Genomic DNA, 56,000 nt, shown 5'->3' with positions numbered 1-56,000 from the left:
GGGAACAGCCAGCGACGAAGGTCGCCGTGTAGGCGGCCTGCTCGGCGTAGTGAGCCTCCATCGGGCGTAGGCCCAGGGCCTGGGCGGCGACGCGGGCCGTTTGGGCTGCGGCGCCCGCGGCCGTGTGCAGGTGTGGCTCGTGGGCGGTGGCGGCGCGCTCCGCGTCGGCGAGGGCGAGCAGGCGCCCCCTGACCGCGTGACGCCCGGTCGTCTCGGCGGCCAGTGTGTGTGCGGGAGCGGTGCTGCTCTGGTCGGCCAGGGACCGGCGGCCTTCGCCGGCCTCCCGGCGGGCCCGGGCGACGTGGGTGTAGGCCTGGGTGAGGACGGCGTCGGTGTCCGCGGCCGCCCGCTGCGCGGAGGGCACCCTGCGGCGCCAGTCGAGAGCGGCGTCGGCGTCGGATGCCGGCTGGCCGGGCAGCGGGAGCGGCTGGGGCGGCTGGAGGACTCCGGCGGCTGCGTTCCGCACTCTCTCGCGCACCTCTTCGTCCAGCGGCAGGTGGCGCAGGGCCACGGCGAGGGCGGTGTCGAGGCGCCGGTGGTCCGTCTCCTCGGCACGGGCGGCGTTGTCCGGCGTGCGGTCGGCGGGTTCGGTGTGCACGTGGGCGGTGAACGCCTCGATCCGGGCCGGGTGCAGGTGCGGGTCCAGGACGAGGAGGTCGCGTTGCAGGTCGACGGCGTCCTCGTGCCAGTGGGCGCGCTGGGTGTCGGTGAGGTCGGCGGGAGGCTGCGCAGTGAGGGGGGCGAGGTCGGCTAGGCGCTCCAGGTACCAGGTGGCCGCGGCGAGAACTGCCGGTTCTTCGCGCGCCGGCCAGGAGGAGTTCAGGATCCGCCGGTTCGCGACGAGCAGCTGCCGGTCCGCCTCGCCGACGGGGCCGGCGGCCTGCCGGATGGCACGGGCGGTACGCAAGGCCGCCATCACCAACGGCACCTGCGGCTCCTGCGCTCCCGGGTAGTGCGAGGCGAGTTCGGCGAGCACGTCGGCGCCGGGCAGCGTGGTGAACGCCGCGCCCCACGCGGTTCCGGCGCGGATCCAGTCCGGGCTGCCTGGCGCGGCGACGAACGGCTCGTCCTGACGGTCCCGCAGGCGGTCCTCGAGCCAGTCGGCCTGCGCCGTGCGCAGCGTGTCGTGGCGCGCGTCGCCGGCGGGTAGTTCTGCGAGCGCCCGGTGCACGATGTCGCCCGCCCTGATCGGCGTCAGGGAGCCGTCGTGGCCGGTGGTGTGGGCCATGACCTCCAGGTGTCCGAGGCGGTCGGTGTCGAGGAAGAAGTGCGCGGCGGCCACCGGGTCGGCGGTGAGCAGCGAGGGTCCGTCCGTGCCGCCGAGGTAGGGGTCGGTGTAGATGCTGGTGAGCGCGTACTGCGGGGGCTCGGACGGCGGCGGGGGCGCGGTCAACGGCCTGGCTCTCTTTCTGGTGGCGGGAACGGGATGGGGTCGCAGGGCGAGCGTGCGCGGGCGGCGCGGGCGTGGACAATCGCGGCGGCGCCTTGGTCCCGGTGGGCGGGAGCGGTGGCCTGCCCTTCCCACCTGGCGGGATCAGGCACCGTCCGACGGGCGGGCCTCACCGGCGGCGACGGCCGCCGGGGCGGCGCGGGCGGGAGGGCTTGGAGGCGGGCGCCCGGCGCGGCGGGGTGCCGGGGCCGGCTTGGGCGGCTTGCTGGGCGGCGGCCTCAAGGCGTTCGCGGTCGGCTTCGGCGCCGTCGGGAGCGAATGCGAGGAAGTTGCCGGAGCCGCAGCCCGGCTCCAGGACCTTGCCGTCCTGGAAGCCGAGGGCTTGGAGGGCGTTCCAGATCGGCTGGACCAGGGCGGCGTCGGTGAAGTGGGCGTTGCGGGTGGTGGCCTCGGCCGCGTGCCATTCCTCCTCGGTCAGCAGGGAGCGTAGCTCGGCGCGGAGGCCTGCGTAGTCCTTCTGCCGGGGGTCGAAGATAGCCGGGACGGCGCCCCAGGAACTCCAGCGTGCCAGCACGGCCTGCTCGGCGGGCATGGCCGGCCGGTCGTCCACCCGGAGGCGGTGCAGCACGCGGAGGGCTGCGATGTTCGCCCGGATCCTGCCCAGGGGGCCGGACGGCGCGAGGTCGACCTGGCCAAGCGGCCGGAACCGCTGGGCCTCGATCGGGAGCAGCGATGCGGGGCGTGATCCGGACACCACCTGGTCCAGGTCGATGGCGTACGGCTCGTCGCCGCCGTCGATGTCCCGCACCGTGAGGTCGCGACCGTTCGCGGAGACGACGACCGCTTCGATCGTCTCGTCGCTATCCCCCATGTGCTCGAGCGAGTCGGCCAGGTGCACGACGAGGTCCCCGGTACGCAGGTCGTCGAGAGCGACCGTGGCGTCGCCCCCGCGCCCGTCCGCGTCGGCGGTCGGCACCTGGTCGAGGGGTGCGCGGACAGGGGGCGGGGCCGACAGGACGGCGGCGGTCAGCCAGCGCTCCTCGGCCAGGAGCAGCGGGTCGGTTCCGCCGTCGTCGGTCATGGCGACGGGCGGGAGCCCGCCGAACTGCTGGGCCTCGACGAGCCGGTCGAACAGTTCCTCTGCCTGGACCATGTCGGTGAGCTGCCGGGGCGCAGCGATCTCGTGGACGCTGTCGTCCTCGTTGACCCGGACCAGCACGTGCCTGCCCACCTCGTCGGCGCCGGCGCTGGGCGAGTCGTGGTCGACGACGTAGAGGCGGTACTGCCACAGGCTGTCGGCCCAGCTCGTCTGCGCACGCAGGTGGATCGCACCGCCGGCGACCTCGTTCTCCAGGCCTTCGAGCTGACGAGGTGTCTGGTACATGTGCGATCCTCCGCGCTTCGCGTTGAATGTGGGGCGGTTACAGGTCGCGGCCGCGGGCGCGCAGGTCGTCCACCGACGTGCTGAACAGGCGCAGGAAGGACGGCGTCATGTAGTCGAGGACGTGGCGCAGCTGCTGGTCGTCGAGGTCACTCAGGTGGAGGTCGCCGTCGAGGAGACCCTCGGTGGTGGTGCTGACCCACTCCGTGTGCTGCTCGAGGTGGGCCAGTCGGGCCTCATGCTCTTCGTCGCTCTCCAGGCCGTCGTCCTCGTCGTCGAGGCCGGCTTCGGGCTCGGGCTCCAGGCGGACCATCTCATCGAGGACCTCGTGCTCGGCGCGGGCCTTGAGCTGCGCAAGGCGGGCGACTCGCTCTTCGTGCGTCTCCTCGGCCGGTGCGGAATCGGCGATGACGTACTGGTCCCAGAGGTCGCCGACCTGGGCTTCGACCTGCTCTCCGAGCGCGGTGAAGAACGCGACGGGGTCAGGCAGGGCGGCGTAGCGCTTGGGCAGCCGCCTTCGCCAGTAGGCCCGGGCCTCGGTGCCGTATCGGTTGATCGCCATCGCTACTCCTTGGTGGTCAGCTGCTGGGGGCTGCCAGCCGACGTGAGGTTGCCGCCTGCTGACGGATGGAGTTGTGAGGCTTTCAGGTCAGTGAGGTTCCTGGTCCGTCGGGGAGCCTGTGTGGGCGGCCCTTCGATGCGGCATAGTGCGTCCGGCTCACCATGCAGGAGACTGGTCCTGACATGCATGTGGTGGATGATCAGATCCCGCCCTGCGGGAAGCACGGGCGGGGTCCGGCTCGTGCTTCCCGCAGGCCGGGACAGGCACCCTGATCCGACCGGCTCCTGGCGGCGGGGTCCGCTCAGCCGGGCGTGGGCGGTTCCATGTCACCAGTGACCGGGGCTGAGTCGAGAAGCAGGGTCACGGCCGACTCCAGCACCGCAACGTAAGCGCGCAGGCGCTCGTTCTCCTGGAGGAGGTCGTCGGAGCCTGCTTGGACGGGCGGGCTGGACGGCCGCTCCGCACCGGACAGTGGGCCGGCCTGGCGCGCGGCGCGGCTGGCGGCCAGCTGCTCCAGCAGGCGCAGGTGTTCGGGGGCCAGCTCGACAGGCTCGGTGTCGTCGGGCGAAGCGGGTTCCGGTCCGGGGTCGGCTATAAGCGCGCCAACGTGTCCCTCCATGTCACACCACCTGTGGCACGACGATGGGGCCCGCAGGAAGGCACCGCCCCGGCGACCTGCGCGGCTCCTTGAGCAGGGCTCGGGATTCACCGAGAGCTGCAGCGACCATGAGCGCGCCCATCACAAAGAGAATGACGAGCAGAGCAGTTGATAGCTGCCCCATGGATTGCCTCCCCCGCCGACGACCTGTGATTCGAGTGCCCAGGAAAGTGCACGGCACGGTCACCGCGCGTTCGGACATGGGTGAAGTTCCCGTGGAGCGGGATGCGCCCCGGGGCGGCCGTGCACGGTTCCGCTCGGCGGGATCTGAGGACGTGCACTCACGTGCCTGGGATCGGCAGGGAGGATCCTGTCCCAGCACGTCCGCGATCGTGAGCTCGCAGTTGGGCGCTTAAGAAGGCCACCTGACGGCTCGCTACCGTGGGGCCATGGACAGCAACGTGGCTCCTCCCGAGATGGTCTCGCCGAGCAGAGCGGCCGGCACCCTGCGGAACCTGATCAAGCAGCTCACGCAGGATCCGTCCTCCGCGATCGTGATCGGGGAGGACGACGCGCCGCAGGCAGTTCTGCTCTCCTTCAGCGCCTTCCAGACGCTGCTGGCGGCCGCAGGCGCAGCCGATGCCGCGATGGTCGCGGACCGTATGGCCTCCGCGCCCGAAGCGGGCGAAGGGCTGAGCAATGCGGTCCTGGAACAGCTGGTCGCGGATGCCGAGCACGACGTCAGTGCTGCGGATTGCGCCCTGGGACGCGCGGGAGGTATCGAGAAGGGACCGGATGCCGGTGGAAGGGCCTGACCTGTATCGCGGGGACCATCACCCGCAGGTTGGCGCCGACATCCTGGCGCTACCCACCGCCCAGCTGCAGCGGATCGCACTCATCAGGATCAGTCAGCTCACCCGCGGGGAGGTCCGCGGGGCTGCGCTGGAGGCGATGGCAAGACATCCGGATCTGTCGGACCTGCGGAAGCTCTACTTCGACCTATCGCAGAACGAGTTCAGGGTCGTAGGAGGGCGGGCACCTCAGTGGCGGATCGTCTACCGGCTGCGTGATGCGCTGCCCGGCCCGGACGCGCGAATGCTGTTGCAGGTGGTAGCGGTGGGCGCCAGGGCTGCGAGCGAGGTGTACCAGCTGGCCGGGACGAGACTGGAACGGCAGAGCATCGTCCGGGCGCCCGCCCCGCAACAGTCCCCGTCCCGGGCCGCCGCTGCGCCGCGACGGAGCCTGGCCGAGGCGCAGCGACTGGCCGTGGAGCGGTTGCGTCATGCACAGAGCCGGCGGCGCTGAGGGGATTGCCTCCGGTGCTGCGGCCCGCGGGTGGTGCACGGGCAAGGCAGGTCAGGGGCGCGCCGTGGTTGAACTGGGTCATCTCCGCCACGATGTGTCCTGACGGCATCACCTCTCCGACGTGTGTACCCGCTGACGATGGCCCGGGGGCGTCGCGGCGAGTCGCTCGAGGTGCCGACGGGCCCGGACAGGGAGCCCATCATGCCGAACCGTGTGCTCGCCGACCAGGGCATGATCTGGACCACAGGGGTGCTTGCTCCTACCAGGCCTGCACCCCTCTCCTGTGAGACTACGGGTGCTCCCGCTGTACGGTCGTCCGAACGGACCCGCAGGCCTGCGCGAGGTTGGCCAGGCAGGTGTCCGGGTCGGGACCGGTGACGACGCATCGGGCCAGCAGCGAGGCCGGGTGAGCCCGGACCCAGCCGCCCAGGGGGGTCTCCCAGGTCAGTCTGGCCAGCCAAGATGCGTCGAAGAGCCCGGGGTCGACGGCCTGACCAGTGACAGTACCGTCGGACCCCGCTCGGATCAGAGCGACGGCTGCGCTCGCGCTGCGAGTGGGCGTGGTGGCGGGCTCTTGGCCGGTGGCGATCTGGATCGCAGCGAGGAGCAGGTCCACGCCGGTCGCCAGTCGCACGAGTTCGGGGACACTGTCACCCTGCAGGTGGGCGGCTGCGTCGGTGATGACCGGGCCGAGTACGGCCATCACCACCTGTACGTGGCCCACACCGTGGTCGATGCCGATGGCCTGGATCGCGCGGGCCGCGAGCTGCGCGAGGTCCGGGTCAACCTCCTCTGCGGTCACGAGGTGGGAGGCGGGCTGGAACAGGGGGTAGTTCGTGAATGCCGTCCGGACCGCGGCAACCACCCGGGTCCGTCCACCGCTGGTGATGGTCTGGAGGGTGAGCCGCTCGCCGCCGTGAGCGCGCTCCAGAAGAACGGCCCCGGGGGTGGTCTGTGCCGCCAGGGACGCGGTGTGTGCGAAGGTCCACGCGGCCTGGAGGTCTTCGGCGTTATCGGCACGGATCTCACCGTAGTGGCCGAGGTTCGCGAGCGGGCGCAGGACCACGGGGTACCCGGTCCACAGCGCTGCGGCGGCCGCGTCCTGGCGGGTGTCGACGCGGGTGCCCTTCGGGATGGGCAGTCCCGCTTCCGAGAGCAGGAGCCGCGCGATGGAGCGGTCGACGGACGCGTCGGCCGATGCCTTGGACGGGCCTCGGATGCCAAGGGCCCCGGCCAGTTCGGCGGCCTGCGGCAAGGCCTCCGCCGTGAGTGCTAGCAGCCCCGCCGGCGGTTCGCCTGCACTGCCTTCGGCACCCGCAGGCAGTGCGGTCATGTCAGTTGCGCCCCAGTTCGACTCGGGGTCGTGGAAGGCGATCGGATGGGTCTCGGCAACGCTCCGCAGGTCGGCTGCGTGGTCCCTGCTCGGGCCGACGATCAGTACTGCCGGTGATGGGGGCACGGGACGCTCTCTCCTCGTTCGTCATGGTCCGTCGTCGATGGCGATGGCGGGCGGTGCGGGGCGCTGCAAGAGCACTGGGGCGCAGCTTTTTTGCTTATGAAGCGATGACGTGTGGTGAGGGTCGGCGGTTGCCTGCAGGGGCGGTTCGGCGCCGGGGAAACGCCTGTCTGGCCCAGGCGGGTCAGGGCATCTGGCTCACCGGCTTGGGCGGCACCAGCCAAACGAATCGGTGGCCGGAGGCCGCGTCGAGGGGCCGGGTCATCAGGAGGGTGATCCGGGTCGGACCCCACTTGGGATGGTGGATCAGCCGCGTATCGCCGTTGGGGTGGACGTATTCGTCGTCCATTGAATGCTTCATCAGCTTTCGAAGCGGCTTGTCGGTGCGGGCCGCGTCGTGGAGTTCGTGTTGGAGCTGGACCAGGCCCGCTTCCCAGGGTGAGGTGTTCAGCGCGGCACGCTGCTGGCGGAGGAAGGGCAGTGCCCACCCTGTCTCCCAGTCGAGGAGTACGTGCTCACGTGCTTCCTTGTTGATCAGGATGTACCGCAGCACGTTGGTCGGCAGTTCCCTGCCGGCCCAGACGTCCCGAAACGCCTGGTTGGTCAGTTCGATGTCCCAGCATCGGTTCGACAGGTAGCCCGGCAAGACGCTGGAGTCGAGAGCCAGCTGGTATGCCGGGATGGAGTCGAGCTGGTTGGTGAAGGGCTGCGGAGGTTCCTGCCCGTTGGACAGCAGGAACATGACGTGCCGCTCGTGGGCGCTCATGTGCAGGACAGAGGCGACGCGGTCCAGGAACTCGGGTTCCCTGTGGGTCAGGCCACGCTCGAAGTCGCCGTAGGACCGGACGGACAGTCCTAGCATGGAGGCTGTGCGCTCCTGCGAGAGGCCGGTACTGCGCCGCCCACGGGTCGTGATGGCCACCTCGGGCGGCCCTGCCTCGACGGCGAGTCGGCACCTGACCAGCAACGCCTGGAACTGTTCCTTCTGCGCCGGCGAACCCGGCGTCCCGCTGAGTCCCTGACGTGCGGCCGTCACGTACTTCCCCCCGTTCAAGCGCCGACAGCCGTCGCCGACCAGTTCCCTGGCATCTCGGCAGTGGCCACCTGGCGCGCTTCATGACTCCATCATCACCCTCCGCCAGGCTACGAGGGCACTTAGGCAAGCCTTCCCAAAGTGCAACTTCCGGAAGGGTCACTTCCTGGCCAACGACGGCCAGTTCGACTACATCTTTAGGGGCAATGGGACGGTTGCGCATCTCCTTTCGCCATTCGTCTCACCAACCGCACACGCTCACAGACCTGGGGGGCCTGATGACGCTGAAGCCGCCGCCTGAGCTTCATGCCCATGATCACGAACAGAACAGTTCTGCGGAACGTGCCTACCGGGTGCTTCAGGCACTGATCGAACTCGGCCCCGGCTCGCACACGCTCGCCGAGGTGATGGCCCACAGCGGGCTCGCCCGCTCCACCGCGCACCGGATCCTTCAGTCTGGGGTGCGCACGCACACCTTCGTCCAGCCGACCTACGGCACCTACTCCATCGCGCATCCCAGTGTCACCGGGCACAGCCAGGATGCGCTGACGGCGCTTCCCGCCAGTTCCCCGGCGATCTCGGAGGAGCTCGCCCACCTTCAGCGCCGCACGAACCAGGTCGTCGCCCTGCACAGCCACCTCCTGCTGGGAGCCCCCAGCAGGATCTGTGTCGACATCGCGGACGGCAAGCGTCAGGACTTCGCGGCCGCGCTGGCCACTTCCGACGCGGGGTCTGTCCTTCGCCGCGCGCCCCTGAACCAGGACGCCGCGGGCCTGGTCATGCTCGCCAACCTCGACGACCTGAACGCAGGAAACGCCATCCTGCGCCGCATCAAGATCCAGGGTTACGCACGCACCCCGTCTCCAGTCACCAACTGGGAGATGCTCTCCGTGCCGCTGTGGCGCGGCTCCGTCCTCGTCGGCTCTGTCAGCCTCCTCGCCCCTGACGCCTACCTTCGGCGGCGCACCGAGCGCCTCGCCGACACCACGATGGACACCGCCGCGGCCCTGTCCCGGCACCTGGATCACACCCGTGCCCAGCGGCAGACCATGCCGATCCTGCTGCAAGCCTGCTGAACAGAAGTCCTTCGGGGGAACGAGTCATGAGCCGCCCAGTTCTGGTCACCGACGCCGGCCTGGGCAATGGTCTCGCCATTGCCCAGGCCTACCAAGCCGCCGGCGCTCGCGTCGTGATCACCTGCCGCTCCAGGTCCGCGCCCGTCGGCTTCCCGTCGGTGCCCTGCGACATCACGCAACCCGACGAGGTCAGCGCGGCGTTCACCAGGATCGAGGAGCAGCACGGCCCGGTTGATGTTCTGCTGTCGGCCGGAATCACCCGCGACAAGCTGATGCTGCGATGACCCAGGACGCCTTCACATCAGTGCTGGACAGGAACCTGACCGGTCCCTACCGGGTCATCAACGCGGCGGCACGCAGGATGCTGCGACGCCGTAAGAGCTGGATCCTTTTCGTCTCCTCCGCTTCAGCCATCCACGGGCAGGTTGGGCAGTCCGACTACGCCTCGAAGGCCTGCCTGAGCGGCTTCGCCCGGTCCCTGGGCGCGCGAGCTCGCGCCTCACGGAGTCAGGGTGAACGTCCTCTCCCCTGGTCTGACGGACCCGGCGATGGTCGGCGCACTGAAGGCCGAGAAGGTGGAGGCGCTGGCCGCGCGGGTACAGCTGGGCCGGCTGGCCCTCCCGAAGGAGATCGCGCGAGCTGCCGTGTGCCTCATTTCGCGGAGCCCGCTCACATCGTGGGGCAGGCCCTCGCCGTCGCCGGTGGCGCGTCCAGGGGGCATTGAACTCCCGCGCTGCGGCACAAGTTGGCTGGACCGCCCGCACCAGGACTTGAGACGAGATGAGAGGTCGATCATGAGATGACGTGGCGTGCGGCCCGCTCCGGAGGAGCACGGGCCGCTGGGCTGCCGCCTGACACCGGTGTTACCAGCACCAGATCTGACGGCAAGCCCTTCCCATCACCGCCGATGAACGACTGAGTTCGCGCTCATGTCATCTCCGGCGACGACCCGGGGGGCCGTCCTCGTCAGAGGACCTGCCACCCGGTTTACCGCCCGGTCGCGGGCGGGTCCAACAGGCGATGCCAGCCCTGGGAGCGATAGCAGGCCCCAGGGGTTGGTGCTGCCTCCACCTCCAGCAGAGACACCTCGATGATGCCTGACTTCATTCCCGTTTGTCACGCAGGCGGGAACGCGCCCAATACCAAATCGACAGGCGGTGACGCCTCGTCAACACGCGGTACTGCACGAGAAGAGCCCAAGGCCTTCGCTTCCGCCGTGCGGCTGGAGCCGCTGCGGCTGGACGAGCCGATGAGGCTTCGCCTGAGAGAAGCCGTGCACACCACGCTCCGCGTGCCAGCCACGGCAAATCTGAATGACACCGACCATCTGCTGCGGATCGTCACCCTCGCCAAGGCCGAACGGGCCCGGACCTATGCGACCACCTCCGCCGCACCTGAGCTCGGTCGCTGGCTCGGTGTGTCCGCTTCCGCCATCCACCAGTCCCTCAGTCGGCAGCGGACAGCTTCCACGCTCGTCACACGTCAGCGGTTCCGGCATTCAGGCACCGTGCAGGGACTGTTCGTCGGGGTCCCGGAGCAGATCGCGGCACTGCGGGCAGGAGACAGCCAGCACCCGCTCGCGCTCGACAAACCTGCGCTCGCCACACTCCTACGCCTGGTGGAAGGGCTCTTCGCTCCCGGCTGGCACCACCGGGACGGCAGCAGGACCCCCATGGGGCTGCTCGCACCCCGCACGGGGCGCGGGGCACCCACCGACAGGCTCGCGCTGCTCCTCCTCGTCCTGGAGGCACGGCCAGACGGGAGGGTGCGGCTGTGCTCCGGCCGAGTGGGCAGGCGCGGGCGGGCAGCCGCGACGCTCGCACGGCTCCTGGGCAACGGCTGCACGCCGGCGGGCGCGGCAGGGATCCTTCAGCGGCTCCAGGCCGCCGGGGTGATCCAGCTGGTCAGGAAGGAGACCGGAAGCCGACTGCGCCAGCAAGGCGGCATCCTCGTGCCGGCAGTCGCAGAGGATTGGGAGTCGCTGCAGAGCGCCCGCCGGCGCTCTGCTTCGTCTCAGCGCGACACCGCAGTTGCTGCAGGACGGCCGCGCACACGCGCCGCCGGGGCAGCGTCGCAGGTCGCAGGGCCGACTGAGGCGCCCAGCGCCGAGTTCGCAGAGAACGTCGCTACTGATTCCCTTCACGCATCTCACGCCAGTCACCTCCGCACCACCGGCCCAGCTGATGTCTCGTTGGGTGTTTCCGGCGAAGCCGAGATCGGGGTACCCACCGTTGCCGGTGGAACGTGCACGCACGCGAGGAATCCCGACCTCGGCCCGACTCACCGCATGCCGGCTTTCGCACCTTCGGCGAGGCGGCCGAGCAGGGCCACGCTGCCTCAGCTCAGCATGTCGAGGGTGGCCTACCAGGTGCTCGCTGAGGCGGCAGCCCTGCTACCGCTGATGACCACCTGGGAGCAACGCGAGGCCGCGCGGGCCGCCGGCGCAGCTGTTCGGGACGTCGCGGGTGATGTCGGGCGGGTCGTTCGGCGACTGAGGTTCCGTCTGGCCTCGGCGGCCTCGGTGGAGAGCCCCTACGGTTGGCTGGTCCGGATCGGGCTTCGCCGATCCAGCGAGTGCGGGCGCATCGAATGCGAGAGCGCAGTCGATGTGGTGACGGGTCGCAAGTGTGTCCCTTGCCAATACCTCGTCGAAGGTGCGACCAGCAGGTCGCAGCGACGCGCCAACCCGGTCGAGGAGCTGCCGGACGCGGCTGCCGAAGGCACGGGAGTCCAGGAGCGGCGCCTGCACGATCTGGCGATGCGCCGGGCCGAGGCCCTGGCCGCCGCCGAACGCGATGAGGCGCAGCACCGCCTGCGCCAGGTGACCGAGGGTCCCGAGCGCGAGGCCAGGGAGGCGTCCGCCGAGGCGGCCCGCCTCGCCGTGCCGTGCGAGGACTGCCAGGAGCCGCAGTCGGCCGGGCTGTGCCTGCGCTGCGCCAGCCGCCGGGGCACCCGCGCGGCCATCGTCGAGACAGTCAACCTCCGCCTCGCGGTGACCACCCCGACCTGCTGGGACGACGTGCGGGCCGTGGTCGACCGGGTAAACGCCGAGATCACCGGGCAGCTGATCGAAGCCCGGCACCCCGGGGCGGATCGCTACATGATCGCCGCCTCCGACCGGGTCAACGCCGAGACCTACCGCGACCAGGCACACCAGCGCGCACTGGAGCACTGGGCCCTCTCCGCAACCGCCAACGAGGAAGCCGAGCTGGTGAGCGCGGCCGAGCTGCGCCGCACCCACGGGTACGAGACCCGATCGGACGCCGAGAAGGCCGCGTTCGAAGCCGGGGAGCGCGCCCGGCTGGCCGCCGCCAGCAAGCTGCTGGAGCAGCGGCTGCGGTTCGTCCGCTCCCTGCGGCAGCCCCACGCCACCACTCTGCGCTCCCCCCACCGAGGCCTTCAGGAGTGCTCATGAACACCGGCGACGCCCCGGCCCGCTCGACGGCGCCACCGGCCACCGCGGTAACCGGCCGTCTGGACTATCCGCCCAGGCCACATCCTGCGGCTGGTCAGCGCACCGTCGGAACCTTGGCGCGGACGTACGTTGCCCAGTTGGCCTCGAAGCTCGCCAATGGAAGTCCGGTGGCGGCGGCGATCTGCTGCTCGTACTCCTTGGGCTTGGCGTAGTGGGCGGCGACGAAGGCGAAGGCCTTGTCCTCGCCGTAGGTCTCGGCCAGGTAGGCGATGGCGAGGCCGGCGAGGTCGTAGTTGGCGTCGCGGGCCCTGCCGTCGTCGGCGTAGACGTCGAGGCCGTCGGGGAGGTGGCCGTCGAAGCGGTAGGCACTCAGTGCGGAGCGGGCTCCGGACTGGGCCCGGTCGCCCTTGTCTCGCATGGCCATGTACTCGGCGAAGCCTTCGACGACCCATGGGCGGGTGCTCTGCAGGCCCTGGACGAGGACTGCCTCGGTGCGGAACGGGGCGACGATGGCGTGGCCCATCTCGTGGCGGCTGATCTCCGTCACGCCGTCGCGCCAGTCGGTGCCGGTGAAGTAGCCCTGGGCGGTGTCCATGACGATCCTGGATCCGCCGGAGAGGATCTCCGCGAGCTGCTTGGAGTCGTAGGCGGGCAGTGCCAGGTTGGCGCCGGCTTCGAGCGCGTCGTCGTCGCGGCCTTCGCCGGAGTAGAGTCGGTTGTAGACGGCGCGGTCCTTCTCCAGGACGACGAAGAAACCGCGGGCGGCCTCGCGTCCGCCGGCCCCGGGCCGACCGGACTTGTTCCAGGCCTCGAGGTCGTCGTGGGCGGCCTGCGCCATGAGGTCTATGTCGCGCGTAACCTCTCCCCCTTGGGCCTTGCCAGCCACGACCACGAGATGGTCGCGGTGCTCGACGGTGAGATCGTCGTAATAGTCCCACGGCGCGGGATAGTAGCTGCCGTCGGAGACCTTCCCCTTCAGGTCTTTCGAGCCGCCCACGGCAGTGATCGTCGGGGTGTCCCCACCCTCGACCCGCCAGTTGTAGACCTCGGGCACCGGCAGGACGTCGACGCCCTGAACCTGATGGACGAAGGTGACCATCATGTCGCGGCCGTCCATGGGAACCGCGAACTCCGTCTCCCAGCGGGCCGTCTCCCAGGGAATCTTGACCAGGTTTCGAAAGACCCGGCGCTGCTTCTCGACCTCCTCCCCCGTGAACGGGCTGAGGAAGGCCTGCTCGTCCTTGGCCGCCAGCGCCGCGGTCATCTTGTCGGCCACCCTCTGCCACGGCGATCCGGTGTGAACGGGGCGCTTCTGGTTCGAGACGTGGTGGACGACCGCGCCGAGGCAGACCACGACGAGGCCGAGAACCGTGGCCAGGACGATGAGGAGAACCTTGCTGCCCCTGCCCCTGCCCTTGTGCGGCGGCTGCGGAGCCGTGGGGGTGGCCGACCCAGGGGGGTAGGGGGGCCGGGAGACGCCGTAGGCCCCGTCGGCCCACGGGGGCAGGCTTGTGTCCGACTGCTTCCACGTTGGGACATGAGACGGGTCGGGCATGGGACTCCTTGGTGAGGACGCGCGACGGGGTCACGCGCGGTGCAGGTGTGTGGCTGGGCGGGCGACGCGGGCCTCGCCCGGTGTCACCGCTTGCTGAAGCCGATCTCGGCTGCCATCAGGTGGCCTTCCAATCGGGTGAGGTCCGCCATGCGCGCAGAGGCCTCGTATGCCGCGAGAACCCGCTTCGTAGTCCGCACGGCCGATGTCGGCCGCCTGAGAAGCGGCCGGATCCACTGGCTGACCGCTTCGTCCAACTCGGCGGCAGGGGTCGCCCGGTGCAGAACGGCCATGCGCAGGGCCGTCTCGGCGTCCACCGACCGGCCCGTGAGCAAAAGTTCGCGGGTAGCGGCCGGACCGATCTCGCTGATGAGCCGTGCTGCGGCTCCTCCCCAGGTGCCGGGAAGGCCGAGAGCGACCTCGGGCAGCCGGTACAGGCTGTCGTGGGCACCGACGCGCAGGTCGCAGGCGACGGCGAGCGCGAAGCCGGCGCCGACGGCCCGCCCGTGCACGCGGGCGATGGTGACCGCGTCGAGTTCCGCGAGCCCGCTGAACACGAGGCGGGCCGATTCGCCGAGGCGGCGGATCTCGGCCCCGCTCGGGTCTTGCGTGATGAGCCGGTCGAGTTCCTGGCGGTCGCCGCCGAGGCAGAAATCGTCGGATCCTCCCGCGATGACGAGAACCCGGACGCTCGATGCTTCGCGCACTGCTGCGATCACCGCGAGGAGGTCGCGGAGCATCTGCGCGTCCAGGGCGGCCCTCGTGAGCTGAATCCGGACCACGCTCCCCCGGTCCAACGTGGCGGTGGTGAGGGAGGACAGGGAGGGCAGTTGCCGCATCGCGTCGGGCACTTCAGTGGCGGCGGGCGATGGGAAGGCTCTCCATCCGCCGGAAGGCAACGCGGGGCTCCCACAGCGGAGGCGACGGCAGATAGAGGCCGGGCAGCCGGCGCAGGAGAGCCTCGACGAACTGGATCGCCATGGTCCGGGCGAGGCCGGCACCGATGCAGTAGTGAGCGCCCGCTCCGAAGGCGAGGTGCCTACGGCCGGGGCGTCGAAGATCGAGAGTGTCGGGCTGCTCATAGACCGTCGGGTCGTGCTGCGCTGCTCCGATCAGAAGGTAAGCCACCTGGCCTCTGGCAATCCTCACACCGGCGAGGGTCGTGTCCCGGGGGACGACTCGGCTGATGACCTGGACCGGTGGATCGAAGCGCAGGGCTTCGTCGATCAGCGCGGACGTGTGTTCAGGATGGGAGCGCAGCCACCGGGCCTGCTCGGGATGCTGAGCCAGCAGGCGCACCGTACTGGCCAGGAGCGCCGCGGTTGTCTCGAGACCAGCCATCAGGGAGAACATGGCCAGTCGGCGGACGGTCACATCCGCGGCAATGCGATTGGGCGCCCCCACGTCCCACAGCTCGAGCCAGTTGGAGATCACATCGTCGCGGGGGCATGCTCGCCGGTCGGCGACGATCGCCGCGAAGTACGCCTGGAGTTCGTTGCTGGCCATGTCGGCCAGTTCGAGGCGCCGGGGAGTGGGAAAGAGTTCCTGGGCATAGGTGTGTTCCCGAGTGAGCTGGTGCAGGCGGTCGAAGTCCCGCGCCGGAAGGCCCAGCCAACGGCCGACGACTCTGATCGGGAACCGTTCGCTGGTGGGCACGAAGTCGGTGCGAGGCCCCTCGGTCAGGGCTTCTTCGAGTCGGTCGAGCAGTTCGTCGGTTGTGTCGCGTATCGGGGTGGTGAGGCGCTGGAGCGTCTGTTTGCCGAAGGCCTCGCGCAAGGCTCGGCGTTGCTGGGTGTGCTCGGGAGGGTTGAGTGACATGATCACGTGGCCGAGCTCCTGGGCGGACCGGGAGTTCCACCGGGGGCCCTGGCTCTGTCGCCAGCGCCAGTCCAGGGAGGTCCACGCCCGGTCGCGCAGGATCGCCTCGCACACCTGATGGCTGGTGACGAGTACTCCGCCCCAGGGCGAGGGCAGTACCGCGCCCAGTTGATGGAGTTGCGCGAAGAGAGGCAGTGGGTCGCTCTGCCCCCGAGCGGATCGTAGCTGGGAGAGCAGAGCGACCACATTTCGCGCTCCACCCGGCTCGGAGCTCGCCTCCTGCCCCTGCGGGCTGGTTACAGTCTGGGTCGGTGCCGGGTTCATCTCGTCACTTCCTCCACATCGTGGCTAGCCAACGGCCTGAGGGCGGCACCGATCGGAGGCCCGCACTGCAGCGGACGCTAGCCACCCTTCCGGATTCGTGTCTGGGTTCCCGGCCGCCGACGGGAGAGGTGACCCACACTGCGGAATGGCCCGCCGCAGGATCCCGTCAGACGGAATCTGTGGTCCGCAGCGGAGCTGTCCGTGCCACGCACCCTTCGGCCACCACGACGGGGGACGGGCTCATACGGAAAGCCTCAGGCAGAGAACTGGACGCACGTCATCAGGCGCTCCCCGAGCCCCGATCGCCCGCCGCGGTGCCCGGACGGTCCTGCCCGATGCCGGCAGGCCACTGGCACACGAGACGGCAGGGTCCGTTCTCCAGCATGCGGCCCGCGGTCGGCAGATCGCCGGGGCCCCGGCTGGGTGGACGGTCAGTGTCGGGTCGGTGTGCTTGTCGTTGTCGTCGGCGCGCACCTGGCGGTCCCAGGCCCGGACCGTCTCCGCCAGGCGCTCGGCGAGTCGGGGGCCCTGCTCGCCGAAGGCGTGGGCGACCCACTCCCACTCCATTTACTCGGGACGGCCACCGTCCCGGACCTGGACGCAGGCGATATAGGCGAGGGATGCGTCGCCGAGGATCGCGGGCGCGTCCTGGCCCTTGGCGATCCCGGTGACACCATCCTCCAGATCTTGGACTGCGGACAGTCGGCAGAAGCCGGGCAGGGTGGTGGCAGCGTACAGCTGGAGCGAGCCGAAGTAGACGCCCGCAAACGGTGGCGACGTCGCGAGGCTGCCCGGCCGGGGGCCGGCGCGGCGGCGCCCGTATCGGATGCCGCCGATCCCGGACGGTCAGCCACAGGTGCGCTCGGCCCCGTGTGTGGGGCGAACTGGGAGGCGCGACAGAGGGGAATCCTCCAGGCGGTCAGGAGGGTACTTCTGGCGGCGGCGGGTCCAGGCGTACGACGTAGCGGTCGCACCGGCCGTCCGGCTGGTGCACGGTCCGGTAGGCGTAGGGGATCGTGCTGCCGGGGAACACCACCACGCCTTCTTCTACAACGGGCTGTCCGTCGGTGGCGGAGCGCACGACGGCGAGGTGGGCCGGAGGCTGGGGCTCGGCCGGCCGCCGGTGACGTCCGGTCACCGCGCGCACAGATCCGGGCCGCCGTCGGCTGCCCGTGGCCGCAGGACCGCCACTGCTCGGTCCGCCGCCGGAGCAGGGATGGTGGGGGCCGGGGGGCCGGTGCGGTTCGCGGCGGCTTGCGTCTCGAACATGCGGGCGTAGACGCCGCAGAGGTCCATCCGCTCCTTGTGCAGTCCGGCGGGGGCGGCGCGCTCATCGGTGGTGGACACCGGTTTCCTCCTTGGGGCAGAGCGGGCAGGGACGTGCGGCAGGGGCAGGTCACGTGCGCGTCGGGTGGGCGGCCGTGCGGGCGAGGGCGAGGTGGCCGCGCGCTTGAAGGTCCTTGCTGCCCCCTTGCGCAGGCCGGTGTGCAGGTACGACGCGCCGAGCTTGGCCGTCAGCAGGACCAGCAGCCTATCCTTGGCCTGGCCGAGGGGGCGGCCGTAGCCGGTGAAGAAGGCTGTCCGCAGGTCCGGGCGTTCGGGTCACAGCGCCCGAGCAGCCAGACGAACTCCTCGACGACCAGGCGGGGATCTCGGTGGCCGCGGCGTCGAGGAGGGCGAGCACGTCGGGAGGCACCTGCCCGGCCAGGGCCTCCCGGCACTGCGCCGCCTCCCGCGCGTAGGTGCCCATCGCCTCGCGCACCGCCGCCCGGTGGTCGGCGGTGCCCGCGTCCGAGTGGTCGTGCCAGCGCCGCAGCAATCGCCCGGCCTCCTCGTGCAGCCGCAGCTCCATAGCCCGTTCCAGCGGCAGGCCGCGCACGACGCGGCCGGGCAGTGCGGCGCTGAGCAGTGCGCGCAGCCCCGGGTCGCTCGCCAGCAGCCGGGGCGCCTGTCGCTCGGGCAAGTAGCGCGCGGCGTAGGCGTAGCCGGCGACCTCTCGGGCGAACGCGCCGTCGTCCGGGCTGATCTTGAGGAACGCGTTGCCGCCGTCGGGGCCGCCGATGCGCCACACCCGGGAGGTGGCCCGCGGCCAGGACCAGTCGGCCGCCGTGACCGGGCCCGGCAGGTGTCCGGCGAGCCAGACGAGCAGCTCGGGCGGGGGCGGGAAGTCGGTCATCGGATCGGGTCTCCGAACGGGACGGATCGGGTGCACGGCAGGGACAGGGCGGCGTAGGCCGGTGTCAGCGGACGACGTAGGCGGGTACGCCGGTGCGCACCGCGTCCAGGACGGCGAGGGTGAGCTGCACCCGGCGGGGGTCGTTCTGCGCGGCCAGCTCGTCGTGGGACAGGAGGACAACCTTGGTGTGCTCGGCCGGGTCGAGACGGATCCCGGCGACCTGCTCGGCCGTCAGCGTGCCGCCGTGAACGGCGAAGCCGACCTTGGCAGGCCAGCCTCCGTGAGGCTGCTCGAACACGGTGGCCAGCAGTGGCAGCCCGGGCCGGGTCGGGCTCCAAGAGGATGCCGGTCTCCTCGACACACTCGCGCACCGCGGTGTGCAGTGGGCTCGCGTCGGTGAACTCCACGTCGCCCCCGGCCCACTGGAGGCCCTTCGCCAGGTCGGTGGCGCGCAGCATCACCGCCAGCCCGTCCTCGGTGGTGAAGAAGATCGAGCCCCACATCGGGGCGGCGGGGATCGTGGGCAGGTAGGCGGGCAGCGGCAGGTGCCCGGGCAGCGCCGGCGGCGGGGCGGTGTGCCGGCGGATCAGCTCCGCCTCGTGGGCGGCGACCGACTTCGGCACCTCTGCGGGAAGGACCCAGCGGTGGTCGTCGTGCTCGGCCGACCGTCGCACCTCCTGGGCGTGGTCGAGGTGGGCGGCGAGCACGAAGGCGCGGGTGCGGGCGCCGCGGGAGTTGGTGTAGTCCTCGTGCCCGAGGTAGGCGGTGACACGGGCGCCGGTGAGGCCGGCCTCCTCGTCCAGTTCGCGCTGCCCGGCCGCCACGACGTTCTCGCCCGTTTCGGTGCCGCCGCCGGGCAGCTCCCACAGCCCGGCCTGCAGGGTGCCGCGCGCGCGGCGCAGCAGCAGGACCCGGCCGTCCGGGTCGGTGAGCAGCACGCTGGCGGAAGTGCGCTCGATGCCCTCCGCCCGGGCTTGGGACAGGGGATCGAACAGCAGCAGAGTGGTCGTCACGGGGCACTCCAGGTGCGGGGGATCGGACCGGCCCGGTCCGGGTCGGTGAAGCCGAGGCGGCGGTAGCGCTGCTCGCCGTCCGGGGACGTGGTCAGGCGGACCTGCCCGCAGCCGGCGTCGGCGAGCCGCTGCCGGGCGTGGCCGCGACGGTGGTGCGCGGGGTCGGTGGTGACGGAGGCGATGACCCCGGTGCACGGTGCCCGGCCCGGCCGGGGCAGGCGGTGGTCCCACTGCGCGACCGTGTACGACACCAGGGTGCCCGCGCCGCCGTCGACGACCTCGAAGCGTTCGATTCCTTCGCGGCGGGCGGATGCCGTCAGCACCTCGAAGTCGATCATTCGTAGAGCCCCCTTTCCTGGAAGGTGAGCACAGTGCAACCCGGCGCCATCACGTTGCATGGCAGCGCCAATGGCCCTTTTTGAACAGGAGTTGATGCCTCGTCGGGAACGGTTCCGGGTTGGAGATCCTCCCGCTGTTCGAGTCGCCCGATCAAGCCAGGAGGTTCCCGGAAAGAATGGACGAAGACGAACTTTTCGATGTAGCGTGCCTTCTGGTCTCCTCCTCCCCAGATGCGGCGGAAGGCGCTCCAGCGGGCGTCGGCCGGCCACGGTTCACCGGTCGGGGCCTGTCAGGCGGTGGGAACGGGGGAAGGCCGGTGGCGTCGAGGCGGACCAGGCAGGTGTGCACCCGCCCGGTCGGGAGCGACCGCTGTGCGGACCGCACGTCCTCCGACGCTGTCCTTCGCCCCGTACCCCACGGCCGAGACACTGTGATCCCGCCCGGCTCCACCCCGAGCTCGGCGCGCCGGCCTCCGCGTTTCGGTGGGCTCTGAGCGCCCTGCTGCTTGCGTGACCATGGGGGTCATGAACTCGGCAAGATGTCACGCAGGGCTCCCTCCAGGTCAGGTAGCCGGTCCAGCAGCATCAGAGCTGCCTCATGTCGTGCCCGCGCGTAGGACTCGAGCGCGGCGTCGACGAGGTGCGGTCGTTCCACTGGTGCCGACAACGGAAAGGTCGAGCAGAGCATGGCTGCACAGCCGACACGCAGTGAGGACAAGAGGTTGTCCGCGGGCGCTTCGGGGTTGGCGTCTCGATAGGCGCGGGCGAGATCGGTGTATCCCTTGAGCCAGCTCTCCACGCCGTTGGACAGGACGCTCTTGGGGTCGCAGCCAAGACGCACGATCTCCCAGGCGAGATACCCAGGTGCAGGTGGCCCGAAGTCCACGATCGCCGCGACCTCGTCGTCCTTCAACAGGACGTTGGGACCGGCCAGGTCGCCGTGCATGACCTGGACCGTCAGCTGTGGAAGCGAAGCGAGGACGCGCTCGACGTGCCCCAGAACGGCTTGTCGCTCACGCGCCGCCTGCAGCGCCCACGTCTCGAACTGTCCGAGCCTGGGCCTGTTCTGGAATGCGAGAATCAGCCTTTCGAAGCGGTCACGTGCGGCGGTCACGTTGCACACCGCGGCACCAGGCTCCAGGGTGGGTGCGGCGGCAGGGTGAGTGGCGAGCCGGCTGTGAAGGCGACCCATCGCTGCGCCGACTGCCGCCCACCGCGCACCAGTCAGGTTGCCCTCGGCAGTCTCGGTGTGCGGCACGTATGACCACAGTGACATCGGCAGGCGGCCGTGGGTCGCGAGGAGTTCGTGCTCGCGCGTGCGGGTTGCCCGGGCAGTCGCGACACCTCCGTCGGCGGCGTACTCGGACAGCTCGACCGATGCCCGATCCAGATCCAAGCGGTCTCGACCGCGATAGACCTTGGCGAAGTGCCGACAGCCCGTCTGGTCCACGATGGCGTAGTTGTCCGTCGCGGTGCCCTCCGGGATTCGCGTGATTTCCGCCGGGCGCAGTCCGTACGCGAGCACCAGCGTGTCGGCGACCGCCGTGATCTGCGCCCCCTCCGCGGTGCGGCCGGGTGTGGAGGGCGCGGCGACCGGCTTGGTGGCGGGCTGGTGAGATGCGGTGGACATGGTCTCCTCGTCGAAGCGCGCAGCGTTATTGGTCGGATGATGAGCGAGTGGCAGGTGGTCGGGTCGATCAGGATGCGGGCACCGCGGTGCTGGTGAGGTGTTCGGCCCGGCGGGCGGTGTGCGGGGTGAGCGTGGGGTGGACACTTCTGCTGCAGGCCTGCAGCAGCTGGCCGAGAGCGACCGGTTCCCCGGCCCGGCCGGCCGCCAGGTGCTCAGCGAGCTGCGGCGGGCCGCGCCGGGTGCAGCAGGGTCGCAAGATCGCCGACGGACAGAGCTCCGTCAATGCGGTCATCTGATTGCGCCTCCCCCGTTCGGGTTGTGGCATTCCCGGGCCCGACCCGGCACCGCCACGAGTTGCAGGCACGAATCAGACCGTCCAGGCCGACACCGCGGCACCCTGCCTCGTGAATCGGCTGATTGAGGCAGTGAGCGCGGTGACCGGCACGGCTCTTCGTGGCGAGGTTGGCCGGTTCGGCGTCGCGCAGGCGGAACGTAGGGCCGACCGCGGGCGCTGCGGCACCGAGTAGGGATGCTCGTCGCATAGAGTGCGGGCGCGCGGGTGTCCACGTCGTTCACCAGAAGATGATCTTGAGCGCCTTCGCTTTCGTCTCCGCAGGCTTCCTTTGGGCCGCACCACCAGGAGGAATCAGTGTCATCCCCGCAAGTGATCACCCCCGTGGACCAGCTCGCCGAGGCGAAGAGGCAGTTGGGTTTCCCCCGTATCGTCGTGATCTGTGGCTCCACTCGTTTCATGGCCGAGATGGCCGAGGCCGATGTGCGGGAGACCAAGGCCGGGAGGATTGTCGTCAAGCCGGGTTGCGACCTGAAGTCGCCGCACGCAATGTGGTCCGATCCTGTCGAGGCTGAGGCGCTGAAGTTTCGACTCGACGAGTTGCACCGGTCGAAGATCCTGCTCGCTGATGAGGTGCTCGTGGTCGGCGACTACATCGGCGACAGCACCCGGGCCGAGATCGCCTACGCCCGGTCGCTGGGCAGGCCCGTGCGGTTCACGCACCCCGAAGTCGAACCCGACGCCTGAGGGCTCGCCCCCGCACCCTCCGCCAGCACCTCGTTGGAGTTGATCATCTGGCGGCTGGCGTGGTGGTGAGAGCGGGCTCGAGGAGCTACGGAGCGCATCGCGGCCGTGATGGCGGTAGCGAGGGGCCGCTGGTGGTCCGTCACGTAGAAGTGGTCGCCTTCGTACATCTCAAGTCCGCGGAAGTGCGTGGTGCACGGCTGCCAGGCGAGGAGGCGTTCCTCGCCGATCAGCCTGTCGCGGCGGCCCCCGAACACCGAGAGCGGAACGGGCAGCGGCTCGGGGACGAGGGGAGGCACCCAGGTGTCCAGGAGTTTGAAGTCGCTGCGGAACGCCGGGGCGAACGTGCGCCAGAGGGCTTCGTCGTCGAGGAGCTGCGGCGTGCTGCCGCCGACGTCTCGCAGCCAGTCTCGCAGTTCGTCGTCGGACTTCAGGTGAGGGCGGGCGTCGGCGTCGGCTGCGCCTCGCGGGGCGCCGTAGGCGGACACACCCAGCCAGGTGGGGAGCGGGTTCCCCTCGTGGTGGAGCCGGCGGGTGAGCTGGTGGGCGATGAGGGCGCCCAGGCTGTGGCCGAAGAACCCGAAGGGCCGGTCGAGCAGGGGAGCGAGAGCGGTGTGGAAGTAGTCGACCAGCCGGTCGCAGTCGTCGATCAGCGGGAGTGTCTGCAGGTGGCCTCGGCCGGGGGTTTCCAGGAGGCAGAGTTCCCAGTCCTTCGGGAAGTGCTCCGCCCAGCCCCGGTAGAGCAGGTGTGAGCCGCCGGCGTGGTGGAACAGGAACAGGCGCACCGCCGGGTCGCTCAGCGGCCTCGGGCGGATGACCGGGCCGGCCGGTGTCTCGCCGACGCGCTTGGAGACGACGAGGGCGTGCAGCTCCGCCAGGGTGGCGGCACCGCTGATGACCACGGTGTTCTCCGGCAAGTCGAACGCGTTCTCCACGCGGGTGGAGATCTCGAGCATCAGCAGCGAGTCGATGTCGAGGTCGTCGGCGAAGTGCGCGCCGTCGGCGACCTCCCCGGGGTCGATCTCCAGTACGCCGGCTATCAGGGCGCGGAGATCCTCGATGGTCACGGTCGTACTGGTCATGGGTGTTCCCCCGGCTCCTGGTGGATGGACGAGTGGGTCGGTCAAGGAGTGAGCAGCAGAGCGGCTGCCGCGTCGTGGCCATGGCCTCCGGCCGTGGCGAGCACCCTGCCGGTGGCGCCGCTCTCGAAGTGGGCGGCTGCGGCGGCGCACTGCAGGATGCCCAGAGCCCCTGACAGCGGGCCCAGTTGGGCTTCCAGGTCGATGTGGCGCGTGGCTGCGAGCAGCCGGCGCGCCCCGGCTTCCGCCTCGTCCCCGAGCCACAGGCCGACGGATTCCTCCTGCGCCACACCGGCGGCGGCCAGCGCCCCGGAGAGGTCCGGTGCCCGCGCGTACCCGGCGATCGTGGCGCGAGGCCGTGCGCCGCGGGAAGCGGCCGCGTGCGCCGGTTCGAGGACGACGGCGACCGCCACGTCGGTGGACTGCCGGCCGAGCAGCTTCGTCGCCACGTCGTTGGCCGGTTCGACGCCGACGACGACGGCCGCTTCGGCGCGCCCGGCCACGACGAGGTTCCGGGCCCAGGCGAGGGCGTCCAGCCCGCTCGTGGCGCCGTTGCAGACGGTGAGGTTGGGGCCGCGCAGCCCGTAGCGGATGGCCACCCAGCCCGCGGTGACGTTGCTGGAGGTCTGGGGCAGGCCCAGGGGGCTGAGAGCCCTGACGCCTGCTCCGGCGATGGTGGCGGCGGCTTCGCACACGCTGTCCGCGTTGCCCAGGTTGGTGCTGACCACGACCGCGGTCTCATCGGCCGCCCCCGTGAACGCGGCGGCGTCGTCGGTCAGGCCCGCGTCGTGGAGGGCGGACTCGGCAGCCCGCAGGGCGAGGCGGGACGCGCGGTCCTTGTGGCGCAGCTCGCGTCCGCTGAGTCCGGTGGCGACATCAAAGCCGCCCGCCCCCGGCAGGGGCCCGAGGAGGTCGCCGTACGTCGCCACGCCGGGCAGCGCCAGTCCGATACTCGTGACGACGACCTCCCGGACGTTCGGGATCCTCCTGCGCGCGATGCTCGTCGTGCTCATCGGGCTGCCTCCACGATCGCGACGGCGTTGATCCCTCCGAAGCCGAACGCGTCGATCTGCGCGATGGCCAGGGGGCCGGCCGCGGGGACGCCCCGCACCAGGCCCAGGCCCGCGGCCTCGGGGATCGGTTCGGTGAGTCCCAGGACCGGGGGGACCGTTCCTTCCTTCATAGCGAGGACCGCCATCACGAGGCTGAGAAGTCCCGAACCGCCCAGGGTGTGGCCGGTCATTGCCTTGATGGCGGTCATCCGCGGACCGGATCCGGCACCATCGAAGATGCGGCGCAGGACGCCCGCCTCCGCCGCGTCGTTGAGGGGGGTGCCGCTGCCGTGCAGCATCACCAGGTCGATGTCGCGGGCCCGCACCCCCGCCCTGCGGTGGGCGTCGAGCACCGCGCGGGTGATGCCGTCGGGGTCCGGTGCGGTGGCGTGGTGAGCGTCGCAGTTCATGCCCACACCGCGCACCCGGGCGTGCACGGGCCCGTTCCCGGTGCCGGCGCGCTGGACGACGACGGCCGCCGCGCCCTCACCCATCAGCATGCCCTTGTGCGTGGCGTCGAAGGGGCGCAGCGCGTCGGGGATGCCGTTCTGCACCCGGTCGAGCGTGCCGAAGCCGCTCTCGGTGGCGGCGTCGGTGCCCGCGACGACGACCGTGTCGGCCGTGCCGGCCTCGATCATGTCGGTGGCCAGGCCGAGCGCGTACAGCGTGGCGGAGCAGGCGTTGGCGAAGGTGTAGGTGGTGGACGCCCCGAAGGCCGCCTTCAGGGCGGTGCCGAAGTGCAGGTCTTCGAGGGCGACGTCCACGCCGTCGCGCCACCACAGTTCGAGGCTGCGTTGTTCGCGCATGGTGGTTCCGACCAGTACGGGTATCTGGGAGAGGTCCTCGCCCAGGCCCGCGTCGGCGGCCGCCTGGCGGACGACGGTGGTGAGCCAGCGGGTGGCGCGGCGCGGGATGTCGCCGCCGGCGGGCCGGTCGTCGATCTCGTAGGCGTAGGCCGCCCGGTATTTCTCCGGGTCAAACGCCTTCAGGGGTGTGCGGCTCTCCTGGCCCGCGCACAGCGCGGCGAAGATCTCTTCGGGGCTGGCGCCGATGTTGGCGATGGCGGCCATGCCCGTGATGTCCCAGGTCACGGTCGGGCAGCCGCCTTCCTCAGCTCGAAGGCGGCCAGCTTGCCGGTCGAGGTGGTTGGGAGGGCGTCGAGGAACTCCAGGCGGGCGGGCCGCTTGTGGGCGGCGAGGCCGCTGCGGATCGCGGCGCTCACCGCGCGCCGCACCGCGGCCTCGTCGGAGCCCGGCCGGGCCACCAGGTACGCCACGGCCTGCTCCAGGCCGTCGGCGTCGCGGCCGCCGACCACCACGCAGTCCTGGACCCCTTCCGCGCCGCGGATGACGCTCTCGATCTCGCTCGGCACGACCTTGTAGCCGCCCAGGTTGAGCAGGTCATCCGCGCGGCACAGATGGGTGAACGTGCCGTCCGGCGCACGGCGCACCACGTCGCCGGTGTAGGCACCGCCGTCGGCGAAGGTGACCGCGGCGGCCTCCGGGCGGCCGATGTAGCCGAGGGCGACGGTCGGACCGGCGATGTGCAGGCGGCCCACCTGGCCGTCGGCGACGGGCGTGCCGTCCGCGTCCCGGACGGTCGCGGTGATCCCGGGCACCGGGACCCCGAAGGTACCCGGGCAACCGGTGTCCGGCGGCGTGCCGACGACGATGTGGAGCACTTCGGTGGCGCCGAGGCCGTTGACGAGCCCGGCCTGGAAGGCGGTGCGGATCCGCTCGCCGAGCGGAGCGGGCAGGTTCTCGCCCGCCGCCACGCACAGCCGCACGGAATTGGAGGCGAGCTCCGTCCCGGGGGCGTTCAGCAGCGCGGCGTACAGCCGGGGGACGGAGAACAGCACGGTGGGCCGGTGGCGCTGCAGCGCGGCGGCCAGGGAGTGGATGTCGACCGGGCCGCGGACGAGCGCGACGCGGGCGCCGGCCGCCAGCGGGCACAGGACGGAAGCGCCGAAGCCGTACCCGAAGCTCATCCGGGCGCTGGAGAGCACGGTGTCCTCGGGTGTCAGTGCCAATACCTTGCTGATGCCGTCGGCCATGGCCGCGATCGCACCCGCCGAGTGCCGCACCCCCTTGGGCATGCCGGTGCTCCCGGAGGTGTACTGCACCAGCGCCTCACGCCCCGCATTCCACACGACCGGTGGCCCGGCCTCCGTCGGGCGCCGCGCGGGGCCGGGCTCGGCCGCCGCCAGGCCGGCGCGGACGTCGGCGCCGGCGAAGCGGGTGGCCGTGGCGAACAGTTCCTCCAAGGCGCGCTGCCGCGTGGGGGCGGCGTCGAGGTGCACCGTCGCGGCGGCGCAGTCCGCGGCGATGTAGCGGACTTCGTCGTCCGTGAGCACCGGGCTGATCACCACCGGGACGCAGCCGTGCCACCACAGGCCGAGGACGGCGACGACGGTCGCCACGGAGTCGTCGGCGACCAGGAGGCCGCGGGCGCCCTCGGGCACTCCCGCGGCCTTGAGGGCGCCCGCGTACCCGCGTGCCGCCTCCAGGAGGCCCGCGTAGGTGATCTCCTCGGCCTGGGGGTCGAGGTAGCTGGCCCGTCCGCCCCGGCCGGCGAAGACATGACCCGCCACCAGGTGGTCGACCAGGTCGATGCCCTGGGGGTTTGCCGCCCTCTCACTGAGCACGCACACCGCGGAGTCCAGGCTGGTGAGGGCCGCGGCTTCCTCGGCGGACAGGGGGCCGAACTCGCGCTCGACCGCGGCCGCGACCGCGACCTTCTCCAGGGAGCTCATGCCGAGGTCCTCGTAGAACAGGGCGCCGGGCTCGATGTCGTCCTTGTCCACTTCCAGGACGGACGCCACGATCTCTCGCAGCTTGTCGCGCGTGGTGTCGGTGGTCTCTGCGTCGCGCACCGGCGGGGTCCTTTCCGAATCTTCATGGCCGAGAGGGGGATCTGATGGGAAGGAGAGCGTGAAGGAGGCGGAGCCCTGCTCCCGGAGCTGCACCGGCCGGCACATCGCTTGGCTCCGGTCGGGAGGGGAGAACGGGGCGGGATGGCGCAGAGCTCGACGGGAGCGCTCAGGCTCCGAGGCCGACCTCGCAGGGGAAGCGGACGGAGACGCCCTGGGGCTCCTCGGTGAAGATGACCCTCTTGGAGATCGCGGCCATGAACCCGAGCTCGAAGATCGTGCCCTTGCCGACGGGCCCGCCGGGGTTGCAGACGACAACGGCGTCGGCTCGCCGGAACGCGTCCATGTGCACCAACTTGTGCCGCCACGTGTCGCGGTCGTTCTTCAGGTGGTCCTGGTAGTCGAAGAGGATGAAGTCGGTGCCCGCTGTCTCCGGCTTGATCCTGGTGCTCAGCGGGCTGAGCACGTCGGTGCCGCTCTCGCGCAGACGGGCGACGGTGTCCTCGATGTCCCCGAGGGACTGCTGGAAGCTGCCGCAGACGACGGCTGTCCGGAACTCCCGCCGGATCACGCCTTCCATCATGTCGTTCGATCCGCACGCGGACTTGGCCGTTTCCAGGTAGAACCGCTGCAGCTCGGGCCCCACGATGTTGAAGTAGAGGCCGGTGTCGACGTAGACGCTGGTGACCAGCGCGTCCGCGTCCGGCTGCGGGAGCTGCTGGAACGCCCCGGTGGCGTACAGCCGCGTTCCCGTGTTGTCGACGACCTCCTGGAACTCCTTGAGGCCGGCGCAGAACTCGCCGACTCGCTCGGCCAGCTCCTCGGGGGCGAGGTTGCCGTCGTTGGCGAACTGCTCCCTGCCGAGCAGTTCCAACTCGCCGCTCCGGGAGCGGAAAACGCTCACGCGCCCCGCGTCGAAGTGGACCAGGACCCTGCCTTCTGCCGCCAATGTACTGCTCTCTTTCTTCTCGTTCCGATGTTTTGGGGCGCTACAGCCTCAGTTGAAAGGGTGGACGAGCGTTCCGGGGGCGTGCCGACTATTCGCCTTGTCCACGGAAGGCGCGGAGGTACTTTTCGGCGAACTCCTCCTCCCTGCCCCGGTTGTACTGGGTGATGAAACGCGGGTGTTCCAAGGGCACGATGCTCCCGAAGAAGCGCTGCTTCTCGTTCAACTTCGTAAGAAACCTGAAGTTCTCGCCGCTGCCGATGCAGTAGCACACCGAGGCGTCGGTGCCGAATTCAAGCTGCCGCTCCAGGGTTTCCACGAGGAAAGGGCGCAGGAGGTCCAGCAGCTTCTTGTTCTCGTAGTAGTTGCAGTTGACCTCTTTCCCCTCGGGCTTCGTTCTCACCAGGCCGAGGGGGCACACAAAACTCATGACGAAGTCGGCGTAGAACCTCTCGCGGCCCCCGTAACGGCTGATGACGTCGTGCAGGAACCCGGCAGAGGGCCGGCTGACCGCGTAGCCGTCGACGTCGAATCCCGTCTCGCTTTCGAGGAGCTTGGCGTCTTCGAAGGGGACCCCGGTCACGGCCGTGCCGCGTCGGGCGGGGGAGCTCCCCAGCACCAGGCGGCGTGGCCTGTCGTCGCCGTAGTACTTCGCGTAGAACGCCGTCGTCACCTCCCGGACCCGGTCCTTCTGGGGCCCGTTGAACGGATTGACGACCGCGAACCCGGGAGGCACTTCAAGAGTCGTGCCCGCAAGGCCCTCGTTGAACTGCAGGATCCGATCGGCGACAGTCGTTCGCGCGGCCATTGCAGAAGCCCTTCCTTCACGCCGGCCCCTCGGACCGGTCCGGTCGCACCCCGGCCGTCCGCGATTCGTCCCTCCTCCGGAACCGGCGGGACGCCGCGGGCGCGCCCTGCTGGAGGGAGGACGGAAACGTCAGGCGGCGACAGCCGTCAGGTATATCTCGGTAGTTTTCGGGTGGATTCGAACATCTTTGAATCCGGCGCGGTCGAGCTCCGCGCCGATCAGATCGGCCGTGTCCATCCCGCGATAGAGATCGACGAATTCAGTGCCGGGGATGATCAGCCCGGGTATGACGCAGCCGCGCTGAGTGTACAGAAATCCGTTGGCCACGGAGACGACGATCGCCGCACCGGGCTTCAGCACCCGGTGCGCCTCCGAGGCGGCCGCGGGCGTGTCGAAGAACGACGAGTTGTACGTCCTCAGGGAGACATAGAGACCGAAACTGTCGTTCGGCAGGGTGGACAGGTCTTCGGCACTCGAGGCGAGAGTCTTCGACAAGGGAATGCGTCCGCCGATATTCGCAAGGCCACGTTCCGCGATGTCGACGAAGGTGACCTGCGGGCAGTCCGAGAACAAGGCTGCCGCCTCAACGCCGGCGCCGACACCGACGTTGAGGACGTCGACGGCAGACAGCGGCACCGCGGACACACTCCTGTAGACCGACATGAAGTCGTCCGCCCACCCCGGGTTGGCCGCGCGGGCGTCGACCTCGTAGTCGTACGAGCCGTACTTCGCGTCGAACGCTTCGGACAGTACGCCGCCTACAGCGCGATCGGCCTCCTCGCTCCCGATCCCGTGCCTCTGGCAGAGGAGCGACGCGAGCGCGGTCCTCCCCCTGTTCGCATTGACGTCGTCCCGGGAAAGCACGAAGCCCCTTGACCCCAGCCCGGTGGAGACGGCTTCGCTGATGCGGTGCGCGAAGTAGTGAGGGTTGCGGACGATGTTCTGCTCGCTCGCCGCGTAGAAGCCCCGGTTCTGCTCGAGGATCTCCCGCTGCAGGTCGTCCGGGAATCGGTCTACACGACCCCGTGCAGTGACGGGGTCGTCGTCGAAGTAGGTCGTCAGCGCGGGGTCGGGCAGGCCGATGTACACCCTGTCGACGTGCACTTCCTTCAAGAGTTCGGCAAGCTCGAACGACCGGTCCGCCGACAGGGTGTTGACCGTCAGAAACACGCTGTGCGCGCTGGATGTCCCGAGTTCCTGCATCTTGCCCCGCAGGGCGCGGTACCAGGACGTGCCGCCCTCTTCGCCCTCGAAGGCGGAGCAGATCAGCTCGTTGTTCTCGGAAACGAGCGCAACGCCGACCCGCAGACCTGACTGCGGCCCCCGTTGTGCGACGCCAATGACGTGTTGCATCCAATGGGTACTGTTCGGGATCATCTGGACCTCCATTTCTCAACTCGCACGGCACGCATGGGGGCGTCATCGCTCCTCGGGGCATGGGCAGATCGGCTCGGCCCGGGGACGCATGGCACGGACGCCGTAGGCCCCGCGGCGGTCGACCAGCCCCCGGGGCGCTCAGGGGAACAAGCACACAGCAGATCGGCCTCCAGCGGGAGGCACGTTCGGGGGGCACTTTTCGATGAGAACGAATTTCGAACGGGTCGCCCCTGCCGCGTACGGGCGACCGCCCTCGCCCCCTCCTCCTTCGGGCGGCATTCGATAGTCGATTCGAGCGGCCGGAAGCATCCGGCGCCTCTGAGCGGGGCGATGCTGCACGGTCGCCCGGACCTGCGAGCCTGTGCGCAACTGCGTTCCACGACCACGGACATGACGTGAACCGACCTGCGATTCGGACCTGTGCCGCTTCGCGCTTCGGTCGTCCCAGTGAACCCGGCACACTGCCCGTCCGGGCAGGGGCCAGGGGGCACGAACACGTTCATCGTGTTCATGATCGAAAAAGTGGCGCAATGGTGACCGGTGGGCGTCCGCGCGGAGGGCACCGTGGCCTCCGAGCGCAGCCGGCCTTCGCCGCGCCTCCCGGCAAGTTCTCCTAGACCACTGGCCTTTCGGACCGCGCGCCGTATCCCCGGTATCGGCACGCGTGCTGGAGCCGGTCCACTACCGTCTGCAGCAGACGATCTGACGCACCGGCAGGAGCACGTGACGTGACCGAACAAATCAGCGAACTCCAGTTCACAGGAACCACCGCTCTCCAGTTCGAGGCCCGGGAGTTGGGGGATCTGCCGCGCACCGGCTGGCGCTACGACGGCGTCCCCCTGGCCGCCCACCGAGACCGTCGCCGACCACAGCCACAGCGCCGCCGTCATCGGCCTCGTCCTGGTTGCGATGGACGGTGCGGACCCGGGCCGTACCGCCCTGCTGTGCATCCTGCACGACCTGCCCGAGACCCGCACAAGCGATCAGACACCCGTCACCCGACGCTACGCTGCCGCCGCCCCCCGCGCCGTGGCCGGCGACCAGGTCGCCGCCGCACACCCGAACGTCCGGGACATCGTGCTCGGCGCCATCGGCGAGTTCGAGGACGACAAGACCCCTGAAACCCGGGGGCGGCAAGGCCCTGTGCTGCCGCGACGCCCTGAAGACCGACTCCGCACACTGCCTGGCCGCGGCCGCCGAAACCATGGACCCGGCGCAGTGGCAGCACGACCTGCTCCGCGTCCCCGCCGCACGATGACCGCCCGCACCAGCCCCGCCCGCAGGCGCCGGCTGCGGCAATCATGAACGCGATGAACAAATGCGCGGCCCCGGCCCCCTGTCCTAGCCCGGTAAGTGGCGCTTGACTGGTCCCACCGGACCGCCCCGCCCCTTCGCCCCCTCTGCTCCCGGAGCACGCATGACCCCCACCGACACTGCCCCCGCCGCGGTCGACGCTGTCGTCCTGACCATGAATGACCGCCCCGAGCAGGCCACGGCGCTGCAGACCCTCCTCGCCCAGGAAGGACTCGACCTGCGCGTGATCGTGGTTGGCAACGGCGTCCAGCCCGAGGACATCCCCGCCGGCATCACCACCCTGGCGCTGCCCGAGAACGTGGGCATCCCCGAGGGCCGCAACATCGGCGCCCGGGCACTGGCGGACGTCGACGGCGGCGGCGAGTTCGTCTTCTTCTTCGACAACGACGCCCACCTGCCCGCCCCCGACACCCTGGCCCGCCTCGTCGAGGCCGCCCGCCGACACCCGCGGGCCGCCTGGGTCCAGCCCCGGATCGCCGATCCCAAGACCGGGGTGACCGTCCGGCGCTGGGTGCCCCGGCTGCGCACCGCGGACCCCGACCGGCCCGGCACCGTCGCGGCGATGGCCGAGGGCGTCCTCCTCGTCCGCCGCCGCGCCTTTGATCAGGTCGGCGGGTGGCCAGGCCATTTCTTCCTCTACCACGAGGGGTTCGACCTGGCCCTGCGGTGCTGGGACGCGGGCCTGACGGGCTACTACGCGCCGCAGGTCGTCGTCCACCACCCCGCCAGCGATCCCGCCCGCCACGCCCTCTACCAGCGTCTGGTCGCCCGCAACCGGGTCTGGGTCGCCTACCGGCGCCTGCCCGCGCTCCTGGTCCCCCTCTACATCGCCACGTGGGTCGCGATCACCGTCCTGCGGGCCCGGCGCGCACCGCGCACGCTGGCTCCGTGGTTCTCCGGCCTGTGGGAGGGGCTGCGCGGCGGCCACGGCGAGCGGCGCCCGATCTCCTGGCACACCGCGTGGCGTTTGACCCGGGCCGGACGCCCCCCGGTGATCTGACCACGGACAGGCCCGGTCCTGATCCCGCCCACGCGGCCGACGGTCCGCCAACCACCGTGTGCGGAACGTGATGTACTGCTTTCGCGCAGTCGCGGACCGCGGGTGCGCAGCGCCGCTAGCGTGGTCGCCACGGACCAGGTCCGTCGGTGGTGCGATGTCAGGGGGCGGGCAGTGGCGACATCCAGAACACCCAACCAGCAGCTGGCCGGCGTGATGGACGAGGCCGGCCTCACCCTCGAAGCGCTGGCCCGCGCCACCAAGGCGGTGGCAGCCGAGTCCGGAGTCCGGCTGGGCACGTCCCGCTCGGCCGTCCACGCCTGGGTGAGCGCCGGTGCCGTTCCGGCGGGCAACACCCCCGCCTACGTCGCCGAGGCGCTGTCCCGAAGACTGCAACGACCTGTCACGGTCGCCGAGATCGGCCTGGGCGAGGACACGAGCACCGACTTCATGCTCCTGAGCCCCGCGGCCGCCGCAACCGAAACCGGAAGGCTCCTCGTGCACCATCGCCGCGATTTCCTCGCCCGCGGCTTCTCCGCCGCGGCCCTCCTGGCCCCACTGGCTCTCGATCCCCGAACCGCCACGGCTCTGCCCGCAGCCGGCCCCGGACGCCGGATCGGCAGCGGCGAGGTCACGGCGGTGCGCCAGTTCACCGCCGCTTTCCGGACCTCCGACGAGCTCCTGGGCGGCGGGCACGGCCTCAGCGTCGCCGGCGTCTTCCTCAGCGACGTCCTCGCACCGATGCTGCACGGCACCTACGCCGACGACCGCGTCCGCGCCGACGCCTTCGAAGCCGCCGCCGCGCTGGCCACCCTCGTCGGCTTCAAGTGCCACGACGCCGGATACGAGGGCGCCGCCCAACGCCACTACCAGCTCGCCGTCCGCCTCGCCCGCGAAGCCGACCCCGACGACCGCACCGGACAGGCCGCCTGGGGCATGCGGGCCCTCGTCCACCAGGCCCTCGACCTCGGACAGCCCGCAGGCACCGTCGACCTCGCCGAAGCCGCCCTCGCCCGTACCCGCGGCCGCGTAGACAAGCGCACCGAGGCCCTGCTGCTCATCACCGCCGCCCGCGCCCACGGCGCCAGCGGCAGCCCGCACGCCGCCTCGGCCCTGATCGACGCCGCCCGCGACGCCGCCCGTACCGGTACCGACGCGCTGCCCGCCTACGCGGCAGCCGCCGGCCCCACTGACGCCGTCATCGCCTCCCACACCGGCCGCACCCTGACCGAGATGGGCCACCATGCCGCCGCCGAGCGGCATTACCGCGCCGCCCTGACCGACCGCACCGACCACGTCTACCGCCGCACCCGCGCCCTCACCCTCGCCAACATCGCCCGCGCCGTCGCCGCCCAGGACCGCCACGAGGAGGCCGTCAACCTCCTCGCCCGCAGCCTCGACCTGACGGACGGCATCGCCTCCCACCGGGCCCGCCGCGAACTCCTCGCCATGCGGCCGAATTTGGCGCTGTACGCGCGGCGCGGGATCCGCGGCGCGGCCGACCTCGCGGACCGCGCCTCCCGCCTGGCGGCGGCCTCGTAGGGCGAGCCGCCCGTACCGGGTGCGGGCGCCTACGGGAGGCAGCGGTCACACGGCGGGTGGCAGTTCGGTGCGAATCCGGTGGACGACGTCGCGCACCCCGGGCTCGTCGCGCCACCGGCCGAGCTGGCCCGCCAGGTCGTGCAGGTAGGTGTGGGCGCGGGGCGAGCGGACCCCTCTGAGGATGTCCACCGACCGGTGCGCCTCGTCCAGCGTCGGTTCGAGGTCGCCGTCGATCAGATGGACGCCGGCCAGCACGGCGCGCCTGATGCCGACCGCCCGGGTGAAGCGCTCCACCGGCATCGCCCCCGCCCGGTCGGCCCACACCATCGCCGACCGAGTCAGGCCCAAATCCCGGTGCACCTCGACGCCGTCGGTGGCCAACCGCTCCGCGGTCAGGTATGAGAGCCACCCGGGGTCGTGCACCCCGGGCCGGATCCCCGACAGCAACCTCTCGCACAAGGCCAGGGCCGCTCCCGCACCGGCGCCGTCGCCCTGCTTGGCCAGGGCCCGGGCCTCGGCGAGCTTGCAGAACGCCAGGACCCTCGGGGCGGCGTGCCCGCGTCCGCGGGCGTAGGCGGCGGAGGCCATCTCCGCGGCCTGCGCGCACCGGCCGGCCAGATACGCCGAGAGGGACATCGTGGCCAGGACGTAGCAGCCCATCTCCACGTCGCCCGCAGCGCGGGCCATGCGCAGCGCCTGGATCAGGAGCCGGTCGGAGGCGGCACGGTCGCCGGCGTCCATCGCCGCCCACCCGGCCACCCTCGACAGTTCGGCCAGCGCCCCGTGCAGGGCCTGCCCCGTCGAGTCCGAGTACGTGCCCTCCAGGAGCGGCCCGGCTTCCCGCAGGCAGTCCATGACCTGGCTGCGGCGCCAGTTGCCGCCTCCGAAGCGGGAGTCGGCTACCTGCGCCTCGGCGGCCGCCGACCACAGGCGCTCGACGTCAGCCGGGCCGACGCGCACTGATCCGACGTGCTTGTCCGGCTCGTCGGCCGGGTCGGCCAGCCAGCGGAAGGTCGGCGTGGTGAAGGCCGCGCCCGCCGTCAGCAACAGGTCACGACGGTCCACGCTTCTCCAGCAGGTCACGGCGCCCGCAAGGGCGGCCTCGCGGTCGTGGGGGAAATCCAACCCGGTGTCCGACCCGGAAACCGGCGGGACGCCCCACCCTGCATCCGAAAGAGTGACAACCCGGCCCAGAAGGTTGCCGAGCACCTCGACGACGCACTCCTGCGCAGCCTTCCTCGGGATAGCGCCGGCCAGCCACGCGGCGACGTGGGTGTGGGTGTACGCCGTCCGCCGAACGCCCACCTGCGCCGCGGCGTTGACGAGGCGGGCGAGTTCCCGGTGCGACGCCCCGCACGCCGCTACGAGTGCGCCCAGCCACACGTTCGGCTGCCTCGTGTCGCCGGTCACGGAGCGACGGAGACCAGGTAAACGTCGTGCTCGCGGTAGCTGTCGTAGTCCGATGGGCAGCCTTGGCAGCTCTCGACATGCGCAGTGGTGGCGCCGCAGTTCTTCGCCAGCTCCCAGGCGTCGCCCGAGGTCGCCACCCATCCCCCGGCTGGTACCCGGTCCGCCCCCACGAACTCCAGCGCCGCCGGATCGGGCAGGGGCTCGATGGGCAGGTGCTCCATGCCCGGGTAGCCCGGGCCGTGCTCGTGCAGCGAGAGCTTCTGGCCGGGCCGGACCTGAACCTCGCGCACGTCATGGGAGTGGGTGTAGTCGTGGATCAGGTGGCCGCCGTACTGGGCGGCGGGGGCCGTCAGCAGCGGCAGGAGGGCGAAGACCGAGAGGGTCCTGCCCGCCCTCTTCCGTCGCCGGCGCGTAGTGGATCGGGGTCGGCGGTGGTCGGACCAGTTGTCGGGCGGCCCCGGGCGGGTGGGTACGGGGTGGGGTGAAGGGCGGTCGGTGATGGTCTGCTCGCAGAGGTTGTCGGTCGCGGGGAGAACGGGATGGTCGGGTCAGGCGGGGCGGCCGCGCCGAGGGCGCTGGCCTCGGCACGGCCGCCCTGGCCAGGCGTTCAAGAGGGCCGGCTGACCGGCTTCGTCATCGTGCGGGACTGCCTGGTCGCCAGGTGGTGGACGGCACTTCAGAGCGCCATCAGCGCGCAGATGCTCAAGGCCATGACCGACGTACTGGCTCCGGCGTCGGCCGTGCCCTACCGGATCAGGACCGGGCCTGGGCGCCGATTGCGCCATCCGCAGCGGGGTTCCAGTGTTCACGGTCAGTGCTCCACCGTGCGGCACCCGGAAGGCGGCAGCGGCGAGCGGGTGCCGGGTGCTGAGGCCGGTCCTGCTCACCGAACCGGCGCCCTGCATCCTGCAAGACCATCGGTCACCACCCAGCAGGCCGGCCGGGGGCAGCAGATCACCGGTCCGGGAGTGTCACCAAGCGAGCCCTTCTGTGGACAGAGCGGTGACGGGTTGGCGGACGAGGCCCGGTGCGATGCCTGCGGCATCGAGGGCCGCGCGCAGTTCATCCGGGTCGACGCTGCCGTCGCAGAGTTGCGCAGCTTGCTCCGGGGTGGCGAGCAGGCGGATCACGGCCGGCTCGCAGGGGCCTTGGACCAGCGGTCCGAAGCGGCGCACGACGTCCGCCAGGCGCGCTTGGGCTCCGCGATACCCGATCAGCTCGGCATGGGCGGGGCGGGTGGCGACCGTGGTGGCGCAGACGCGGGCGAGCGCGCGCGGGAGGTCGTCGCCGTCGGCCGGCAGGAGCGGACCGCCGGGAAGGCGGGTCCGGCCGGACTTCGGGTCGTGGTGCAGCAGTACCAGCCCGGTGGGAGCGAAGAGCCAGCCGGCGACCTCGGTGACGGTCGTATCGTGGCGCCAGCCGAGGGGCGTCCACGGTGCGGGTGTGCTCGGGGGCTGGGGTGCGACCTGGTGGATGTCCAGGACCCTCGGGGTGCGGGGGCGGCCGTGCTGGAGTTCGGCGCAGGCACCGTCGATCCTGGCGCGCAGCGCGGTGATGATGCGCTCGGAGTGGCCCGGGGCCTGGGTCGCCAGGTCGGTGGGGGTCACCAGGCGCAGGGGGCCCTGGTGGCCGGGGTCGGCGGTGAGGGCGGTGAGCTGGGCGTTGGTGAGTGGCGGGTGGTCGTAGACGGTGACGGTCCGGGGCACTGCGGCCCCGGGGTACCAGTCGACGGTGAGGAGTGCAGCGGGGTCCAGGCGGGCGAGACCGGTCAGGGCGGCCGCGTGGCGCGCTGCCGCCTGCGCGGGGCTCTCGTGCGGCAGCGTTGCGCCGCCGGGCAGGGCGGATGGCGTCGAGCCGGCCGGGGTGAGCAGGATGCGTCCGTCGGGGGCGGTGATCAGGAGCTCGGCCCGCATCGCCGGGGAGGCGGCTTCGGTCGTGAGGGTGGCCGGGGTGTCGGTGCCAGGTGCGGTGGTGGTCATGAGGGCGCTCCGGGGCGGGTGCGGGCGGTCTGCGAGAGGTTTTGCAGTGCGTCGTGGAGGGTGAGGGGAGGGAAGGTCATGCGGATGCGGCTGAGGAGGACGGCACCGGTGACGACGGCTGCGTATCCGGCGAGCGGCAGGGTAGGGACGCCGAGGACCGTGGTCGCTTCCGCGCACAGTCCTGCCGCACTGCTTGGCTGGATCCCCATCTCTTGGGCGATCTGGTCGGTGGTCAGGCCGCCGACGGCGAGAGCGATCGCCTGTGCTCGGCGGGGGGAGAGCCGGACCGGGTTCAGCGGAGCAAGACTGAGCAGGTGTTCGGGCAGCAGCTGGTGGGCCGCGGTGAGGGCTGCCGCCTGGACCAGGGTGGCTGCCCCCAGGAGGCAGCACACCCGGTCGGCGGCGTCCTCTGTCCGCAGGTCGGGCAGCCCGACTGCGGCCTGGCGGCGGAGTCTGCCGCTGGGCAGGAGTGCGAACCGGATCAGGGCCAGGTCCTCTTCCCTGAGGATCGGTGCGGGCGGCAGGGTGTTCTGCGCCGCCGGGTCGCCTCCGGGCGTCGGCCCGTTGCGTGGCGGAGCCGGCGGCGGGTAGAGATCGCTTCCGGTGAGGACGCGTCGTCGCACCGCCGCGAACACCGCGTGCTCCAGTGAGCCGGCGCCGAGGCGATGACGGGCCTCGGCCAGGTACCCGACGAGGGTGTACTCGCTGATGCCCATGGCCTCAGCGGTCTCCTGCCGGGTGAGGCCCTGGGCGGTGAGGGCGAGAGCCTGGCGGACCCTCGGGCGCAGCGTGACCGGGAACGTCGACTCCTCGATCCCGATCTCGGCTGAGGAGACGAGCCCCCACCAGGCGGCGTGTCCGGCCGCCTGCTGGGTGCTGCGGGCACCGAGCGCGGCCAGGACGGTCGCGCGGCCGCCGGTGACCTCTTTGCGTGTGAGGCCCTGCGGCACCGCGACGCGGGCGAGGTTCCCACCGGCCAGAATGAGGCGTAGCAGGTGCAGCTTCGTCGAGTTCAGGTCGGGCCTGCCGGGCGTCGTGTCGGCAGGGTGATGGGCGGTCACGGTGGTGGGGGCGGTCACTGGACCGGCTCCGCGAGGGTGTGCTCCCGGGTGCCGTCGGCCTGGCGCGGGAGCAGCACCTGCCGCGGGTCGGCGAGTTCGGTGAGCAGCTGTTCGGTGTCGGACAGGGCGCACATGGTGAGCCCTTGCGGGGTGTTGCCGACCTGGCGCCCGCTCTGCTCGTCCCATTCCTCGGAGAGGAGGCCGGCAGGTCCGCGCAGGGCGAGCAGCCGTTCGAAGAGGGCGGTCGCTTCGTCGTGGCGTCCGATGAGGGCGAGCGCGTCGGCGAGCCAGAACGAGCAGGGCAGGAACGCCCCTTCCCCGCCGGGAAGGCCGTCCACGTCGTTCTCGTCCCCGTGCCCGTGGCCGGCCACCGGGTATCGCAGCACCAGTCGGCCGCCGGGGGCGAGTTCGCGCTGGATCGCCTCCACCGTGCCGATCACCCGCTTGTCGTCCACGGGAAGGAAGCCGGTGCGGAGCATGAGGAGCAGGGAGGCGTCCAGGTCGGTGCTGCCGTAGGACTGGGTGAAGGTGTTGCGGTGCGGGTCGTAGCCCCGCTCGCACACCTCGGCGTGGATCTGGTCGCGGAGGGCCGCCCAGCGTCGCTGCACCTCCTGCGGGACCTGGACGTTCGTCTCGGAGGCCAGGTCCAGGGCACGGTCGAACGCGGTCCAGGCCATCACCTTGGAGTGCACGAAGTGGCGCCGGGGGCCGCGGACCTCCCAGATCCCCTCGTCCGGGTGCTCCCACAGGTCCTCCAGGCTGCGTACCATCGCCACCCACAGCCGGCCGGTGGCGTCGTCCAGGGCGATTCCGCTGCGGTGGGCGAGCCACATCAGCTCCAGGACCTCACCGAACACGTCGAGCTGCAGCTGGCCGGCGGCCGCGTTGCCGACCCGCACCGGCACGGAGCGCTCATAGCCGGGCAGGTGCGCGAGCTCGAACTCCGGCAGGTCCCGTTCGCCGCCGACGCCGTACATGATCTGCGGCTGCGCGTCGCCGGCCACGGCCCGCACCAGCCATCCCAGCCACGCCCGCGTCTCCTCCAGGTGGCCTCGGCGCAGCAGGGTGGTGAGGATCAGCGCGGAGTCGCGCAGCCACGTGTACCGGTAGTCCCAGTTCCGGGCGCCGCCGAGGAGTTCGGGCAGGGACGTGGTCGGTGCGGCAATCACCGCGCCGGTCGGGGCGTAGGTGAGCGACTTGAGGGTGATCAGCGCCCGGGTCACCGCGTCGCGGTGCGGGCTGCGGCAGTTGACGGGGTTCGTCCACTCGTCCCAGAACCTGTACGTCGCCTGCAGGTCGGCGGCCGGGTCCGGCGCGGCCGGCGCGGTGAGATGGCTGTCCTGCCAGGTCGTGGCGAAGTGGACCGTCTCGCCCGCGTGCAGCTCGAGGCTGGTGACGGCGACCGCGCCGGGGCGGATGCGGGCCAGGTCGTCGCCCGCGTCGGCTGCGCGGCCGGTGGCGGTGACGTCGAGCCACAGGGACGCGGGCCCTGCGGTGGCGACCACGCGGCGCCCGCCCGAGCTGTGCTTGGACGGCCACATGTACGGCACGGCCCGCCCGTAGTCGAAGCGAGGGGCGAACACCGAGCGCACGCTGACGTACCCCTGCAGGATCTCCGCGGTGCGCACCAGCCGGGGCCCAGCGCTCTCGTCCCCCTGGTAGGGGGGCATGAACGTGGTGACCCGCAGTGTTCCGGTACCGGTCGTCCAGCTCTGGGTCAGGACCAGGCTCTCGCCGTCGTAGACGCTGCTGTCGGCGCGGCTACTGCCTGTGGCGGGTCCGAGGGTCCAGTGGCCGTGGGTGGCATCGCCGAGCAGCCGGGCGAAGTGCGGAGCGGAGTCCGGCCGGGCCCCGCCGCCCCACACCACGGTGCTGGCCGCGTCGACGAGGGCGCTGGAGCACAGGTCGCCGACCAAGGCGAGATCCTCCAGCCGGGGGCTCGCAGGGATGAGCGCCTCCTGCGGCGCGAAGGCGTCCGGGAGTATGACGGCGTCCGGGAGAGCGGTTGATGCGCCGGCGGCGGTGGTGCTGTGCGGCATGGGTCGTCCAAGAGGTGGGTGGATTGGGAAGTGAGGAGAGTCGGCCGACCGTGGCGGTCGGCGCTGCGGTTTCGGGGCGGTACCCGGGGTGCTTGGCCCGGCGGCGGAACTGGGGCCGGGCCGGGGGTCAGATGAAGGCGGCTCGGCAGCGGGTGTGGTGGCGGTCCCGTGCCAGGCGAGGTGTCCGGTCGGCGGATCGGTGTCTGCGCTGGTGGTGCTGCCCGCTGGCGAGGATCCTGTAGTGGGCGTTCATGGGCGACGGGCCACGCTGCGGCGGCTGTCGGCCGGCTGGCCGCCGACCCTTGGGACGGGAAGGCCATGGGTGGGGGCGCGCTGCGCGTGACGGCGCCGGTTCATCCACGCGCCCAGCCGCTGTCCGGTCGGGGAGAGGACGTCGGGCCGCTCCACCCCGTGGACGAGCCGGGAGCGGGCGGCGGTGCGCTGCATCTCCAGGGCGATGGTGGTGTCCGCCCACGCGGACACCGCCCGTGCCCGGCGCTGCTGGTCCGCGTCGGCCAGGGGTACCGCGAACGTCAAACCGTCCCAGCCTTCGGTCGGTCGGTCCTCACGGGCGTGATGGAGGGCGGTGCGCAGGTCTGGGTCTAGGGCGGCGAACGCGCCGGTCAGTTCGGCGAGCGCCGGCCACTGGCCGTCCTCGGCACCGTCGGCCGCCACCGCCAGCAACGCTCCCGCACCGGGGCGCCCCGGGGCCAGCGCGGCTTCCACCATCTCCGTGGTGTGGGTGACCGGGCGGTTCGCGGTGGCGTGGACCAGGGCGTCCGCGTCCAGGCCTGCTGGCAGCTGTCCTGCGGTCACCAGGATCTGCAGCTGTCCGGTGCCGAGAGCGAAGGCGCGCAGGACCTGCTCACGCTGCCCGCCCCGCTGGGGCAGGACGTGCGCCTGTAGGTCCGGTCCGGTCGAACCGGTGATCTCGTCGGCCAGCCGGCGCGCGACGACGCTCGTCGCGCAGTGCACGACCACACGCGACAGGTCCTGTGTGGAGGCGAGGTTGAGTACGAGAGCGGCCAGACGCTCGGTACGGGTGCCGCCGGGAGGCAGTGCGGCCGCCATGAGTCGGTAGTCGCGCATCCGCCCGGCCGCGACGCTCTGGCGTGGAGTCAGCTTCGCGACCAGCGGCCCCGTGCGGTCCGGATCCACTCCTTCGGCCTGGTCCCGGTCCACCGAGGTCAGCACGGGCGTCGACGACAGCCACAGAATCGCGCGTCCCGGCGGGCAGCACTCGTGACGGCCCACCCTCCCGGCGACCGCCGGAAGGTGCGCGTCGAGGGCGACGATCAGGTCGTACGGCACCAGGTGCTGGGCCCGCCGGTAGGCCTCGGCGACGATCTCCAACCCTCGAGGGGAGACGATCACGGTGGCCGGCAGGGTGGACCCGACGCACTCCAGGACCGCCGACGCCGCGGTGACCTGCGGCACGTCGAGCGGGGTGACGATCGCCGGACGGGCGGCCTCGTCCCGGTGCAGCACCGCCACGACCGCCCCGCGCTCGCGGCGCTGCTCCGCGAAGGCGGTCACCGTCGCGTTCCAGGACGTGCCGGGCGGCACGACGACCAGCACCCTGCCCACGTCGGTGTGCCACGCGATTGCCGTGGCCAGGTCCGGCTGTTCGCAGCGCGGCACCCTCACCATCGCCCGCCCGCACGTCAGCGCCTCGCAAACTGGGCCGACCAGATCCCGCAGGTGCTCCGGCGGCGCCGGCGGAACGGCCGGAGCCGACTGCGGGACCACGTCGGCCGGGCGCACGATCCCTGCCAGGCAGCCCAGAGCGACCGCCTCGTGGTCCTCCCGGACACCGAGCACGTCCAGCAGCGCGGCCAGGCGCTTGCCCGCGGTGGGCCGGGCGATGCCGAGCTCCATCCCGATGGCCGGCCGCGACGACGTGCCGGCCAGCAGGCGCAGCAGCAGCCGCTCCTCACCGGAGAGTCCCGCCATCACGCCGACCACAGTCGGCGGGAAGTTCTCGGCGGTCAGATGCCCGGCCAGGACGTAGCGCGCCACCACCCCGGAGCGCCCGCTCACACCGGCCGCCGCCGCGAGCGAACTCAGCTCCGCCTCCACGCTGTCACGCGAGCGGTCGAGCCCGGCCGCGAGGGCCTTCAGCGGCAGCGGCCCGGCCAGGTACCGGGCCCACGTGAGCGACCTGGGATCGGCGGGCAGCGCCCCACCGTGCTGCGCCGCGCTCACCGGTGACCCCCGTTGAGCATGTGGTGGCCCGGTGCCTCGGTCCCGTTGATCTTCCGCAGGCGAAGGCTCGGGATGGGGCCGCTCGGCAGGCCTGCGGTCACCAGCATCACCGTGGCGGACCGTGTCCGTGCCACGCGCGCCGTCCTGTTCCGGCCGCGGACCTGTTCCGCCGTGAGGGCGTGGCCGTCGACGCGGATGAACATCACCGGCCCGCCGGTGGCGGGGCCGGGCCCGAGGGCGGTCGGGGTGAGGTCGGGCTGGGCCGGGTGGGGCAGCAGCCACACCTCGGTACCGTCGGCGTAGGTGGTGCGCGTGCCCACGCTGATCCCGTCGGGGGTGAGCACCTGGTCGGTGCGGTACGGCAGCGGGGCCGCGTCGAGCAGCGCAACCGCCAGGGTCGCAGGAGTCGCGGCGGTCATTGCCGGCATGGGGGCGGTGCTGGTCATCGAGGGAGTCCTGGGGCAGGTCTGGGTGTCGGACATGTGCGCGGATCAGCGGGCCCGGCCGCGGGCGGGTAGGCCGCACTCGTCGGTGCGGACGACGCCAGGCGGCAGCAGGACGACCTCCGGGTCGGGACCCTCCGCGACGCCACCGCTCACGCGCAGGCTCCAGCCCCGGACTTCCGCGCACCACGTCGCGGCCGGCCCGTCGGGCCTCGGACGGTAGGTGACGGCCTCGACGCTCTCGCCGTCCACGACCAGGCGGCTCGACCTGAACGTGGTGGACTCCTCCAGCGCCCGCTGCGAGGCGACCTGCGCCCCGGGGCCGAGCGGCGGCAGGTCGCAGGGAACCGCGACGGTGACCCGCAGTCCGTCCGCATACCGGGCCTCCACACGCGTGTAGCGCCTGACACCTCCTACCAGCTGCACCTCGGCGGTGATCCGCACCGGCTGGCCACCGCCTGCCAGAAGGGCGACCGGCAGCCCCGTGGCACCGCTGACGTACGAGGCCCTGTTCTGCACGGGCATGGGCGCGCCGTCTCGGCCGAACCCCGGATCCAGCACCAGCTCGGCGCCGCCCGGCTCGCCTGCGGCATGCCAGTGCGTCACATCGGCATCCAGCTCGAGATGGCGTGCGGCCAGTACGGCTGCGAGGGGCTCAACCAGTAGGCCGGCAGTGGGCGCCTGCGCAGCTGGGGTGGTGGACACGAGGATGGACTCCATTCGTCTGGCGCGTGCGAGGTCCGCGGGGACCTTGGTGCTCTGGCTGGTGGGGGCGAAGGCTCGGTGTCGTCTCTCAGGTCGGCGCTCCGCAACCGGCGAGTTCGGCGCGGAGCTCCTGTTCGGTCAGCGGGGTGCAGTTGGTGAGGGTGCGCAGCAGGTGGGTGGCGAGGACCCAGGGCAGGTCCGGGTCTCCTGTCGCGAAGTGGCCGCGTACGGGCCCGGGCCCATCGGGGTCAGAGGGGTCCGATAGGAACTTGAGGCCGGCGAATCCCCACAGGGTGGCCGTGCGGGCCCGCACCAGCAGGGCGCCGTTCAGGGCCCGGCAGTGGGTGGGGGAGGACAGGGCGTGCGGGGCGCACACCGGCGGATGCTCGACGGCGGTGCCCTCCGGCCAGGAGTCCTCGAGGGTGAGCGGGCGCCCGCCGGGGGTTGTCGGGAGTGGCAGGAGCCAAAGGTGGCCGTCGTTGGTGCGATCTGCCGGTCCCCCGCACACCCGGCATCTCAGGTGCAGCATCAGGTGGTGCTGGCGGCCGGGGTGGGGGCTGCTCCAGAGGGGTACCCCTGCGGTCTTGCCGGTGCAGCGCAGGATGAGGACGCCGTTCACGCGGTCGGACGGCAGCTCGGTGGGGTAGGCGATCCCCGCTGGCCGGCCACCGGCGCCCGTGCGGAACGTCAGGCTGTTGTCGTACTCCTCCTCGCTCCAGCGGGTGATGCGGGGAACCGTCAGCAGCGGGGCAACGGTCGCCCGGGTCACTTCATGCCTCCGTACGCCACCACCGTGCGCACGACGGCCGTGTCGCCGCCGTGGGCCGGCGCCTGCCGCTGCCAGCCGTCCAGCAGAGCGTCGACGGCGTCGCAGCCGCGCGGATGCCACGGCAGCGCGGCCTGGGCGAAGAGGCCCGCGACCCGCGCCTCCCGGTCGGATTCCCCGGTGCAGCGGTGAGTCAGGACCAGCGCGCTGCCCAGCGGCAGTGCCAGGCGCAGCGCGGAGAACAGCCCGCGGGCCTGCGGGGCACTCAGCTCGTGCACGACGTCCGCGAGGACGACGACGATCGGGCGCTGCCAGTCGACGTCGGAGTGCCGGCGCAGTTCCCGCAGCAGGCCTTCCGGTGCAGTCAGATCGGCACGGACGTGGCGGACCTGGCCCGGGACAGGTGCGTGGAGCAACGCCCGAGCGTGGGTCATCACCATCGGGTCGACGTCCACGTACGCGATCCGAGCGGTGGGGCAGATCGGCAGGATGGAGGTGTGGATCGGAGCGAGCGGGCTGCCGGGCGCACCGGTCGTCAGACCGCAGCCGAGATCGAGGAACTGGTCCGAGCCGTCCTCGGCCAGGCGCCGTAGGACGCGGTGGAGGTCCTGCCTCGCGCGCAGGGCCGTTGTGATCCAGTCCTGGTCCTCGGCCTGCAGGAGGTCCAGCAGAGTCCGGTCCGGGCCGAGGTGGTCCTTCCCGCCGAGCGCAAGGTTCGCTACGCGGGCGGACGTGGGCCGGTCCAGGCGCAGGTCCTCGCGGGGCCAGGATCGTGGTGTCGGCACGTACCACGGCAGAGGGGCGAGGCCCTCGGGCCCGCTGGTGGCGTCAGGTTGGACGTGGATGACGCCGACGGCGCGCGGCGTCCCCGGTCGGCCGGCGGGCCCGACGGCCGGGGCGCGGCCCTTGGGCCGGGTCATGCCGCGCGCTCCGCCAGGTGCGTGCGCGACAGGGGGATCTGCCGACCGTCCGGGCTCAGGCCGCCGGTGTCCTCGAACGTCAGGATGCCGTTGCAGAGCAACCCCCAGCCCTGAACGGGGTGGCTGGCGATGACTGCGGCGGCAGCGGCGTCGGGATCCTCGGATACGGGGCAGGCTGGTCTGTGGGTGCAGGTCACGGGGCTTTCCAGATCGGGTGTGCACAGGCTGGGTGCGCCGGCGGGCGCGGCGAGCAGGATCGGGGTGAGGTGCGGGATCCTCCGGTCGTCGGTGGGGCACACGACGACGAGGGCGTGGCCTTCGGGGACTGCGGTGGCGGCGAGAAGGGCGAGCGGAGGGTGACCGGGGCCGTGGACGGCCGTCCAGGCTCCGTCCGCGTACTGGGTGACCGCGACCGGCCGGCCGTTGCGGTCCTCGTGCCCACTGGTGGCGGCCATTCGGCGGCCGACCAGGACGGCGATGGGCCCGGCGGGGCCGGTTGCCGGCGGCGGGGCGCTGGGGAGGTCGGTTCTTGGCACGGTTGCTCCGGGTTGAGCGGTCGGGTGGTCTCGGGGGCGGGGCAGGCGCGAGGGCGGCGGCTGTGGTGAGTGGGCGCGACGGGGCGGGACGGTGTGGCCGCTGCGGGGCACCGCGTGGGCTCCTTATCGTGGGAAGGATCAAGAGGTGCGGGTTTGGAGCGCGTCGACCTGGTCCTTCCCCGCGGGCGCCCGGGTCCAGGTCTCGTGAGGCGGCAGGCGCAGGGCGCCGGCGAGTCGCTGTGACCAGTCCAGGTGGCGTCTCGGATGCAGGAGTTGCTCGGCCAAGCGGTGCACCTGGATGTCGCCGGTTCCGGCCGGGGGGTTGATGCACCAGCTGTCGCGCATCAGCCGGGCGATCTCGCTGCGGGCGTCGAGTCCGGCCGCCGCGTGGATCTCCATGGCCTGGCGTACGGAGTCCAGCAGCAATTCGACGTTCTGGTGCTTGGCAGCCATCAGCTCGTCGTCGCAGGACTCCCCGCGGTCAAGCAGGGCGACGGCTTCGTAGGCGAGGGCGCGGGCGACGGCGAACCGTGATGCCATCTGGCCGATCTTGTGTTGGACGACCGCGAGGTCTGCGAGGGGTGCGCCGTACCGGGTGCGGGTGGTGGCTTCGGTGACGGTGCGTTCGACGACGGCGCGGTGCAGTCCGAGGGCCACCGCCGTCAGATTCGGGCGACCGTAGAGAACGCTGGAGGAGTAGGCGACCGCCAGGCCGCCACCCACGTCGCCGACCACGGCCGATGCCGGAACCTTCACCCGATCGAAGCGGACGGTGCCGAAGCTGAACCCGTGCAGCCCGAGAGCCGATGAATGCGGCAGTACGGACACGCCGGGGCGGTCCGACTCCACCAGGAAGGCGGTGAGGCCCGCCGGGCCGTTGCCGGTGCGCAGCACGACCCCGTGCAGGCCGCCCACGTGCGAGTTGCCGACGAACACCTTCTCGCCGTCCAGCACCCAGGAATTCCTGGTACGCCGGGCCGTGGACTGCATGCCGAGGACGTGGCCGCCGGACACGGTTTCGGTCACCGCGATCGTGGGCAGCACGTCGCCGGCGGCTATCGCCGGCAACCAGGTCCGCTGCTGCTCCGGGCTCCCGAGGTGGATGATTTTCGCGGCGCCGAGTTGGGACGCCTGCACGATCGCGCCCGCTGCGCCGCTGACGCGGGCGAGCTCCTCGATGATGACCGTCTTCGCCTCTTGCCCGGCGCCCATGCCGCCCCAAGACCGGTCGATGGTCGCGCCGAGCCAGCCCTGAGCGGCGATCAGAGCGGCGAGCTCGCTGTCCACGGTCTGACTGTGTTCCATCGCCGCGATGCGCGGGGCGACCTCCTGCCGGGCGAACTCCCTGACGGTGCGGCGCAGGTCTGCGTGACGGTCGGTGGTCACTCTGTGCTCCTTTCGCTTCGGTCACTCGTGCGGTCAGCGTCTGTGGACTGGGTTGCGTGGATGTGCGGGCCGCTCTTCCGGCGGTCTTGCAGCGGGCTGGTGCTACCAGGTGTGGTGGTCGGCCTGACGGATGCGGGCCATCGCCTGGTCGCGGAAGTCCTTGATGAGGGCCAGGCCCGGCCGGCCCCAGGGGCGCGGCTGGGTGTCGACGACGCACACGGTTCCAAGGACAGTCCCCGACTGCTCGTCGATCAGCGGGGCGCCGAGGTAGGTGCGGATGCCGAGTTCGTCGGCGACCGGGTTGGATTTGAAGCGCGCGAAGGCGCACACGTCGTCCAGGACCAGGGCGGTGCGCCGGTTGATGACGTGCGGGCAGTAGCCGTGATCGCGGGACATGATCCGCCCGACGATGCTCGCGGGGCGGGCCGTCTGGGGGCCGATGCCGGTTGTGGTCGGGGCGGGTTCATACAGTCCGGCGAAGAACTGGTGGCCGGTGATCACGTTGACCATGGCGAAGGGAGCGTTGGCGATGCCGATGAGGTTGGCTGCCGTGCGGGCGAGATTTCGGGCGAGATGGTCGAGGTCTGCAATCGGCCGCTCATCTCCGAGGCCGAGGGCCTGGAGGCGCGCCCGGCGGCGGTCGAGGTCGGGATCGGGCGGGGTGAGCGGTTGGTGGCCGGCGGCGAAGTCGAATGTCGTCAAGGCGGGCTCCCTAGGCGGGTGAGGCGGACGGCAGGGGGCGGTGCGGGACGGCGAGGCGCTGGGCGTGGCCGACCAGGGCGGTGAGGACCGCGCGGGCTGACTCCCTGGATCGGGCGTCGCAGGTAAGGACCGGGGTGTCCGCGCGCAGGCCGAGGGCTTCGCGGACCTCCAGCGGGGTGTAGCGGTGGGTGCCGTCGAAGTGGTTGACGGCGATCAGGAAGGGGGTGGCCCGCCGTTCGAAGAACTCGACGGCGGGGAAGGCGTCCTGGAGGCGGCGGGTGTCGACGAGGACGATCGCGCCGACGGCACCGTGGGCGAGGTCATCCCACATGAACCAGAACCGTTCCTGGCCCGGTGTGCCGAACAGCAGCAGCACCAGGCCGTGAGCGGGGAAGGTGATCCGGCCGAAGTCCATGGTGACGGTGGTCGTCGCCTTGCAGTCGATGCCGTCGAGGCGGTCCAGGCCCGCGCTGGCGATCGTCAGAGTCTCCTCGGTGGAGAGCGGTTCGATCTCGCTGACGGCGCCGACCATGGTGGTCTTGCCGACCCCGAAGCCGCCGGCGATGACGATCTTCAACGGGGTCAGCGCGTCGTCAGAGGGTGCGTAGGGCGACAAGGACGCGCTCCAGGATCTCGGGGTCGGCCGGGTTGACGGTGACGGTCGGCATCGCTGGCACCATGGCGCCCGCGGACAGCAGGTCGGACAGCAGGACCTTGACGACCTGCACCGGAAGGCGCATCCGCGCGGCCAGCTCGGCCACGGACACCGGCCCGTGCAGGCACAGCCTGAACGCGAGCTCGTGCTCGCTCTCCAACTCCATGCCGCGTCCGGCCTGGCTGGCCTTGACCAGTGAGGCGAGGTCCAGGTCGTGGGTGGAGTGGGTACGGCCGCCGGTGACGACGTAGGGCCGAGGGCCGCTCACGGGCTCGACCACCCAGGGCGTCCGGTCGCCGGTGCGCATCGTCAGCTCACCCGGGGGTGCCGGTGGAGGCGAGATCGCCCCGGGCCGGTGTGGTGAGGAACGGCGAGATGCTCTTGACCAGCAGTGTCATCGCGTGGCCGATCTGCCCCGGATCGGCCGTCGGTTCGGCGATCACCCCGAGAACCGTGCCGGCCCCTGCGGCGACCACGAACAGGTAGCAGCCGTGGAACTGGACGATCACCTGGGCGACCGGGCCGGATGCGGGGCCCTCCAGCTGGCGGACGCCCTTGCTGACGGAGACGAGGCCGGTGACCACGGCCGCGATCCGGTCACTGTCCTCGGTGCTCAGGCCATGGGTGTGCTTGCGCACGCCGTCGGTGGACGCCACAACGGCCGACCTGGCGTTCGGGGTCTCGGCGATGAACTGGGCCAAGAGCCAGTCAAGGTCGGGCGACTGGCGGGGGAAGGCGTCACTCATCGAAGCTCCTGGGGAGAGAGGTGTGGAGGGGGCGAGGATCTGGCGTGGCACGGCGGACGCCGTCCGCGAAGCGCGCCATCAGACTGGTGTCCGGCGCCACCACGGCGTCGTCCGTGCTCGCGGCCTGCCGGTACAGCTGGGGCGCGAGGTGGGTGCCGACCCGCCGCGGCAAGGCGGGTCTGGCGCCGTCGGCAACGGGCGGTGCATCCGCCGAGAGGATCTGCGGCACACCGACGGGCCATAGCGGCGTCGTGCCGGGCGGGCGGTGCTCAGCCGCCGCGATGCTGGCGGTGGCCGGGGCGCGGTAGGTCACCGGGGCCGCCCCGACGGCGGGCTGTGGCGTTACCTGAGGCGCGGTAGCGGCGGACCACGCCGGGCCGGTCTCCAGCAGGGCGTACGGCAGCAGGACCAGCGCCTGTGTTCCGCCGTAGAAATTGGGCTGGAGCCGGACCAGGACGTCGTGCCGACGGGCAAGCCGGGCAACGACGAGCAGACCGATGCGACCGTCGCGCAACAGCTCACCCAGGGGCTCGTCGTCTGCGGCCGACAGAACGCGCTCCACATGGGCGAGCTGCTCCGACGGGATTCCCAGGCCGTGGTCGTCGACCTCGATCACCAGGCCGGCGCTCGCTTCCCGGACCCGCACGGTAACCGGCTGGTCAGGTGGCGAGAATCTGGTGGCGTTCTCGAACAGCTCGGCCAGCAGGTGGACGACATCGGCGACGGCATGGCCGTGCACCGTGCACCCGACCGGCACCACGATCCGCACGCGCCGGTAGTGCTCGATCTCGGCCACCGCCTGGCGAAGAACCGCGGACAGCAGGACCGGGCCGTGCGCACGTCGCGGAACCGCGCCGCAGAGCACCGCGAGGCTCTCCACATGGCGCCTTGAGCGCGTCACGAGATGATCAACCCGAAACAGGGCCGCCAGCAGCTCCGGGTCCTCCACCTCCCGCTCCAGCGCGTCCAGCTCGTCGAGCTCCCTGGAGACCAAGGCCTGGATCCGCCGGGCCAGGTTGAGCAGCACATCGACCAGGTGATCGCCATCGGCCCGCGCCGCTAGCGCCTGCGCACCCTCCAGCAAACGGGTCAGATGAGCGATCCTCTGCTCCGCCGCGGCCTCCTTGGCCGTGATCGCCGCGTCCGCCCTCAGGGCCAGCGTGCGGGCACGGCGCCGGGCCGCCGCCAGGACGACCGCGGCCCCCAGCACCAGCCCCGCGGGGGCTGAACCTGACAGAACCGGCGAGCTGGTCAGCCCGGGGACGACGGTGGCAGTCGCACCGAGCGCCGTCATCGTGGCGGCGGGTACCAGAGCAAGGCGGGTAAGGCTCGAACGCAGGCCAGCATCAGCCGTGTCAGAGGGCGCGGCCTTGCGGTGGCGGCTGCCGCTTGCGCCGTCCGGCCGCTCGTGGTGGGTCATCGCGCCACTCCTGCGGCGTCGAGGCGGCCCGTACCCAGGTCGGGGCCGGTCGGGTCGTACAGCGGTGCGCCCGAGGCGAGGGTGATCAGGACGCTGAGGTCTATCAGATGAGACTCGGGGACCCCGCCGGTGGCGGCGGCCCGCGCCAGGGCGGGCAGCATCCGCCTCTTCTCGTCGGTGCGGGCGTGGTAGGCGATCACCAGCGCGGCGTCGCAGCCGTCGCGCCCCACCCTGGCCAGGGTCGGCCACCCGTGCTCCTCGACGAGTGCGAGCAACTCGCCGACGGCGTGGCGGGCGTCCACGACCACGGCCTCGCCGGCCGCGTAGTGGCCGGACCTGGTGAGCGCATGGTCCTTTCGCTCCACGGCCTCCGCGAGGAGGACCAGGGTCTCCTTGAGCATGGTGTCGAGCGTGACCTCGTGCCAGGGGTCCGCCACTGGAACCGCGGCGTGGACGGCGGTCGCCCGTCCCCGGACCGGACCGGCATTGGCAGCCGCGCCGTGCCGCGGGCGGCCGCCCGGCGAACCCAGCGGATAACTCGGCAGCCGGCCGCCGAGACGCGACAGCAGGCCGCGACGCGTACGGCCCCTCTGGGCCCAAGTGTTACTCATCGTCTCCCCAGGGATCGTGGTGAAGGTGGAAGAACCGGCCAGGCCAGGCAGCGAGTTGAGAGGCGTGGCGGTCAGGCGCCGAGTGGTATTCAGGTGCTGTGGCCGGGGGCCAGGGGCGCGGCAGGGAGGGCCCAGAAGGCGCAGACCTGCTTGCCGCCGTCGGCGCCGGGGAGCACCGTCCACTCGTCGCAGTAGGCATCCACCAGCAGCAGGCCCCTGCCGTGCGTCTGAGTCAGACTCACGGGGCGCAGCACCGGGGTGCCGGGGTGCGGGTCCGATACCCCGATCGCGAGCACTCCGGGCGTGTATACGATCCGAAGACGAATCTCGAAGCCGGTCCTCTGGCCGAGGCTGTGGCGGACCGCATTGGTGACCAATTCGCTCAACACCAGCTGCACGCACTGAGCCACACTTGCGTCCAATCCCCAGCCTGCCACGGTGTTTCCGGCGAACCTCCGGGCTTCGGTAACCGACTCAGCCAGGGGAGCCAGCGCGAGCTCGCACCAATGTCTGCGCAGACACGGCTCGCTGCGGCTACCCGCGGCGGGGTCGCTCGTGGATAGCAGGCTGACAAGTCCGGGTCCGACTGTCCGTTCGAGCGCGTTCATGTGTCTCCCGACGTGATAGTCGTCTTGGATACTGCTCTGACCGGGCTTGGGTTGTTCACCTCGAATGAGTTCACTGGGCGAGATGGGTACGGCCGTCAGGCGTGTCCAGCGCGGCAGCCGCCAGAAATGCACCGCGGTCCGCGACGAGCGCGGCCAGTTGGTCCCAGGAATCACCGGTAGCGGCGACCATGGACCGGGTCCAGGTGACGATGCCGCTGGCAGACCCACCGGACAGTGCAGCCGTGACGCTGTTCCAGCCCGTCCGCTGGTCAAGCGGTTGCTCCGGGAGCTGGTCCTCTGCGCAGACCGCTACGTCCCACTCGCGGGCCTCGGCGTATCGCCGGCAGTGCTCGGCAAGGGCTTCCGCGAGGGTGGGATCGTTGGTGACTACGTAGAGCGCGACAGACACCCGTCCAACGGGCAAGTGCGGGGGTTCCTGAAGCATGAGACAACACTCGCTGACGTCCCGAGACAGTGGAACGGACGCTGCGTAGGACTTCCACGGTCCATGGCACGCCAAATGCTCATGGAGCGTGCGTATTTGAGTGGCGCTCGTCATCCACGCGGCTCGATTTCATCGGACTGGGTGCCCTCGAGCTGTTCCGCGAGTGAAGATAGGACGTGTCGCCAAGGGCCCCGGCCAGCGGTCTTGATGCAGGCGATCACACTGTCCAACCGGTCGTTGGCAGGGGGCTCACGCTCGGACGAGCAGACCAGATGTTGGCTGCCTCAGGTTTAGCAGCGAGGTAGGGAGTGCGGGATGGCGCAGTGGGCAGAGTTCAGCACGGGCGAGCGCATCAAGATGCTTCGTGGCAAGAACTGCACCCAGGCCCAGCTCGCGGAGCGAAGCGGGCTGTCCTTCTCCACGATCCAGAAGGCCGAGCAGGGGGGCAACGTGTCACTTCCTACGCTGCTGCGAATCGCGGAGGCACTCCACACTGAAGTCGCAGTGATCCTGGGGCACCAGACGCCAAAGCGGGGGATGTCGACGGACGAGCGAGCGATGCTCCGTGACCTCTCCCGCAGCGTCCACGACATCGCGTCCGGGATCCTGCTGGACCCGGCGGAGGACATCGCTCCCGGAGCAGCCGACCTGGCGGAAGCCGCCGCACGTATGTGGCGTGTCTACTGGCGCGGTTCCTATGCCGAGGCCGGCGTCCTCGTCGGCCCGCTGCTTCGCTCTGCGGCGCTCTACACGAGGGAAGCACCAGCCGGACAGGAGGCTGCCGCCATGGCGTTGCTGTCCGATGCTTACCGTGCCGCCGGGCTCATCGCGAACTTCCTCGGATCTCGGGACCTCGCCTATGCGTCAGTCGGCCACGCCATCCGCTATGCGGACCTTGCCGGCGATCCGGTCCGCCGTGCAATGCTTGGCTCAGCCCGTGCTCGCGTTCTTCTCCGGGATGGCCGCGTGAAGCAGGCCCTCGCCGAGGCAGAGGGGGCGGCAGCTGCGGCCGAGCCCGGCTTCTCCGAGCAGGGATCGAGTCGGCTCGCCGCCTACGGCAAGAACATCACATTCGCCGCAGTTGCTGCCTCGCGGCTCGGCGACTCCTCGCGAGCCACGGATCTCCTGTCCCAGGCCCACGCCGTTGCCGCCCGGCTGGGGACTGATGTCTACATCAACGGGCTCCAGTTCGGACCCTCCTATGCCGGAGCGCAGGCTGTGGGAGTGAACGTCTCCCTCGGCAACACTGGCAGAGCCCTGGACCTCGTACGCCGGTTCGACCCATCCGGCCTGACACAGGCCGCCCACAATCGGATGAGGCTCGACGTCGCGCTCGCCCAGTGCGACGCACGTCAGTGGGACAGCTCCCTGGACACGCTCCAAGAGGTTTGCGAAGCCCACCCGGACTGGGCACGCCACCAGGCCATTCCTAGTGTCATCATCCAGAGGGCTGGGCAAGCAAGCACCAGTCGGATCAGGAAGCTGTCGGCGATTCTAGGCATGTCGTCGACCAGTCACTGACCGCCGATCCCGAAACCTCAGCAAGGAGTACCCAGGTGCCCTACCGCGGTTTGATCCTCGACTTCGCGGGAGTGATGACCACACCGATCGGTAGGTCGTCACAGGCCTGGTGCACCAAGGCGGGCCTTCCCGCTGACGCCTGGCGCAGCACCCTGGAGGACGATCCGGTGGGTCGTGCTTTGTACGTCGAGCTTGAACTTGGCCGTATGACCCAGGCGGCTTGGAACTCTGCGACCGCTGCGATAATCGGCGTCGACGGGGAGAACCTGATGGGCCGCGTTCACGCCCAGGTCAAGGCCGTTCCGTCCATGCTGGAAGTCGCCCGCCAGGCCCGAGCCAGCGGGATCGCGGTCGCGTTGCTGTCCAACTCCTATGGCTTCGACCCGTACGACCCCTACCTGGCAACAGGGGTCTGGGATCATTTTGATGTCCACGTACTCAGCGGCCACGAAGGCATCGCGAAACCGGACCCGGCGATCTACACCCTCACCCTTGAGCGCCTTGGCCTGAGCGCGAACGAGTGCCTTTTCGTGGATGACCACCCCAGGAACCTTCCGCCGGCGGAAGCACTCGGGATCGCCACCCTTCACGCCACCGGCAGCGAAGAAACGGCCCACGTCATCGCCCGGCGGCTCGCCCTCCCCCTTCAGGCCGTCCTGCCCAGCTAGATAGGTCCAGACCTGGTAGCTCCCGGGATCCCAAACTCTGACGCTCCGTGGGCTTTGGGCCGCGCGAGTCGTCGAAGACGTACGCACCTTCGGTTCACTGGGCGCGTGGGTAAGCGCGGTGTGCCTGCAGACGCCGATGACAGCCGACCGGGCTCGGCAACGATGTGGTGGCCGGGAGGGGTGGCCCACCCTTCAGGCGCCTGGTCACCGACGTCCGCCCGAGATCAGCGCACTAGCCGAACGTGCCACACTGACCTGCGGAAGCCAGCACCCAGCAGCGAAGTTACCGCGCAGTCAGGAGATCACGTGCCGCCTGAACCTCCCGTCCAGCCCTCGGCTGGCCAGCCGTTCGACCCGGCGTCGCCGAGGGAGATCCGGCAGCAGTACAAGTTCGTGAGCAACCTGCTGCGCGAGGAGCTCACGACCGCCGAGGCCCCGGCTTGGCGCCAGCAGGTGCTCGACCACCTCGAACTCGCCTCGTTCTCAGCTGGCTACCTGCTCGCTGCGGCTGACCGCGATACGGTTCAGGTGGCGACGGCGTCGCACAACCTCGCCGCCCTCGCTCTCACACCGCTGCGGCGGCCGTAGCTGTACGGTGATCACCTTGCATTCGCCCGCGCAAGTGATCGCAGCTCAGATGGGGTGCTGACCGAGATCTCGTGTGGTCGTCGACAGCGGGGCAAGGGCCAGTCCGGTCCCGCCCAGGCAGCCGTCGATGAGGTGCGGGCGGTACTGAATCTTACGTAAGCCGCGTCTGACCGTCCGCACCAGGTGCTCCGGGTCGGCGAACGCGACATTGGCCAGGAACCCTCGCCGCAGCAGCGACCAGATCCCCTCGACCGGGTTGAGATCGGGGGCGTATGCGGGCAACTGGTAGACGGTCAGCCAGTCCTGGGCGGCGATGAACTCCTTCATGCCGGCGGCCAGATGGGTGTTGAGGTTGTCCCAGATCAGGACGATTGGGCCGTCGAGCTGGTGTCATCGACACCCCGGCCTCGTCCTCGAACACCAGCCAGGCCCCGAGAGCCGCCACTAGTAGGGCTTGGTCAGGTCCGTATCGGTGTGGGTATGTCGCGGTGGCAGGTGG

At 71.2% G+C, this 56,000-nt stretch carries 55 protein-coding genes and 2 pseudogenes (1 of these 57 running past the window's edge); 13 read left to right on the top strand and 44 right to left on the bottom strand.

Features of this window, described 5'->3' with window-relative positions:
• The 4 genes from IE329_RS27705 to IE329_RS27690 form a co-directional block, all read right to left on the bottom strand.
• Positions 1–1,393, bottom strand: partial view of a hypothetical protein gene (locus tag IE329_RS27705; RefSeq protein WP_190213720.1) — the 5' portion only. The gene continues 542 nt to the left of window position 1, outside the view; 1,393 of the gene's 1,935 nt are visible here — the first part of the coding sequence; the start codon lies at positions 1,391–1,393; its stop codon lies beyond the left edge, outside the window.
• A gap of 166 nt (positions 1,394–1,559) precedes the next feature.
• Positions 1,560–2,774, bottom strand: a complete 1,215-nt coding sequence (locus tag IE329_RS27700; RefSeq protein WP_190213719.1) for a hypothetical protein — start codon at positions 2,772–2,774, stop codon at positions 1,560–1,562.
• 37 nt (positions 2,775–2,811) lie between these two features.
• The gene (locus IE329_RS27695; protein WP_229927807.1) at positions 2,812–3,333 is read right to left on the bottom strand and encodes a hypothetical protein; all 522 of its coding nucleotides are present in this window, start codon (positions 3,331–3,333) and stop codon (positions 2,812–2,814) included.
• A gap of 301 nt (positions 3,334–3,634) precedes the next feature.
• Entirely contained in the window at positions 3,635–3,952 is a 318-nt protein-coding gene (locus IE329_RS27690; protein WP_190213718.1) for a hypothetical protein, read from the bottom strand.
• A 428-nt stretch (positions 3,953–4,380) separates the two neighbouring features.
• Between IE329_RS27690 and IE329_RS27685 the strand changes: the two genes are divergently transcribed.
• Together IE329_RS27685 and IE329_RS27680 are read left to right on the top strand one after the other, a co-directional pair.
• Complete coding sequence (locus IE329_RS27685) at positions 4,381–4,746, top strand: hypothetical protein (RefSeq protein ID WP_190213717.1); 366 nt, start codon at positions 4,381–4,383, stop codon at positions 4,744–4,746.
• Positions 4,727–5,236 (top strand): hypothetical protein, encoded by a 510-nt coding sequence (locus IE329_RS27680; RefSeq protein WP_190213716.1) that lies wholly within the window; start codon positions 4,727–4,729, stop codon positions 5,234–5,236. The genes IE329_RS27685 and IE329_RS27680 overlap by 20 nt, the downstream gene beginning before the upstream one ends.
• Positions 5,237–5,525: 289 nt before the next feature.
• On the opposite strand, the gene IE329_RS27675 is transcribed toward IE329_RS27680, so the two are convergent.
• Together IE329_RS27675 and IE329_RS27670 are read right to left on the bottom strand one after the other, a co-directional pair.
• On the bottom strand, positions 5,526–6,695 hold the full coding sequence (locus IE329_RS27675) for an ATP-grasp domain-containing protein (RefSeq protein ID WP_190213715.1): 1,170 nt from the start codon (positions 6,693–6,695) through the stop codon (positions 5,526–5,528).
• Between the two features lie 181 nt (positions 6,696–6,876).
• Entirely contained in the window at positions 6,877–7,728 is an 852-nt protein-coding gene (locus IE329_RS27670; protein WP_190213714.1) for a helix-turn-helix domain-containing protein, read from the bottom strand.
• A 275-nt stretch (positions 7,729–8,003) separates the two neighbouring features.
• Here IE329_RS27670 and IE329_RS27665 point away from each other — a divergent pair, with 275 nt between their 5' ends.
• The 4 genes and pseudogenes from IE329_RS27665 to IE329_RS27655 all read left to right on the top strand — a co-directional run bounded on the left by IE329_RS27665 (position 8,004) and on the right by IE329_RS27655 (position 12,216).
• A complete protein-coding gene (locus IE329_RS27665) occupies positions 8,004–8,801 on the top strand; it encodes a helix-turn-helix domain-containing protein (protein WP_190213713.1) in 798 nt (265 codons plus the stop codon).
• Between the two features lie 26 nt (positions 8,802–8,827).
• Positions 8,828–9,231: pseudogene (locus tag IE329_RS41880) on the top strand (SDR family NAD(P)-dependent oxidoreductase); the annotation flags it as partial.
• Positions 9,232–9,349: 118 nt separating this feature from the next.
• Positions 9,350–9,604 carry a hypothetical protein gene (locus IE329_RS40875; RefSeq protein WP_373311313.1) on the top strand — a complete coding sequence of 85 codons (255 nt, stop codon included), beginning with the start codon at positions 9,350–9,352 and terminating at the stop codon, positions 9,602–9,604.
• Between the two features lie 287 nt (positions 9,605–9,891).
• Positions 9,892–12,216 (top strand): hypothetical protein, encoded by a 2,325-nt coding sequence (locus IE329_RS27655; RefSeq protein ID WP_229927805.1) that lies wholly within the window; start codon positions 9,892–9,894, stop codon positions 12,214–12,216.
• Positions 12,217–12,310: 94 nt separating this feature from the next.
• On the opposite strand, the gene IE329_RS27650 is transcribed toward IE329_RS27655, so the two are convergent.
• The 10 genes from IE329_RS27650 to IE329_RS27605 all read right to left on the bottom strand — a co-directional run bounded on the left by IE329_RS27650 (position 12,311) and on the right by IE329_RS27605 (position 21,359).
• Positions 12,311–13,771, bottom strand: a complete 1,461-nt coding sequence (locus IE329_RS27650) for a gluzincin family metallopeptidase (RefSeq protein WP_190213711.1) — start codon at positions 13,769–13,771, stop codon at positions 12,311–12,313.
• An 83-nt stretch (positions 13,772–13,854) separates the two neighbouring features.
• Positions 13,855–14,607 (bottom strand): enoyl-CoA hydratase/isomerase family protein, encoded by a 753-nt coding sequence (locus tag IE329_RS27645; RefSeq protein WP_268257337.1) that lies wholly within the window; start codon positions 14,605–14,607, stop codon positions 13,855–13,857.
• Between the two features lie 13 nt (positions 14,608–14,620).
• The gene (locus IE329_RS27640) at positions 14,621–15,586 is read right to left on the bottom strand and encodes a cytochrome P450 (protein WP_229927810.1); all 966 of its coding nucleotides are present in this window, start codon (positions 15,584–15,586) and stop codon (positions 14,621–14,623) included.
• 1,243 nt (positions 15,587–16,829) lie between these two features.
• A complete protein-coding gene (locus IE329_RS27635; RefSeq protein WP_190213709.1) occupies positions 16,830–17,048 on the bottom strand; it encodes a hypothetical protein in 219 nt (72 codons plus the stop codon).
• Positions 17,045–17,257, bottom strand: coding sequence for a hypothetical protein (locus IE329_RS27630; RefSeq protein WP_190213708.1), 213 nt, complete (start codon positions 17,255–17,257; stop codon positions 17,045–17,047). Before IE329_RS27630 ends, IE329_RS27635 begins: the two co-directional genes overlap by 4 nt.
• Before the next feature lie 184 nt (positions 17,258–17,441).
• On the bottom strand, positions 17,442–18,086 hold the full coding sequence (locus IE329_RS27625; protein ID WP_229927803.1) for a phosphotransferase: 645 nt from the start codon (positions 18,084–18,086) through the stop codon (positions 17,442–17,444).
• Positions 18,083–19,099: an NUDIX hydrolase gene (locus IE329_RS27620; RefSeq protein WP_190213707.1), complete on the bottom strand. Its 1,017-nt coding sequence runs from the start codon at positions 19,097–19,099 to the stop codon at positions 18,083–18,085. Before IE329_RS27620 ends, IE329_RS27625 begins: the two co-directional genes overlap by 4 nt.
• Positions 19,096–19,437: a hypothetical protein gene (locus IE329_RS27615; RefSeq protein ID WP_190213706.1), complete on the bottom strand. Its 342-nt coding sequence runs from the start codon at positions 19,435–19,437 to the stop codon at positions 19,096–19,098. The genes IE329_RS27620 and IE329_RS27615 overlap by 4 nt, the downstream gene beginning before the upstream one ends.
• 523 nt (positions 19,438–19,960) lie before the next feature.
• Complete coding sequence (locus IE329_RS27610) at positions 19,961–21,067, bottom strand: phosphotransferase enzyme family protein (protein ID WP_190213705.1); 1,107 nt, start codon at positions 21,065–21,067, stop codon at positions 19,961–19,963.
• A gap of 67 nt (positions 21,068–21,134) precedes the next feature.
• Entirely contained in the window at positions 21,135–21,359 is a 225-nt protein-coding gene (locus IE329_RS27605) for a hypothetical protein (RefSeq protein WP_190213746.1), read from the bottom strand.
• 357 nt (positions 21,360–21,716) lie between these two features.
• On the opposite strand from IE329_RS27605, the gene IE329_RS27600 reads away from it, so the two are divergent.
• The gene (locus IE329_RS27600) at positions 21,717–22,106 is read left to right on the top strand and encodes a hypothetical protein (protein WP_190213704.1); all 390 of its coding nucleotides are present in this window, start codon (positions 21,717–21,719) and stop codon (positions 22,104–22,106) included.
• Here IE329_RS27600 and IE329_RS27595 read toward each other — a convergent pair.
• The 7 genes from IE329_RS27595 to IE329_RS27565 form a co-directional block, all read right to left on the bottom strand.
• On the bottom strand, positions 22,043–23,185 hold the full coding sequence (locus IE329_RS27595; RefSeq protein WP_190213703.1) for a thioesterase domain-containing protein: 1,143 nt from the start codon (positions 23,183–23,185) through the stop codon (positions 22,043–22,045). The two genes, IE329_RS27600 and IE329_RS27595, sit on opposite strands and share 64 nt — an antisense overlap.
• A 41-nt stretch (positions 23,186–23,226) precedes the next feature.
• Positions 23,227–24,195, bottom strand: coding sequence for a beta-ketoacyl synthase N-terminal-like domain-containing protein (locus IE329_RS27590; protein WP_190213702.1), 969 nt, complete (start codon positions 24,193–24,195; stop codon positions 23,227–23,229).
• Positions 24,192–25,325 (bottom strand): beta-ketoacyl synthase N-terminal-like domain-containing protein, encoded by a 1,134-nt coding sequence (locus IE329_RS27585; RefSeq protein ID WP_190213701.1) that lies wholly within the window; start codon positions 25,323–25,325, stop codon positions 24,192–24,194. Before IE329_RS27585 ends, IE329_RS27590 begins: the two co-directional genes overlap by 4 nt.
• On the bottom strand, positions 25,322–27,106 hold the full coding sequence (locus tag IE329_RS27580) for an AMP-binding protein (RefSeq protein ID WP_229927802.1): 1,785 nt from the start codon (positions 27,104–27,106) through the stop codon (positions 25,322–25,324). Before IE329_RS27580 ends, IE329_RS27585 begins: the two co-directional genes overlap by 4 nt.
• Before the next feature lie 166 nt (positions 27,107–27,272).
• Positions 27,273–28,007 (bottom strand): nucleoside 2-deoxyribosyltransferase, encoded by a 735-nt coding sequence (locus IE329_RS27575; protein ID WP_190213699.1) that lies wholly within the window; start codon positions 28,005–28,007, stop codon positions 27,273–27,275.
• A gap of 133 nt (positions 28,008–28,140) precedes the next feature.
• A complete protein-coding gene (locus tag IE329_RS27570) occupies positions 28,141–28,857 on the bottom strand; it encodes a uracil-DNA glycosylase family protein (RefSeq protein ID WP_190213698.1) in 717 nt (238 codons plus the stop codon).
• A 129-nt stretch (positions 28,858–28,986) separates the two neighbouring features.
• Positions 28,987–30,234: a class I SAM-dependent methyltransferase gene (locus tag IE329_RS27565; RefSeq protein ID WP_190213697.1), complete on the bottom strand. Its 1,248-nt coding sequence runs from the start codon at positions 30,232–30,234 to the stop codon at positions 28,987–28,989.
• An 801-nt stretch (positions 30,235–31,035) separates the two neighbouring features.
• Between IE329_RS27565 and IE329_RS42075 the strand changes: the two genes are divergently transcribed.
• From IE329_RS42075 to IE329_RS27550, 3 genes are all read left to right on the top strand, one after another.
• The gene (locus IE329_RS42075) at positions 31,036–31,539 is read left to right on the top strand and encodes an HD domain-containing protein (RefSeq protein ID WP_190213743.1); all 504 of its coding nucleotides are present in this window, start codon (positions 31,036–31,038) and stop codon (positions 31,537–31,539) included.
• 112 nt (positions 31,540–31,651) lie between these two features.
• A complete protein-coding gene (locus IE329_RS27555) occupies positions 31,652–32,548 on the top strand; it encodes a glycosyltransferase family 2 protein (protein ID WP_190213696.1) in 897 nt (298 codons plus the stop codon).
• Positions 32,549–32,719: 171 nt separating this feature from the next.
• A complete protein-coding gene (locus IE329_RS27550) occupies positions 32,720–34,087 on the top strand; it encodes a tetratricopeptide repeat protein (protein WP_190213695.1) in 1,368 nt (455 codons plus the stop codon).
• Between the two features lie 45 nt (positions 34,088–34,132).
• Here IE329_RS27550 and IE329_RS27545 read toward each other — a convergent pair whose 3' ends face one another.
• The 20 genes from IE329_RS27545 to IE329_RS27450 form a co-directional block, all read right to left on the bottom strand.
• Positions 34,133–35,152, bottom strand: coding sequence for a sporulation protein (locus IE329_RS27545; RefSeq protein ID WP_190213694.1), 1,020 nt, complete (start codon positions 35,150–35,152; stop codon positions 34,133–34,135).
• A 341-nt stretch (positions 35,153–35,493) separates the two neighbouring features.
• A complete protein-coding gene (locus tag IE329_RS27540) occupies positions 35,494–35,787 on the bottom strand; it encodes a hypothetical protein (RefSeq protein ID WP_190213693.1) in 294 nt (97 codons plus the stop codon).
• A 681-nt stretch (positions 35,788–36,468) separates the two neighbouring features.
• The gene (locus IE329_RS27535) at positions 36,469–37,476 is read right to left on the bottom strand and encodes an NUDIX hydrolase (RefSeq protein WP_190213692.1); all 1,008 of its coding nucleotides are present in this window, start codon (positions 37,474–37,476) and stop codon (positions 36,469–36,471) included.
• Positions 37,473–38,555: a helix-turn-helix transcriptional regulator gene (locus IE329_RS27530; protein WP_190213691.1), complete on the bottom strand. Its 1,083-nt coding sequence runs from the start codon at positions 38,553–38,555 to the stop codon at positions 37,473–37,475. The genes IE329_RS27535 and IE329_RS27530 overlap by 4 nt, the downstream gene beginning before the upstream one ends.
• Complete coding sequence (locus tag IE329_RS27525; RefSeq protein WP_190213690.1) at positions 38,552–40,576, bottom strand: glycoside hydrolase family 15 protein; 2,025 nt, start codon at positions 40,574–40,576, stop codon at positions 38,552–38,554. The genes IE329_RS27530 and IE329_RS27525 overlap by 4 nt, the downstream gene beginning before the upstream one ends.
• Before the next feature lie 249 nt (positions 40,577–40,825).
• Positions 40,826–42,781, bottom strand: coding sequence for a hypothetical protein (locus IE329_RS27520; protein ID WP_190213689.1), 1,956 nt, complete (start codon positions 42,779–42,781; stop codon positions 40,826–40,828).
• Entirely contained in the window at positions 42,778–43,227 is a 450-nt protein-coding gene (locus IE329_RS27515; protein ID WP_190213688.1) for a hypothetical protein, read from the bottom strand. The genes IE329_RS27520 and IE329_RS27515 overlap by 4 nt, the downstream gene beginning before the upstream one ends.
• Before the next feature lie 45 nt (positions 43,228–43,272).
• A complete protein-coding gene (locus IE329_RS27510) occupies positions 43,273–43,929 on the bottom strand; it encodes a hypothetical protein (protein WP_190213687.1) in 657 nt (218 codons plus the stop codon).
• A gap of 88 nt (positions 43,930–44,017) precedes the next feature.
• A complete protein-coding gene (locus tag IE329_RS27505) occupies positions 44,018–44,698 on the bottom strand; it encodes a hypothetical protein (protein WP_190213686.1) in 681 nt (226 codons plus the stop codon).
• Positions 44,695–45,615 carry an SAM-dependent methyltransferase gene (locus IE329_RS27500; protein ID WP_190213685.1) on the bottom strand — a complete coding sequence of 307 codons (921 nt, stop codon included), beginning with the start codon at positions 45,613–45,615 and terminating at the stop codon, positions 44,695–44,697. Before IE329_RS27500 ends, IE329_RS27505 begins: the two co-directional genes overlap by 4 nt.
• Positions 45,612–46,151, bottom strand: a complete 540-nt coding sequence (locus IE329_RS41875) for a DUF5999 family protein (RefSeq protein WP_308438407.1) — start codon at positions 46,149–46,151, stop codon at positions 45,612–45,614. Before IE329_RS41875 ends, IE329_RS27500 begins: the two co-directional genes overlap by 4 nt.
• A gap of 138 nt (positions 46,152–46,289) precedes the next feature.
• A complete protein-coding gene (locus IE329_RS27490; protein WP_229927801.1) occupies positions 46,290–47,537 on the bottom strand; it encodes an acyl-CoA dehydrogenase family protein in 1,248 nt (415 codons plus the stop codon).
• A 102-nt stretch (positions 47,538–47,639) separates the two neighbouring features.
• Complete coding sequence (locus IE329_RS27485; protein ID WP_190213684.1) at positions 47,640–48,239, bottom strand: GAF domain-containing protein; 600 nt, start codon at positions 48,237–48,239, stop codon at positions 47,640–47,642.
• A gap of 10 nt (positions 48,240–48,249) precedes the next feature.
• On the bottom strand, positions 48,250–48,855 hold the full coding sequence (locus IE329_RS27480) for a GTP-binding protein (RefSeq protein ID WP_190213683.1): 606 nt from the start codon (positions 48,853–48,855) through the stop codon (positions 48,250–48,252).
• Entirely contained in the window at positions 48,833–49,201 is a 369-nt protein-coding gene (locus IE329_RS27475; RefSeq protein WP_190213682.1) for a DUF742 domain-containing protein, read from the bottom strand. The genes IE329_RS27480 and IE329_RS27475 overlap by 23 nt, the downstream gene beginning before the upstream one ends.
• 7 nt (positions 49,202–49,208) lie before the next feature.
• A complete protein-coding gene (locus tag IE329_RS27470; protein ID WP_190213681.1) occupies positions 49,209–49,640 on the bottom strand; it encodes a roadblock/LC7 domain-containing protein in 432 nt (143 codons plus the stop codon).
• Positions 49,633–51,060 (bottom strand): sensor histidine kinase, encoded by a 1,428-nt coding sequence (locus IE329_RS27465; RefSeq protein WP_190213680.1) that lies wholly within the window; start codon positions 51,058–51,060, stop codon positions 49,633–49,635. Before IE329_RS27465 ends, IE329_RS27470 begins: the two co-directional genes overlap by 8 nt.
• Positions 51,057–51,461: a hypothetical protein gene (locus tag IE329_RS27460; RefSeq protein ID WP_190213679.1), complete on the bottom strand. Its 405-nt coding sequence runs from the start codon at positions 51,459–51,461 to the stop codon at positions 51,057–51,059. The genes IE329_RS27465 and IE329_RS27460 overlap by 4 nt, the downstream gene beginning before the upstream one ends.
• 299 nt (positions 51,462–51,760) lie before the next feature.
• The gene (locus tag IE329_RS27455; protein WP_190213678.1) at positions 51,761–52,279 is read right to left on the bottom strand and encodes an ATP-binding protein; all 519 of its coding nucleotides are present in this window, start codon (positions 52,277–52,279) and stop codon (positions 51,761–51,763) included.
• Between the two features lie 70 nt (positions 52,280–52,349).
• Entirely contained in the window at positions 52,350–52,688 is a 339-nt protein-coding gene (locus tag IE329_RS27450; protein ID WP_190213677.1) for a hypothetical protein, read from the bottom strand.
• Between the two features lie 351 nt (positions 52,689–53,039).
• Between IE329_RS27450 and IE329_RS27445 the strand changes: the two genes are divergently transcribed.
• From IE329_RS27445 to IE329_RS27435, 3 genes are all read left to right on the top strand, one after another.
• Positions 53,040–54,245: a helix-turn-helix domain-containing protein gene (locus IE329_RS27445; protein WP_190213676.1), complete on the top strand. Its 1,206-nt coding sequence runs from the start codon at positions 53,040–53,042 to the stop codon at positions 54,243–54,245.
• A 35-nt stretch (positions 54,246–54,280) separates the two neighbouring features.
• The gene (locus IE329_RS27440) at positions 54,281–54,913 is read left to right on the top strand and encodes an HAD family hydrolase (RefSeq protein ID WP_229927800.1); all 633 of its coding nucleotides are present in this window, start codon (positions 54,281–54,283) and stop codon (positions 54,911–54,913) included.
• Between the two features lie 393 nt (positions 54,914–55,306).
• Positions 55,307–55,501 carry a hypothetical protein gene (locus tag IE329_RS27435; RefSeq protein WP_190213675.1) on the top strand — a complete coding sequence of 65 codons (195 nt, stop codon included), beginning with the start codon at positions 55,307–55,309 and terminating at the stop codon, positions 55,499–55,501.
• 45 nt (positions 55,502–55,546) lie between these two features.
• Here the strand turns inward: IE329_RS27435 and IE329_RS27430 are convergent.
• Positions 55,547–55,888, bottom strand: a pseudogene (locus IE329_RS27430) (transposase); the annotation flags it as partial.
• Positions 55,889–56,000: the final 112 nt, after the last annotated feature.

The organism is Kitasatospora indigofera, from assembly GCF_014655955.1.
GTDB classification, from domain to species: Bacteria; Actinomycetota; Actinomycetes; order Streptomycetales; family Streptomycetaceae; genus Kitasatospora; species Kitasatospora indigofera.
This window is presented reverse-complemented; position numbering and strand designations above follow the sequence as displayed.

What these genes read in the sequence shown, in the direction of transcription:
- IE329_RS27570 (WP_190213698.1), bottom strand. Translation starts at nt 28,857, where the DNA reads ATGGCCGCGCGAACGACTGTCGCCGATCGGATCCTGCAGTTCAACGAG.
- IE329_RS27695 (WP_229927807.1), bottom strand. Translation starts at nt 3,333, where the DNA reads ATGGCGATCAACCGATACGGCACCGAGGCCCGGGCCTACTGGCGAAGG.
- IE329_RS27465 (WP_190213680.1), bottom strand. Translation starts at nt 51,060, where the DNA reads ATGACCCACCACGAGCGGCCGGACGGCGCAAGCGGCAGCCGCCACCGC.
- IE329_RS27640 (WP_229927810.1), bottom strand. Translation starts at nt 15,586, where the DNA reads ATGTCACTCAACCCTCCCGAGCACACCCAGCAACGCCGAGCCTTGCGC.
- IE329_RS27590 (WP_190213702.1), bottom strand. Translation starts at nt 24,195, where the DNA reads ATGAGCACGACGAGCATCGCGCGCAGGAGGATCCCGAACGTCCGGGAG.
- IE329_RS27655 (WP_229927805.1), top strand. Translation starts at nt 9,892, where the DNA reads ATGATGCCTGACTTCATTCCCGTTTGTCACGCAGGCGGGAACGCGCCC.
- IE329_RS27595 (WP_190213703.1), bottom strand. Translation starts at nt 23,185, where the DNA reads ATGACCAGTACGACCGTGACCATCGAGGATCTCCGCGCCCTGATAGCC.
- IE329_RS27475 (WP_190213682.1), bottom strand. Translation starts at nt 49,201, where the DNA reads ATGCGCACCGGCGACCGGACGCCCTGGGTGGTCGAGCCCGTGAGCGGC.
- IE329_RS27455 (WP_190213678.1), bottom strand. Translation starts at nt 52,279, where the DNA reads ATGAACGCGCTCGAACGGACAGTCGGACCCGGACTTGTCAGCCTGCTA.
- IE329_RS27460 (WP_190213679.1), bottom strand. Translation starts at nt 51,461, where the DNA reads ATGCTCAAGGAGACCCTGGTCCTCCTCGCGGAGGCCGTGGAGCGAAAG.
- IE329_RS27690 (WP_190213718.1), bottom strand. Translation starts at nt 3,952, where the DNA reads ATGGAGGGACACGTTGGCGCGCTTATAGCCGACCCCGGACCGGAACCC.
- IE329_RS27605 (WP_190213746.1), bottom strand. Translation starts at nt 21,359, where the DNA reads ATGACCGCATTGACGGAGCTCTGTCCGTCGGCGATCTTGCGACCCTGC.
- IE329_RS27515 (WP_190213688.1), bottom strand. Translation starts at nt 43,227, where the DNA reads ATGACCAGCACCGCCCCCATGCCGGCAATGACCGCCGCGACTCCTGCG.
- IE329_RS27535 (WP_190213692.1), bottom strand. Translation starts at nt 37,476, where the DNA reads ATGACCACCACCGCACCTGGCACCGACACCCCGGCCACCCTCACGACC.
- IE329_RS27470 (WP_190213681.1), bottom strand. Translation starts at nt 49,640, where the DNA reads ATGAGTGACGCCTTCCCCCGCCAGTCGCCCGACCTTGACTGGCTCTTG.
- IE329_RS27610 (WP_190213705.1), bottom strand. Translation starts at nt 21,067, where the DNA reads ATGTCCACCGCATCTCACCAGCCCGCCACCAAGCCGGTCGCCGCGCCC.
- IE329_RS40875 (WP_373311313.1), top strand. Translation starts at nt 9,350, where the DNA reads ATGGTCGGCGCACTGAAGGCCGAGAAGGTGGAGGCGCTGGCCGCGCGG.
- IE329_RS27615 (WP_190213706.1), bottom strand. Translation starts at nt 19,437, where the DNA reads ATGATCGACTTCGAGGTGCTGACGGCATCCGCCCGCCGCGAAGGAATC.
- IE329_RS27565 (WP_190213697.1), bottom strand. Translation starts at nt 30,234, where the DNA reads ATGATCCCGAACAGTACCCATTGGATGCAACACGTCATTGGCGTCGCA.
- IE329_RS27700 (WP_190213719.1), bottom strand. Translation starts at nt 2,774, where the DNA reads ATGTACCAGACACCTCGTCAGCTCGAAGGCCTGGAGAACGAGGTCGCC.
- IE329_RS27555 (WP_190213696.1), top strand. Translation starts at nt 31,652, where the DNA reads ATGACCCCCACCGACACTGCCCCCGCCGCGGTCGACGCTGTCGTCCTG.
- IE329_RS27650 (WP_190213711.1), bottom strand. Translation starts at nt 13,771, where the DNA reads ATGCCCGACCCGTCTCATGTCCCAACGTGGAAGCAGTCGGACACAAGC.
- IE329_RS27445 (WP_190213676.1), top strand. Translation starts at nt 53,040, where the DNA reads ATGGCGCAGTGGGCAGAGTTCAGCACGGGCGAGCGCATCAAGATGCTT.
- IE329_RS27645 (WP_268257337.1), bottom strand. Translation starts at nt 14,607, where the DNA reads ATGCGGCAACTGCCCTCCCTGTCCTCCCTCACCACCGCCACGTTGGAC.
- IE329_RS27525 (WP_190213690.1), bottom strand. Translation starts at nt 40,576, where the DNA reads ATGCCGCACAGCACCACCGCCGCCGGCGCATCAACCGCTCTCCCGGAC.
- IE329_RS27500 (WP_190213685.1), bottom strand. Translation starts at nt 45,615, where the DNA reads ATGACCCGGCCCAAGGGCCGCGCCCCGGCCGTCGGGCCCGCCGGCCGA.
- IE329_RS27685 (WP_190213717.1), top strand. Translation starts at nt 4,381, where the DNA reads ATGGACAGCAACGTGGCTCCTCCCGAGATGGTCTCGCCGAGCAGAGCG.
- IE329_RS27625 (WP_229927803.1), bottom strand. Translation starts at nt 18,086, where the DNA reads ATGACCGACTTCCCGCCCCCGCCCGAGCTGCTCGTCTGGCTCGCCGGA.
- IE329_RS27665 (WP_190213713.1), top strand. Translation starts at nt 8,004, where the DNA reads ATGACGCTGAAGCCGCCGCCTGAGCTTCATGCCCATGATCACGAACAG.
- IE329_RS27680 (WP_190213716.1), top strand. Translation starts at nt 4,727, where the DNA reads ATGCCGGTGGAAGGGCCTGACCTGTATCGCGGGGACCATCACCCGCAG.